At 64.5% G+C, this 57295-nt stretch carries 50 protein-coding genes and 2 tRNA genes (1 of these 52 cut by a window edge); 30 read left to right on the top strand and 22 right to left on the bottom strand.

Annotated elements, in window-relative coordinates; translation table 11 throughout:
• The 4 genes from IVB01_RS03635 to IVB01_RS03650 all read left to right on the top strand — a co-directional run.
• Positions 1-27 carry the 3' portion of an efflux RND transporter permease subunit gene (locus IVB01_RS03635; protein WP_247281067.1) on the top strand. 3123 nt of this gene lie to the left of the window's left edge, so 27 of the gene's 3150 nt are visible here — the last part of the coding sequence; the start codon falls outside the window, past its left edge; the stop codon is at positions 25-27.
• On the top strand, positions 27-3131 hold the full coding sequence (locus IVB01_RS03640) for an efflux RND transporter permease subunit (RefSeq protein ID WP_247281068.1): 3105 nt from the start codon (positions 27-29) through the stop codon (positions 3129-3131). The genes IVB01_RS03635 and IVB01_RS03640 overlap by 1 nt, the downstream gene beginning before the upstream one ends.
• A gap of 36 nt (positions 3132-3167) precedes the next feature.
• Entirely contained in the window at positions 3168-3905 is a 738-nt protein-coding gene (locus tag IVB01_RS03645) for a tRNA-uridine aminocarboxypropyltransferase (protein WP_247281069.1), read from the top strand.
• A gap of 124 nt (positions 3906-4029) precedes the next feature.
• Positions 4030-4103: transfer RNA gene (locus tag IVB01_RS03650), tRNA-Cys, on the top strand.
• A 271-nt stretch (positions 4104-4374) separates the two neighbouring features.
• Here the strand turns inward: IVB01_RS03650 and IVB01_RS03655 are convergent.
• Positions 4375-4527, bottom strand: a complete 153-nt coding sequence (locus tag IVB01_RS03655) for a hypothetical protein (protein WP_247281070.1) — start codon at positions 4525-4527, stop codon at positions 4375-4377.
• Between the two features lie 226 nt (positions 4528-4753).
• Positions 4754-4948 carry a hypothetical protein gene (locus IVB01_RS03660; protein ID WP_247281071.1) on the bottom strand — a complete coding sequence of 65 codons (195 nt, stop codon included), beginning with the start codon at positions 4946-4948 and terminating at the stop codon, positions 4754-4756.
• Positions 4949-5205: 257 nt separating this feature from the next.
• Here IVB01_RS03660 and IVB01_RS03665 point away from each other — a divergent pair, with 257 nt between their 5' ends.
• The 7 genes from IVB01_RS03665 to IVB01_RS03695 all read left to right on the top strand — a co-directional run bounded on the left by IVB01_RS03665 (position 5206) and on the right by IVB01_RS03695 (position 12758).
• Entirely contained in the window at positions 5206-5466 is a 261-nt protein-coding gene (locus IVB01_RS03665; protein WP_247281072.1) for a hypothetical protein, read from the top strand.
• A gap of 361 nt (positions 5467-5827) precedes the next feature.
• Positions 5828-5902, top strand: a tRNA-Asn gene (locus IVB01_RS03670).
• Positions 5903-6113: 211 nt separating this feature from the next.
• Positions 6114-6293 (top strand): hypothetical protein, encoded by a 180-nt coding sequence (locus tag IVB01_RS03675; RefSeq protein ID WP_247281073.1) that lies wholly within the window; start codon positions 6114-6116, stop codon positions 6291-6293.
• A gap of 149 nt (positions 6294-6442) precedes the next feature.
• Complete coding sequence (locus tag IVB01_RS03680; RefSeq protein WP_247281074.1) at positions 6443-7105, top strand: protein-L-isoaspartate O-methyltransferase; 663 nt, start codon at positions 6443-6445, stop codon at positions 7103-7105.
• 202 nt (positions 7106-7307) lie between these two features.
• The gene (locus IVB01_RS03685; RefSeq protein ID WP_247281128.1) at positions 7308-8693 is read left to right on the top strand and encodes a TolC family outer membrane protein; all 1386 of its coding nucleotides are present in this window, start codon (positions 7308-7310) and stop codon (positions 8691-8693) included.
• Between the two features lie 303 nt (positions 8694-8996).
• Positions 8997-9755 (top strand): DUF2497 domain-containing protein, encoded by a 759-nt coding sequence (locus IVB01_RS03690; RefSeq protein ID WP_247494249.1) that lies wholly within the window; start codon positions 8997-8999, stop codon positions 9753-9755.
• Positions 9756-9881: 126 nt separating this feature from the next.
• A complete protein-coding gene (locus tag IVB01_RS03695; RefSeq protein ID WP_247281076.1) occupies positions 9882-12758 on the top strand; it encodes a valine--tRNA ligase in 2877 nt (958 codons plus the stop codon).
• 89 nt (positions 12759-12847) lie between these two features.
• Here the strand turns inward: IVB01_RS03695 and IVB01_RS03700 are convergent, their stop codons facing one another.
• Positions 12848-13450 carry a DNA-3-methyladenine glycosylase gene (locus IVB01_RS03700; protein ID WP_247281077.1) on the bottom strand — a complete coding sequence of 201 codons (603 nt, stop codon included), beginning with the start codon at positions 13448-13450 and terminating at the stop codon, positions 12848-12850.
• A 130-nt stretch (positions 13451-13580) separates the two neighbouring features.
• Between IVB01_RS03700 and lipA the strand changes: the two genes are divergently transcribed.
• The 3 genes from lipA to IVB01_RS03715 all read left to right on the top strand — a co-directional run bounded on the left by lipA (position 13581) and on the right by IVB01_RS03715 (position 16694).
• Positions 13581-14537 carry a lipoyl synthase gene (lipA, locus tag IVB01_RS03705; RefSeq protein WP_247281078.1) on the top strand — a complete coding sequence of 319 codons (957 nt, stop codon included), beginning with the start codon at positions 13581-13583 and terminating at the stop codon, positions 14535-14537.
• A 6-nt stretch (positions 14538-14543) separates the two neighbouring features.
• The gene (locus tag IVB01_RS03710; protein ID WP_247281079.1) at positions 14544-15014 is read left to right on the top strand and encodes a type II toxin-antitoxin system RatA family toxin; all 471 of its coding nucleotides are present in this window, start codon (positions 14544-14546) and stop codon (positions 15012-15014) included.
• Between the two features lie 903 nt (positions 15015-15917).
• Positions 15918-16694: a mechanosensitive ion channel domain-containing protein gene (locus IVB01_RS03715; protein ID WP_247281080.1), complete on the top strand. Its 777-nt coding sequence runs from the start codon at positions 15918-15920 to the stop codon at positions 16692-16694.
• Positions 16695-16701: 7 nt separating this feature from the next.
• Here the strand turns inward: IVB01_RS03715 and IVB01_RS03720 are convergent, their stop codons facing one another.
• The 3 genes from IVB01_RS03720 to IVB01_RS03730 all read right to left on the bottom strand — a co-directional run bounded on the left by IVB01_RS03720 (position 16702) and on the right by IVB01_RS03730 (position 18807).
• The gene (locus IVB01_RS03720; RefSeq protein ID WP_247281081.1) at positions 16702-17310 is read right to left on the bottom strand and encodes a CinA family protein; all 609 of its coding nucleotides are present in this window, start codon (positions 17308-17310) and stop codon (positions 16702-16704) included.
• A 4-nt stretch (positions 17311-17314) separates the two neighbouring features.
• Positions 17315-18496 (bottom strand): bifunctional 2-C-methyl-D-erythritol 4-phosphate cytidylyltransferase/2-C-methyl-D-erythritol 2,4-cyclodiphosphate synthase, encoded by a 1182-nt coding sequence (locus tag IVB01_RS03725; protein ID WP_247281082.1) that lies wholly within the window; start codon positions 18494-18496, stop codon positions 17315-17317.
• A 62-nt stretch (positions 18497-18558) separates the two neighbouring features.
• Entirely contained in the window at positions 18559-18807 is a 249-nt protein-coding gene (locus tag IVB01_RS03730; RefSeq protein WP_247281135.1) for a hypothetical protein, read from the bottom strand.
• Between IVB01_RS03730 and dusB the strand changes: the two genes are divergently transcribed.
• The 3 genes from dusB to ntrC are packed head-to-tail and all read left to right on the top strand — an operon-like array spanning position 18779 to position 22398.
• Positions 18779-19780: a tRNA dihydrouridine synthase DusB gene (gene dusB / locus IVB01_RS03735; protein WP_247281129.1), complete on the top strand. Its 1002-nt coding sequence runs from the start codon at positions 18779-18781 to the stop codon at positions 19778-19780. The genes IVB01_RS03730 and dusB overlap by 29 nt on opposite strands.
• Positions 19777-20946, top strand: coding sequence for a nitrogen regulation protein NR(II) (locus IVB01_RS03740; RefSeq protein ID WP_247281083.1), 1170 nt, complete (start codon positions 19777-19779; stop codon positions 20944-20946). Before dusB ends, IVB01_RS03740 begins: the two co-directional genes overlap by 4 nt.
• 9 nt (positions 20947-20955) lie before the next feature.
• Positions 20956-22398 (top strand): nitrogen regulation protein NR(I), encoded by a 1443-nt coding sequence (gene ntrC / locus IVB01_RS03745; protein ID WP_247281084.1) that lies wholly within the window; start codon positions 20956-20958, stop codon positions 22396-22398.
• Between the two features lie 166 nt (positions 22399-22564).
• Here ntrC and IVB01_RS03750 read toward each other — a convergent pair whose 3' ends face one another.
• Positions 22565-22711: a hypothetical protein gene (locus IVB01_RS03750; RefSeq protein ID WP_247281085.1), complete on the bottom strand. Its 147-nt coding sequence runs from the start codon at positions 22709-22711 to the stop codon at positions 22565-22567.
• A gap of 174 nt (positions 22712-22885) precedes the next feature.
• Between IVB01_RS03750 and IVB01_RS03755 the strand changes: the two genes are divergently transcribed.
• The 4 genes from IVB01_RS03755 to hflX all read left to right on the top strand — a co-directional run bounded on the left by IVB01_RS03755 (position 22886) and on the right by hflX (position 28591).
• Positions 22886-25297 carry a PAS domain-containing sensor histidine kinase gene (locus IVB01_RS03755; protein WP_247281086.1) on the top strand — a complete coding sequence of 804 codons (2412 nt, stop codon included), beginning with the start codon at positions 22886-22888 and terminating at the stop codon, positions 25295-25297.
• Positions 25298-25314: 17 nt separating this feature from the next.
• Entirely contained in the window at positions 25315-26685 is a 1371-nt protein-coding gene (locus IVB01_RS03760; RefSeq protein ID WP_247281087.1) for a sigma-54 dependent transcriptional regulator, read from the top strand.
• 248 nt (positions 26686-26933) lie between these two features.
• Entirely contained in the window at positions 26934-27182 is a 249-nt protein-coding gene (gene hfq / locus IVB01_RS03765; RefSeq protein ID WP_007591126.1) for an RNA chaperone Hfq, read from the top strand.
• Between the two features lie 11 nt (positions 27183-27193).
• The gene (gene hflX, locus IVB01_RS03770; protein ID WP_247281088.1) at positions 27194-28591 is read left to right on the top strand and encodes a GTPase HflX; all 1398 of its coding nucleotides are present in this window, start codon (positions 27194-27196) and stop codon (positions 28589-28591) included.
• A gap of 59 nt (positions 28592-28650) precedes the next feature.
• On the opposite strand, the gene mazG is transcribed toward hflX, so the two are convergent.
• On the bottom strand, positions 28651-29505 hold the full coding sequence (mazG, locus tag IVB01_RS03775) for a nucleoside triphosphate pyrophosphohydrolase (RefSeq protein ID WP_247281089.1): 855 nt from the start codon (positions 29503-29505) through the stop codon (positions 28651-28653).
• Positions 29506-29630: 125 nt separating this feature from the next.
• On the opposite strand from mazG, the gene queC reads away from it, so the two are divergent.
• Positions 29631-30344, top strand: a complete 714-nt coding sequence (gene queC, locus IVB01_RS03780) for a 7-cyano-7-deazaguanine synthase QueC (protein WP_247281090.1) — start codon at positions 29631-29633, stop codon at positions 30342-30344.
• Positions 30345-30465: 121 nt separating this feature from the next.
• Here the strand turns inward: queC and IVB01_RS03785 are convergent, their stop codons facing one another.
• Genes IVB01_RS03785 through nthA form a run of 3 tightly spaced genes read right to left on the bottom strand, consistent with a single transcriptional unit; the run spans position 30466 to position 32137 of the window.
• Positions 30466-30849, bottom strand: a complete 384-nt coding sequence (locus IVB01_RS03785; RefSeq protein ID WP_247281091.1) for a nitrile hydratase accessory protein — start codon at positions 30847-30849, stop codon at positions 30466-30468.
• Positions 30849-31508: a nitrile hydratase subunit beta gene (nthB, locus tag IVB01_RS03790; RefSeq protein ID WP_247281092.1), complete on the bottom strand. Its 660-nt coding sequence runs from the start codon at positions 31506-31508 to the stop codon at positions 30849-30851. Before nthB ends, IVB01_RS03785 begins: the two co-directional genes overlap by 1 nt.
• Complete coding sequence (gene nthA / locus IVB01_RS03795; RefSeq protein ID WP_247281093.1) at positions 31505-32137, bottom strand: nitrile hydratase subunit alpha; 633 nt, start codon at positions 32135-32137, stop codon at positions 31505-31507. The genes nthB and nthA overlap by 4 nt, the downstream gene beginning before the upstream one ends.
• Before the next feature lie 334 nt (positions 32138-32471).
• Here nthA and IVB01_RS03800 point away from each other — a divergent pair, with 334 nt between their 5' ends.
• The 4 genes from IVB01_RS03800 to fsrB all read left to right on the top strand — a co-directional run bounded on the left by IVB01_RS03800 (position 32472) and on the right by fsrB (position 38139).
• Positions 32472-33623, top strand: a complete 1152-nt coding sequence (locus IVB01_RS03800) for a methionine ABC transporter ATP-binding protein (protein WP_247281094.1) — start codon at positions 32472-32474, stop codon at positions 33621-33623.
• A complete protein-coding gene (locus tag IVB01_RS03805; protein ID WP_247281095.1) occupies positions 33613-34278 on the top strand; it encodes a methionine ABC transporter permease in 666 nt (221 codons plus the stop codon). The genes IVB01_RS03800 and IVB01_RS03805 overlap by 11 nt, the downstream gene beginning before the upstream one ends.
• A 522-nt stretch (positions 34279-34800) precedes the next feature.
• A complete protein-coding gene (locus IVB01_RS03810; protein ID WP_247494253.1) occupies positions 34801-36789 on the top strand; it encodes a TonB-dependent siderophore receptor in 1989 nt (662 codons plus the stop codon).
• Positions 36790-36846: 57 nt separating this feature from the next.
• Positions 36847-38139: a siderophore utilization protein FsrB gene (gene fsrB, locus IVB01_RS03815; RefSeq protein WP_247281096.1), complete on the top strand. Its 1293-nt coding sequence runs from the start codon at positions 36847-36849 to the stop codon at positions 38137-38139.
• 142 nt (positions 38140-38281) lie between these two features.
• On the opposite strand, the gene IVB01_RS03820 is transcribed toward fsrB, so the two are convergent.
• Entirely contained in the window at positions 38282-39487 is a 1206-nt protein-coding gene (locus tag IVB01_RS03820; protein WP_247419516.1) for a Xaa-Pro peptidase family protein, read from the bottom strand.
• A gap of 479 nt (positions 39488-39966) precedes the next feature.
• On the opposite strand from IVB01_RS03820, the gene IVB01_RS03825 reads away from it, so the two are divergent.
• From IVB01_RS03825 to IVB01_RS03835, 3 genes are read left to right on the top strand one after another with little or no spacing between them, the layout of a single operon-like run.
• Positions 39967-40986, top strand: coding sequence for a TRAP transporter substrate-binding protein (locus tag IVB01_RS03825; RefSeq protein WP_247419514.1), 1020 nt, complete (start codon positions 39967-39969; stop codon positions 40984-40986).
• Between the two features lie 16 nt (positions 40987-41002).
• Complete coding sequence (locus tag IVB01_RS03830; RefSeq protein WP_247281098.1) at positions 41003-42892, top strand: TRAP transporter large permease subunit; 1890 nt, start codon at positions 41003-41005, stop codon at positions 42890-42892.
• Positions 42893-42912: 20 nt separating this feature from the next.
• Positions 42913-44562, top strand: a complete 1650-nt coding sequence (locus tag IVB01_RS03835; protein WP_247281099.1) for an acyl-CoA synthetase — start codon at positions 42913-42915, stop codon at positions 44560-44562.
• Between the two features lie 72 nt (positions 44563-44634).
• Here the strand turns inward: IVB01_RS03835 and IVB01_RS03840 are convergent, their stop codons facing one another.
• The 9 genes from IVB01_RS03840 to IVB01_RS03880 form a co-directional block, all read right to left on the bottom strand.
• On the bottom strand, positions 44635-45612 hold the full coding sequence (locus IVB01_RS03840) for a TRAP transporter substrate-binding protein (RefSeq protein WP_247281100.1): 978 nt from the start codon (positions 45610-45612) through the stop codon (positions 44635-44637).
• A gap of 39 nt (positions 45613-45651) precedes the next feature.
• Positions 45652-46965: a TRAP transporter large permease subunit gene (locus IVB01_RS03845; protein ID WP_247449074.1), complete on the bottom strand. Its 1314-nt coding sequence runs from the start codon at positions 46963-46965 to the stop codon at positions 45652-45654.
• A 2-nt stretch (positions 46966-46967) separates the two neighbouring features.
• On the bottom strand, positions 46968-47561 hold the full coding sequence (locus tag IVB01_RS03850) for a TRAP transporter small permease (protein ID WP_247281131.1): 594 nt from the start codon (positions 47559-47561) through the stop codon (positions 46968-46970).
• 164 nt (positions 47562-47725) lie between these two features.
• Positions 47726-48523 carry an MBL fold metallo-hydrolase gene (locus IVB01_RS03855; RefSeq protein WP_247281102.1) on the bottom strand — a complete coding sequence of 266 codons (798 nt, stop codon included), beginning with the start codon at positions 48521-48523 and terminating at the stop codon, positions 47726-47728.
• A 13-nt stretch (positions 48524-48536) separates the two neighbouring features.
• Positions 48537-49313 carry a TatD family hydrolase gene (locus tag IVB01_RS03860; protein ID WP_247281103.1) on the bottom strand — a complete coding sequence of 259 codons (777 nt, stop codon included), beginning with the start codon at positions 49311-49313 and terminating at the stop codon, positions 48537-48539.
• Positions 49314-49325: 12 nt separating this feature from the next.
• Complete coding sequence (gene metG / locus IVB01_RS03865; protein WP_247281104.1) at positions 49326-51290, bottom strand: methionine--tRNA ligase; 1965 nt, start codon at positions 51288-51290, stop codon at positions 49326-49328.
• A gap of 47 nt (positions 51291-51337) precedes the next feature.
• Positions 51338-52384: a DNA polymerase III subunit delta' gene (locus tag IVB01_RS03870; protein ID WP_247281105.1), complete on the bottom strand. Its 1047-nt coding sequence runs from the start codon at positions 52382-52384 to the stop codon at positions 51338-51340.
• Positions 52381-53064, bottom strand: coding sequence for a dTMP kinase (gene tmk, locus IVB01_RS03875; protein ID WP_247419508.1), 684 nt, complete (start codon positions 53062-53064; stop codon positions 52381-52383). The genes IVB01_RS03870 and tmk overlap by 4 nt, the downstream gene beginning before the upstream one ends.
• A gap of 2 nt (positions 53065-53066) precedes the next feature.
• The gene (locus IVB01_RS03880) at positions 53067-54329 is read right to left on the bottom strand and encodes a D-alanyl-D-alanine carboxypeptidase family protein (protein WP_247281107.1); all 1263 of its coding nucleotides are present in this window, start codon (positions 54327-54329) and stop codon (positions 53067-53069) included.
• Between the two features lie 154 nt (positions 54330-54483).
• On the opposite strand from IVB01_RS03880, the gene IVB01_RS03885 reads away from it, so the two are divergent.
• Positions 54484-55440 carry an alpha/beta hydrolase gene (locus IVB01_RS03885; RefSeq protein WP_247281108.1) on the top strand — a complete coding sequence of 319 codons (957 nt, stop codon included), beginning with the start codon at positions 54484-54486 and terminating at the stop codon, positions 55438-55440.
• On the opposite strand, the gene IVB01_RS03890 is transcribed toward IVB01_RS03885, so the two are convergent.
• Positions 55434-56369, bottom strand: coding sequence for a septal ring lytic transglycosylase RlpA family protein (locus tag IVB01_RS03890; RefSeq protein WP_247281109.1), 936 nt, complete (start codon positions 56367-56369; stop codon positions 55434-55436). The two genes, IVB01_RS03885 and IVB01_RS03890, sit on opposite strands and share 7 nt — an antisense overlap.
• Between the last annotated feature and the right edge of the window lie 926 nt (positions 56370-57295).

A 57295-nucleotide genomic window follows, 5' to 3' on the forward strand; every position in this document is an offset into this window, starting at 1 on the left:
GCCGGCGCGACCGAGGGGATGCAGTGATGGCATCGATCTCGGAGCCCTTCATCCGCCGCCCGGTCGCGACCACGCTGCTGTCGATCGGGTTGTTCCTGCTGGGTGTCGTCGCCTACCAGTTCCTTCCCGTTGCCTCGGTCCCGAATGTCGACTTTCCCGCCATCTTCGTCTCTGCCAGTCGCCCCGGCGCCGATCCGTCCGTGATGGCCGCGACCGTGGCCTCGCCGCTGGAACGGCGGCTCGGCGAGATCGCCGGCATCAACCAGATCACGTCCACAAGTTCGCTCGGCACGACCAACATCCAGCTCCAGTTCGACATCGGCCGCAACATCGACAAGGCCGCCCGCGACGTGCAGGCAGCCATCAACGCCTCGCTCGTCGATCTGCCCAGCGACCTGCCGACGCTGCCTCGCTTCCGCAAAGCCAACACGGCCGGCGCGCCCGTCTTCGTGCTCGCTTTGACCTCGAAGACGCTGTCGGCCAGCGCGATCTACGACGTCGCAGATACGGTCATCGCGCAGCGTATCTCACAGGTGCCTGGTGTCGGCGACGTCACGGTCTCCGGCGCCGACCAGCCGGCCGTGCGGGTGCAGCTCAATCCCGTCGCGCTGTCGAATGCAGGTATCGCCACCGACGACGTCAGGACCGCGATCATCAACGCCAACCCGCTCGGTCCCGTCGGCATCTTCAACGGCGAGCGCCAGAGCGAGACGCTGGCCCTCAATCGGCAGATGCGCACGGCGAAAGAGTTCCGCGACATCGTCATCAAAAGCTCCAACGGCAATTTCGTGCGGCTGTCCGACGTCGCCGATATCGAGGATTCCGTCCGCAACGCCCGCTCGATCGCCTGGTTCAACAAGCAGCCGGCGGTGCTGATCCAGATCACCAAGCAGGGCGACGCCAACGTCATCGGCACGGTCGATCGGGTGAAGGCGCTGATCCCCGCGCTGAAGCAGTGGATCCCGGCCGGCGTCGAGATCTCGACGCTGGTCGATCGCACCGGTACGATCCGCGCCAGCGTCCTGGATATGCAATGGACCTTGCTGGCAACCGCGCTCCTCGTCATGGTCGTGGTGTTCGTGTTCCTGCGGCGGCTGACGCCGACGATCGCAGCGGGCATCTCGGTGCCGCTGGCGCTGGCCGGCACCTGCGCCGGCATGTGGGTCGCGGGCTTCTCGATCGACAATCTCTCGCTGATGGCGCTGGCGATCTCCGTCGGCTTCGTGGTCGACGACGCTATCGTCATGATCGAGAACATGTTCCGCAATCTGGAGCACGGCATGCGGCCGTTTCGGGCGGCGCAGGAGGGTGCGAAGCAGATCGGATTTACCGTGGTCTCGATCAGCCTGTCACTGATCGCAGCGTTCACGCCGTTGATCTTCATGGACGGCATCGTCGGCCGTCTCCTGCGCGAATTCTCGCTGACGCTGACCTTCGCGATCCTGGTCTCGACGCTGGTGTCGCTCACGGTCACGCCAATGATCTGCGCCCATTACATCCGGCAGACCACGTCCGGCACCGCGACGTTGTTCGACCGCCTGATCGAGGGCTCGCTGTCGCGCATCGTCGCCTTCTACACCCGCACTCTGCGCACCGTACTGGAATTTCCGCTGCTGACGCTGCTCGTATTCTTCGCCACCATCGGCCTCACGGTGACGCTCTACATCAAGGTGCCCAAGGGCTATTTCCCGACCGATGATTCCGGTTTCATCATCGGCGCGACCCGCGCTTCGGCCGACATCTCGTTCCAGTCCATGCTCGGCCTCCAGCAGCGGCTCGCCGACATCGTGATGCAGGATCCGGCCGTCGCCGGCATCGGCTCGACCGTCGGTAGCGGCGGCGGCCCGGGGGCGGCGACCTCGAACCGCGGCACCATGTTCATCAGCCTGAAGCCGCCGGAGGAGCGCGAGCACGTCTCGACGCAGGTCGTCATCGACCGTCTCAGGCGCGCATTGTATCCCGTGCCCGGCATCCGCCTGTTCATGTTCGCCGCCCAGGACGTGCGCGCCGGCGGGCGGCAAAGCGATTCCGACTACCAGTACACGCTGACCAGCACCGATCTCGGCCTGCTGCAGAAATGGGCGCCGATCGTGGCCAAGCGGATGGAAAGCATCGAGGGCATCACCGATATCTCCAGCGACCGCGATCCCGGTGGGCTCCAGCTTACGCTCAGCATCGATCGCCAGAAGGCCTCGGCGCTGGGCGTCAGGGTCCAGGACATCGACAATGCGTTGAACAACGCTTTCGCGCAGCGGCAGATCGGAATCATCTACACCCAGCGCAACCAGTACATGACCGTGCTGGAGATCGACCCGAAATTCCAGGTCGATCCCTCCAATCTCGATCGCATCTATGTCGCCGGCGCCGGCGACGCTCAGGTCCCATTGTCGGCCGTGGTGCACGCAACGCGCGGACTTGCCGCGCTCGCGGTTTATCACTCGCAGTCGTTCCCCTCGACGACAGTCTCGTTCAACCTCTTGCCGGACGTGCCGCTCCAGGCCGCGACGCAAAATATCCAGCGTGCGGTCGAGGAATTGCACATGCCCGAGGGCATCCGTGGCAGCTTTGACGGCAATGCCGGCGATTTCGCCAAGACCAGCGGGCGTCAGCCGCTCCTGATCCTCGGTGCGCTAGTCGCGATGTATATCGTGCTCGGCGTGCTCTATGAGAGCCTTGCCCACCCGCTCACGATCATCTCCACGCTACCGTCAGCCGGCCTCGGCGCGCTGCTTGCGCTTCAACTGACCAATACGCCGCTGACCGTGATCGCCTTCGTCGGCATCATCCTGCTGATCGGCATCGTGAAGAAGAACGGCATCATGATGGTCGACTTCGCTCTCGATGCCGAGCGCCAGCGCGGATTGTCGTCGGCGGAGGCGATCTTCGAGGCCTGCCAGGCGCGCTTCCGCCCGATCCTGATGACGACAATGGCGGCGCTGTTCGCCGGCATTCCGCTGGTGGTCGCGACCGGCCCCGGCACGGAGCTGCGCCGACCGCTCGGCATCACCATCATCGGCGGTCTGTTCGTCTCGCAGATCCTGACGCTCTACACGACGCCAGTGATCTACCTCCTGATCGACCGTCTGAGACGGCGAACCGCGCCGCGCCCGCTGCCCGCGCCGGCGGAATAGGTTGTTGAAGCGTCGCTTGGAGCGTATAGCGGCGCCATGTCCAACCAGCCCGACACCGCTGCCGCGCCGACCGAGCCGATCCCCGAATGCCCGCACTGCCAGAAGCCGATGCCGCTGTGCATCTGCGACACCGTCACGCCCATTGAAAATCGGCTGTCGCTCCTGATCCTCCAGCATCCGCAGGAACAGGACAGGGCGCTCGGCACCGCGCGGCTGCTCGCTAAGCATTTCGTAGATGCCACGCTGCGCGTTGGCCTGTCCTGGCCGAGCCTGTCCAAGGCGCTGGGCCGGCCGGTCGAGAATGCCGCGCGGTGGGCCGTGCTCTATCTCGGCTCGGCTCGCGCCGCCGATCTCGAGGCCGAGGGCGAGATCGTCGCGCTCAACCGCAAGGGTGAGATCGCGGACAACCAGCGCGCGATCCTCGGCAAGCTCGAAGGCGTCGTGCTGCTCGACGGCACCTGGAGCCAGGCCAAGGCGCTGTGGTGGCGCAATCCCTGGATGCTGAAATGCCAGCGCGTGATCCTGAACCCGGCGCACCCCTCGCGCTACGGCCGCCTGCGCAAGGAGCCACGCCGCGACGGTCTTTCGACCATCGAGGCCGCGGCGACGATCCTCGCGGCCGTCGAGCGGCGTCCCGATATCGCCGACACCCTGCACGCCAGTTTTGAACGACTGTTGACACGCTACCGCGAGGTCCAGGCCGAGATGCCGGAACTGGCGCCCAAACCTGCCCCGAAGGGCCGCCGCGACTTCCGGCGTCGCAAACGAGCCTGACCCAAGCCTACATCGTGCTGCGCGTTCTCGCCTGCATCTACCAACCGACCGATGGGGTAAAGGGACAGCTGGCCCATCGGGGTTGCCTAAACCTTTCATCCCCTATATTGCTCCGGCCTTACGGGGCCACGTGGCGGAGTGGTTACGCAACGGTCTGCAAAACCGTGTACACCAGTTCAATTCTGGTCGTGGCCTCCATTACAAGCTACGGAAACTGCTTGTAGACTTCATTCGGTCTCAGTTCCGCTGATCCGGCCGGCCAGCGGATTGCAAATTCTAGGTAGCGGCGCACAGCAAGACCGGTCCCACCGAGTTCGCGACAGTACGGCGGCCCGCTGATGTCTCTGGGCCGAGATTGCTGTTCGAAACGGCTCTGCGACGAGAGGCGTGTCGGTCAGTCGCGGTGACCCCCGGGCTAGTCTAGGACGCGCCGAAGCGCCCCCGAAGAGAATGGATTCTCCACCTAATCCTAGTGCAGCACGCGGGCGGCTTCGGCGAGCCGGACTTTCTCTCTGAGATCTTCAAGTTCCTCGATTGCGTCTAACAACGCGAGCAGCTTGTCGCGGGCAGCATGTGTCAAATTGGACTTCGGACGCTTTGAAATACGAGCTCGCTGTCCCATCAGTGCACGCCTCCATGCTTGGGCAGGTCCAATAGGCAAGGAGCGTGCCTGTCCCGCAAAACCACGCCTATCAATCGAGCGCTGGAAAGATCGTGGGTGGCATCGTCCGATCTATCCCGAAATCCGAGCTGGAGGGAGCTCGACTCATTCGTGGGGCGCGCGATGCTTAACAGCATCGTTCAAAAATCCCGCAAGGGCGGGACGCTTCCGTTTACGATGAAGGTAGTCAGCAGGCTGCGTACCAGCCGTCCGGAAAGGGGAGGAGAGGCCAGGCGCCCTCATTATCATTGGCGGCCCTGGGCGTTGCGACGCACGACCACGAACGGGGCACGAATTCCTCCTTCGGCGCGGGCGTGCAATCTTCGTGAATCATGGCGCCCCCGACGGCATCCAGCAGCAAGTTGAATTCGGCTTCGCTCATCGCACCCTCCGGAAAGCAGACGGCCCAATATCGCAAAGCCGGCTTGTTTCCCGATTGACCCGGTCGTTCGCATTTTAACGATCCGGCGCTCGGGTCCCGATTGGTTAGCGAGTCCTGAAAATCCCCTTGGAACTTAGGTTCCTGAGCCTTGCCCGCAGTGTGAAAGAAGTCACATCGTCCCGGCTTTATTTCTCGCAAACGTTGTCGCGACCCCGGCCAACGCCGCCGGGCGGGCAGAGCAGAACGGGAGAGCGGTCATGAAGGTGAGGTTCTTGCGGTTTGCAATTGTGAAGAGCCGGGCGCGCCGCGCCTCGACGGTCGGGCTTTTCCTGACGATGTTTGCCTCCGCCGCCCATGCGCAGGGAACGCCGGAGCAGCGCCGGGCCTGCACGCCCGACGTCTACCGTCTCTGCGCCGGCGAAATCCCCAACGTCCGTGCCATCACCGCGTGCCTGCGACGTCACCGGGCCAGCCTGAGCGAAGCGTGCCGCGGCGTGTTCGACCAGGCCGGCGGGTAGTCGTCTCTGTGGATTTGTGCGCAGCAAGTGGCGTGCGCGCCACGCAAATCTGTTGAATCCGCGCTTGTGAATATGCTGCGGACAGGCTGTTGAGTGATCGAAAAGCCAACGTCGGTCCGCACGCGTCGATCCCAATGACGGAACGTCTCGGACTACGTTTTGCTCCATCGGAGCTTCGCCTCTACAGAAATTCTGACTTAGCGCATTGTCCGGCCACCTCATCCCAGTCAGAGGGGACGAGAAACCTAAGTTCGCCGCCTGCCATTATTGCGAACGCATTGCGAAGGACGACGAATTCGTCCTTTGCAAGCGCAACTGGCTTTGTTATACGCAGCCGCGCGCGAACGACTGGTTCGCCTTTTCCTCGGTAGCTCAGCGGTAGAGCATCCGACTGTTAATCGGATGGTCGCTGGTTCGAATCCAGCCCGGGGAGCCAAATTTTATCGCCAGTTCAACGAGTTGCGATAGCGCCTTCACGTGCCGCGCGATTTCGTTGCGGCAATATCTGAACTGCTTCCACGATCCCGACGCGCAATCAAACTCAACCAGACGTGTGCAATAGCGCCTTGGCGCCATGAGGACGGCGCCAAATCGACTCAATTCAAATCGAGCTTGCCCCGTGCCGGATCCTTACGGAGCTGATTCCCATGCCAGACATTCAGATCGACCGTTCTCATAGGGGACCCTCGATCCTGCCGGCCGACATTCCCGAACTCAGCGACGACGAATGCATCGCTTGTCTTGCGCGTGCGGTCGAGGCACCCGATTCGGCACGGCTGGACGAGGTCGCCGCTCTGATCGGCCGCCTCGCGGTGGCGATCGAATGATGCGTCCCGCACCCTGATCCTGATGCGGTGAGCTGCGCAAGCCCATGGGGCTCCTCGCGGCCAACGGCCATGTTGCGTTTTCGGCGGGCATGTTTCAAAGATGCCGCCAATTCATCTCCGCGGCATCGTCCGCATTCCAGGGTCCGCAAATGTCCGGTTTCTCGACTGCGCGCCAAAAAATGGTCGATGGCCAGGTGCGCACCAATGACGTTACCGACCGTCGTATTCTCGATGCCATGCTTACGGTTCCGCGCGAGGCCTTCGTGCCGGCCAGCAGGCAGGCGTTGGCTTATCTCGACCTCGACCTCGATGTGAGCGAGGGCGGCGCCAAGCGGTTCCTGATCAAGCCGCAACTGACCGGCAAGCTGCTCCAGGCCGCCGAAATCGGCCAAGGAGACAATGTGCTGATCGTCGGCTGCGCGACGGGCTATCTGGCCGCGCTTGCCGCCAAGCTCGCGCGCCAGGTCACGGCGACGGAATGTGATCCGGGTCTGGCGGCGAAGGCCAAGGACGCCTTCGCTGCCCTTGGGCTCGCCAACGTTACCTGCAAAGTCGGCTCCTGCAGCGAGGGTGATCCGTCCACCGCTCCTTATGACGTGATCGTCCTCAATGGCGCTGCCGAGATAACCCTGGAGGGGCTGCTCGGGCAGCTGAAGGAAGGCGGGCGCCTCGTGGGAGTGTCGGCCGAATCCAGGCCGCCGCGGGCCATGATCGTGACAAAGACTCATGGTGAATTCGGCCATCGGGCGTTGTTCGACGCCGCCGCCCCGGTCCTTCCCGGGATGGAACGGGCCGCCGCCTTCGTTTTCTGAGGCCCGGAGCCGAAAAATCCCGTTCTGAATCAGAAGTGTGGCCGGGATGCTGCACGTGAAGAGTTTCCACCGAGAACTACCCTGAGGTGGTTCCGCCGCGACAATCCCCGTCCTATGTTGCGGCGGGGCAACGACTCCACTCGATAGACGGTACCCAGCTCGCGGGCACGAGCCGGGCGTTAGAATGAACGGAATTTCAGGGATGCATGGGGTGAAGCTCTTCACCGGAGCTGCGGTTTCGGTCCTGCTGCTGTCGCTAGCCGGGCCGACGCCTGCCTTGGCGGACACGATCGAGTCCGCGCTGGTGCGCGCCTATCAGAACAATCCGCAGCTCAACGCACAGCGTGCCCAGGTGCGCTCGACCGACGAGAACGTGCCTCAGGCATTGTCGGGATATCGCCCCAGAGTCGCGCTGACGGCGAGCGCCGGTTATCAATATCAGGACACGCTGACCGCGCCGGGCAGCGCCCCAATCAATGGCACCACCGTTCCCCGCAGCGCGGGCCTGACGGTTTCGCAGACGCTCTACAACGGCAACCAGACCGCCAACAGGACGCGCGCGGCAGAGAGCCAGGTGTCCGGTGCTCGCGAAGCGCTGCGCAGCCTCGATCAAAGCGTGCTGCTTCAGGCTGCAACGACCTACATGGACTATCTGCGCGATGCCGCCACGCTGGAAGTCCAACGCAGCAACGTGCGCGTGCTCGAGCAGACGCTGAAGCAGACCCGTGACCGCTTCAATGTCGGCGAAGTGACGCGTACCGACGTCGCCCAATCGGAAGCGCAACTCGCTGCCGGCAGGACGCAGGCGCTTACCGCCGAAGCCAATCTCACCACGACGCGCGCGAATTTCCGTCGCATCATCGGCAACGAGCCGACAAACCTCGCGCCGGGCTCGCCGGTCGACCGGTTCCTGCCTGCGACGCTCGCTTCGGCCGTCGAGCTCAGCTTGGTCGAGCATCCCAACGTCACGGCCGCAATGTTCGGCATCGACGTCAACTATCTGCAGGTCAAGGTCGCCGAAGGCGCGCTGCTGCCCACGGTCACGTTGCAGGCCAGCGCAACGCAGGCCAATGAACAGTCGCTGATTCAATACAGGTCGTTTAGCGCAGCCGCGGTCGCACAGGCCTCGTGGCAGCTCTATGATGGCGGCAATCAATATGCGCTGATCCGTCAATCCAAGGAAAACCTGGCGCAGCAGCGTCTCAATCTCGAAACCACGCGCGATCAGATTCGTGCGACCGTGGTTCAGTGGTGGGGGTCGTTGCAGGCCGGTAAGGCGCAGGTGCAGTCCGCGCAGGCGCAAGTTGCGGCATCCGAGATCGCGCTGAATGGCGTGCGCGAAGAAGCCAAGGCGGGTCAGCGCACCACGCTCGACGTCCTCAACGCGCAGCAGGCCTTGGTCAACGCGCGCGTCGCGCTGGTCACCGCGCAGCATGACCGCGTGGTTGCATCCTATAACGTTCTCGCGGCTGTTGGCCGCCTGTCGCCGCAGGTGCTCGGCCTCGCGACCACGGTCTACGATCCCTCCGTGCATTACCAGCAGGTCCGCGACAGCTGGGCCGGTGTACGCACGCCTGACGGACGCTGATGTCCGTAGTGATCCGGTCGGTCTCGCGAAGTGCCGAGGCCGACTGGCGCTTTGCTTGCAATCATCAAAATCCCTGACATAGCCTTGCCAAGAAGATGCGGGTCGATTCGCCCGTATCGATGCCGTGTGCGTAAAGCTTGAGTGCCGGGGGCAGGGGCGCACCGCCGCACGTTGAGCCGTGATCTGGGGACAAGTCGGGCTGCTGCGACGAAAATCGTCGGGCCGCCGGTCCGGAACCGGCCAATCCTGCCGTGCTTGGTGTAAAACAACGCATGCGAGGGCGTTGATGATGTGGAGTCGGAGATGACGCAGCCTGCAAAGGTTACAGAACCCTCGATGGAGGAGATTCTGGCCTCGATCCGGCGCATCATCGCCGACGATGAGGCCAAGCCGCCGCCGACAGAAGCCGCAAAACCCGAGAAGGCTGCGGCGCCCGCCGCGCCAAAGCCGCAGGCGATGAACGACATTCCGCCATCCAAGGTCGCTCCGCCCAAACCCGCCGCCGAGAAGCCCGCACCGCCGCAGGCTGCAAAGCCGGCGCCGCCGCCGTCCGCAGCTGCGGCGGACGCATCCAATAGCCAAGACGATATCGACGCGCTGCTGGCCGGGCTCGACGCAGCAACGCCTGCGCCGGAGGTCCGCGCTCCCGAGCCGGAGCCGGAGCCCGACGTGCTCGAGTTGACCGACGAGATGGCGATGGACCCGACACCGCCTCCGCCGCCACCCACCTTCCACAAGGTCGAGCCGCGCGACGATCTCGAATTCACGGAATCGCCGCAGCCGCGCCCCCCGTCGCCGCCGTCCTACACGCCGGTGGACTACGATGCGCCGCCGGTGCCGCCGCAACAGCCGATCCTGGCGCAATCGACGGTCTCCGCGGTCGAATCTGCCTTCAACTCGCTGGCCCACACGGTTCTGAGCAGCAATGCGCGGACGCTGGAGGATCTGGTCAAGGAGATGTTGCGTCCGATGCTGAAGTCCTGGCTCGATGACAATCTGCCGGGCCTGGTTGAATGCATCGTGAAGGCCGAAATCGAGCGAGTCTCGCGCGGCGGCCGCTGAGAAGGGCCGTGCGGCCAAGATAAAGCCCTGCTCCGGCGTCATATTCGGCCTGCGGCCCGGGCCGAAAACGCCTGTCGTCGAGCTTCCCGTTGACTTGAACCGCGCGCGCGGCTTTCTAACAGCCCCATGATCGAGAAAAATTACCAGCCCGCCGATATCGAAACCCGCATGTCCGTGGTGTGGGAGGACAGCCTTGCCTTCAAGGCCGGCCGCCCCGACCGCCGCGACGCGGTGCCGTTCACCATTGTGATCCCGCCGCCGAACGTGACGGGCTCGCTGCACATGGGCCACGCCCTCAACAACACGCTTCAGGACATCCTGTGCCGGTTCGAGCGCATGCGCGGCCGCGACGTGCTGTGGCAGCCCGGCACCGACCATGCCGGCATCGCGACCCAGATGGTGGTCGAGCGCCAGCTGATGGAGCGTCAAGAGCCCGGCCGCCGCGAGATGGGCCGCGAGAAGTTTCTGGAGCGGGTCTGGCAGTGGAAGGCCGAGAGCGGCGACACCATCATCAATCAGCTCAAGCGGCTCGGCGCGTCCTGCGACTGGTCGCGCGAGCGCTTCACCATGGACGAGGGCCTGTCGAAGGCCGTCGTCAAGGTGTTTGTCGAGCTGCACCGCCAGGGGCTGATCTACAAGGACAAGCGGCTGGTGAACTGGGACACCAAGCTCTTGACCGCAATCTCCGATCTCGAAGTGCAGCAGGTCGAGGTCAAGGGCAGCCTCTGGTATCTGCGCTATCCGATCGAGGGGAAGACGTTCAGCCCTGAGGATCCCTCGAGCTTCATCGTCGTCGCCACCACGCGCCCCGAGACCATGCTCGGCGACACCGGCGTGGCGGTACATCCCGAGGACGAGCGTTATCAGAAGCTTATCGGCAAGAACGTCATCCTGCCGTTGGTCGGCCGCAAGATCCAGATCGTCGCCGACGACTATTCGGATCCGGACAAGGGCTCGGGCGCGGTGAAGGTGACGCCGGCGCACGACTTCAACGATTTCGAGCTCGGTAATCGCCACGGCCTGCGCCGGATCAGCGTCCTCGACAGGGAGGGTTCTCTCGATCTCCTCGACAACGAGGATTATCTGCGTGACCTGCCGGAAGGCGCCGGGCAGTTCGCCGAGGAATTCCACAAGGTCGACCGCTTTGTCGCACGCAAGCGCATCGTCGAGCGATTGGAATCGTTCGGCTTCGTCGAGCGGATCGAGCCGCACACCCACATGGTGCCGCATGGCGATCGTTCGAACAGCGTGATCGAGCCGTATCTGACCGATCAATGGTATGTCGATGCCAAGACGCTGGCGAAGCCCGCGATCGCGGCGGTGCGTTCGGGCGAAACGACGTTCGTGCCGAAAAACTGGGAAAAGACCTATTTCGAGTGGATGGAGAACATCCAGCCCTGGTGCATCTCGCGCCAGCTCTGGTGGGGCCACCAGATCCCGGCCTGGTACGGTCCGGATGGGAAGGTGTTCGTCGCCGAGACCGAGGAGGAGGCCGTCAGCCACGCGCTCGGCTACTACGTCGAGCAGGAGGTCATCACGGCCGAGCAGGGGCGTGAGATGGCGCTCGATCGCAACAAGCGCGAAGGCTTCATCACGCGCGACGAGGACGTGCTCGACACTTGGTTTTCGTCGGCGCTGTGGCCGTTCTCGACGCTCGGCTGGCCCGACGACACGCCCGAGGTGCAGCGCTATTATCCGACCAATGCGCTGGTGACCGGCTTCGACATCATCTTCTTCTGGGTCGCCCGCATGATGATGATGGGCCTGCACTTCATGAAGGAGGTGCCGTTCTCGACCGTCTACATCCACGCCCTCGTCCGCGACGAGAAGGGCGCCAAGATGTCGAAGTCGAAGGGCAACGTCATCGATCCCCTCCATCTGATCGACGAATATGGCGCGGACGCGCTCCGCTTCACGCTGGCCGCGATGGCGGCGCAGGGCCGCGACATCAAGCTCGCCACCAGCCGCGTCGAGGGCTACCGCAATTTCGCGACCAAGCTCTGGAATGCTTGTCGCTTCGCGGAGATGAATCACTGTGCCGTTCCCGACGGCTTCGAGCCGGCGAAGGCGAAGCAGACGCTGAACCGCTGGATCGCGCACGAGAGCGCGCACACCACGCGAGAAGTGACCGAGGCCATCGGAGCCTATCGCTTCAACGATGCCGCCGGCAGCATCTACCGCTTCGTCTGGAACGTCTATTGCGACTGGTATGTCGAGCTCGCCAAGCCCGTGCTGCTCGGTCCCGACAGTCCCGCCAAGGACGAAACCCGCGCTATGGTGGCCTGGGCGCGCGACGAGATCCTCAAGCTGCTGCACCCCTTCATGCCCTTCATCACCGAAGAGCTGTGGGAGGTGACGGCGAAGCGCGATAGCCTGCTCGCATTGGCGCCGTGGCCGCTCAAGCCGGTTGAGCCGACGCCGGAGCAGCTTGCGATGCTCGCCGCGACGACGGGACCGACCGATCCGCTCGTCTCGCCGGCCTGGGTGCTGCCGATCTTCGACCATGCCGACTTCAGCGATCCCGCGGCCGAGGCCGAGATCGGCTGGGTGATCGATCTCGTCACCCAGATCCGTTCGGTGCGTGCCGAGATGAATATCCCGCCGGCGACGCTGACGGCGCTGGTGCTCGTGGGCGTTTCGGCAGAGACGAAAGAGCGCGCGCCGCGCTGGACCGAAGTCATCAAGCGCATGGCGCGGCTCTCCGACATCTCTTTCGCCGACCGCGCACCTGACGGCGCCGTTCAACTGCTTGTGCGCGGCGAGGTGGCCGCGCTGCCGCTGAAGGGCGTAATCGACGTCGCCGCCGAGCGCACGCGTCTCGACAAGGAGATCGGCAAGGCCGACGCCGACATCAAGCGCGCCGAGTCCAAGCTGGCCAACGAGAAGTTCGTCGCCAACGCGGCCGAGGAGGTCGTCGAGGAGGAGCGCGAAAAGCGCGAGGCGGCGCTGGCCCGCAAGGCCAAGCTGCTGGAGGCGCTGGAGCGGCTCAAGCAGGCGTCTTAATCTGGTCCTCATTCCGGGGCGGCTCGAAGAGCCGAACCCGGAATCTCGAGATTCCGGGTCTGGTCCTTCGGACCATCCCGGAATGATCGTTACTTCGGAAACGGCTTGCTCAAAAATTTCGAGCCCTTGATGCCATAGCGCCAGGGCAGCTCGACCGCCTTGGTGATGCCGATCCGAATCCCGGCAGCGACCTCGACATCCTCCGTCCGCGCGTGCAGGGCGATCGGCGGCCGATCCAGCGGCAGCGCGTTGTGCGCGATCGTGATGCCGAGCGCTTCGGTCAGCTTGCCCGGGCCCGAGCACAGCGCGTGCAAATCCTGGAGATGGCGGCGGCGTCGCATCGCGGCTAAGCCATGGGTCGGCTCCAGCGCGCGGATCAGCACGGCGCTGGCCGAACCTTCCTCCTCGCAGACGAAGTTCACGCACCAATGGATGCCGTAGGAACGGTAGACATAGGCGTAGCCGGGCGGCCCAAACATCACCTGGTTCCGAGGCGTCGGCCCGCGATAGGAATGCGCGGCCGGGTCGGTATGATGATAGGCCTCGACCTCGACGATGATTCCACCGACGCCGTCGACCAGCATGGTGGCGCCGATCAGGTCGGGCGCGACCTCGTGGACGCTGCGGTCGAAAAAGGTCCGCTTCAGCGGCTTGCCAAGCCGCAACGGAGAGGCATTCGATCTTGGAGCCATTCGAGGTGAGAATCGCCTGAGAACAGAGCAGGATATTGCCCATATCTGCCATGTTCGCTGAAGCGGGGCGAGCCGGGTTGCGATGCTCAGCCAGACCGACTAGGTAGGACCTGAACAGACCGGACACCCCATGGTCGTTATTGTCGATACCATCACGAACCCGCTGCGCCCGCGCCACCCTGAAAAGGTGAACCGGCCCGATTCCGCTTCGCCGCCGAAGCCGGACTGGATTCGCGTGCGCGCGCCCAATACCCGCGGCTATGCCGACACCCGCAACATCGTGCGGGCCAACGGCCTGCACACGGTGTGCGAGGAAGCGGGCTGCCCGAATATCGGCGAGTGTTGGGACAAGAAGCACGCGACCTTCATGATCATGGGTGACACCTGCACCCGTGCCTGCGCCTTCTGCAACGTCAAGACCGGCCTGCCCAACGCGCTCGATGCGTCCGAACCGCAGCACGTCGCCGAGGCCGTGGCCAAGCTGGGGCTGGCGCACGTCGTCATCACTTCGGTCGACCGCGACGACCTCGCCGACGGCGGCGCCGAGCATTTTGCCCAGACCATTCGTGCGATCCGCGCCGCGTGTCCTTCGACCACGATCGAGATCCTGACGCCGGACTTCCTGCGCAAGGAGGGGGCACTCGAGGTCGTCGTTGCGGCGAAGCCCGACGTGTTCAACCACAATCTCGAGACCGTGCCGTCGCGCTATCTCACGGTGCGGCCCGGCGCGCGCTATTTCCACTCGATCCGGCTGCTGCAGCGGGTTAGGGAGCTCGATCCCACCATCTTCACCAAGTCCGGCATCATGGTCGGCCTTGGCGAGGAGCGCCACGAGGTGCTCCAGGTAATGGACGATCTGCGCTCTGCCGAGGTCGATTTCCTGACCATCGGCCAGTATCTCCAACCCACCCGTAAGCATCACGCCGTGATGCGCTTCGTGCCGCCCGACGAGTTCGCCTCCTACGAGAAGGTCGCCTACACCAAGGGCTTCCTGATGGTGTCGGCGAGCCCGCTGACCCGCTCGTCCCATCATGCCGGCGAGGATTTTGCGAGATTGAAGGCCGCGCGGGCAGCTAACGCCCGCTGAACCGCTATGCCCAAATTTTCGAGCAAGCGCCGTGTCAGTCACAGCGCATCCGAGATGTTTGATCTGGTCGCCGACGTCGAGCGATACCCGGAATTCGTGCCGCTGTGCAGCGCGCTGAGAGTGCGTCAGCGCATGGCGAAACCTGACGGCACCGAGGTGCTGGTCGCCGACATGACAGTGTCGTTCAAGCTGGTCAAGGAATCCTTCACCAGCCGGGTGACACTCGACCGCGCCAATCTGAAAATCCTGGTCGAATATCTGCAAGGTCCTTTCAGAAATCTTGAAAACCGCTGGACGTTCGAGCCCAAGGGTGAGGGCGTCTGCGATGTCGGTTTCTTTCTCGCCTATGAATTCAAGAGCCGCATGCTCGCGATGCTGATGGGCTCGATATTCGACGCCGCATTCGCGCGCTTCTCCACTGCGTTCGAAAAACGCGCGGACGCGATTTATGGCCGGCCGAAGCTGGCGCCGACGTAGGCCGCACTCTTTCCACCGGCATTGCGAGGAGCTCTTGCGACGAAGCAATCCAGAATCCCTCTGAGGAACATTCTGGATTGCTTCGCTTCCGCCTTCGCTCTCCGAGCTTCGGCGGACAAGCCGCTGGGAAATGACTGAGGATGAGCATCCAGGTAGCTTTTCCAATTGGCATCTCAATCGCAGACACACCTGCGCGTCCTCGCGGCTTTCTCTCGCCCGAGCTTTGCTTCGTCGAGACACCCTCTTGAAGTCAGAGGGCGCAGGGAAGACCGGATGCCGGCTGGGCACCCGCGGTCCACTGTGCGGGAGTTACGCTACGAAGAGCTGCACAGCGGCATACAGGTGAAGCCAAACAACCGGCCTTCCCTGCGCAGTGGTTTGACGGCTTATGCCGAGCTCTCCCCGGGGAGCGATGCACTATTGCCCCCGTCGCCTTGCGGATCGCTGATGCGCGCGCCCGGTTGGACGAAAACGCATCACCGCAAGACTTGACGCACAGGCCCCGGGCGTCAGGACGACACGGTTTTGCCGTACGCTGATCGCATCGGTCGTTTGCGCGCGGCGATCGCTCACGGTTGCCCGCCCTGCGATGCCCTTCGCGCCGGTGCTGCCAGCGTCCACCACGGCCCATCCCGCGTTCGTGACGATCGCGATCCGCCCCTCTGACAGGGATGAGGTGGCCGGACAATGTGCAAAATCAGAAATTCTGTAAAAGCGAATATTTTGACGCGAGCGGATTGACCGCGCAATTGTGTGTCTTGCCCGACGGGCAACACAAAGGGTTGTGGCCCAGATGGAGAGCAGCGCAATCCGGGCTACCAGGTTGGCGTTCCCATCGACATCCGCCGGGATCATTTCGCGCCGCCGCGAGTTCTCAACCGATTCGTCCGGGTTGGAGCTTCCATGACCATCAATTTCGATACGTTGAAAGCATCGCTCGTCCTGTATGGCTTGAACGCGATTTACGCGATCCTGCTGTTCGCGGTCGGCTGGTATCTGTCCGGCGCAATGCAGCGTTTCGTCACGCGCGTCTTGAGTGTCACGCACCGGGTCGATCCGCTGGTGACCTTGTTCGTCGCCAGTGTGGCTCGCTATGCCGTGCTCGCGGTGGTCGGCATCGCCGTGCTGCAGCTCTTCGGCATCCAGACCGCGAGCCTCGTTGCCGTGCTGGGCGCGACTTCACTCGCCATCGGCCTTGCGCTTCAAGGCACGCTCTCCAACCTCGCCGCCGGCGTGATGCTGCTGCTGTTTCGTCCCTTTCACATCGGCGACGACGTCGAGGTCGCCGGCAAGGCGGGGAAGGTGAAGTCGTTGTCGCTGTTCATGACCGAGCTGGTCGCGCTCGACAATACGCAGATCCTGTTGCCGAACGGGCAGGTGTGGGGCGCGGCCATCATCAACCACAGCGCCTATCCAGGTACGGGGGAAGTCAAGGTGGCGTTTCCGGTCAGGGCAGGTGCGGCCAATGCGTTGGCCGACCAGATCCTGAAGGAGCTGCGTGACGATCCCCGCATCGACGACAGGACCGCGCCGTCGGTCAATGTGTCAAAGGTGATCGCTGCCGATCCCGCAGCACCCGTCGTGGAATTGACGGTGAGCGCGAAGGTCAATCCATCAGATGCCGATGCGGTTAGGCAGCGCGTGCTCGATCGTGCAAGCGCGCTGCTGTCGACGGACTGAGAGCGCCTCAGCCCCGCGGCGAGCGCGGCGGCCTGCGCTTCACCGCGTGTCGGCGTGGCGAGCGGGTGACGCGGGGACGCAGACGGCTTGCGGCTGCGGGGCGCGGCTTGACCTGGACTTGCGGGCCGCGGGCGAGGTCCATCAGCATGCGCAGCGCCTCGACCACGGAGCGCGCGCGCACGGCGCTGCGGCCGATCGCGCCGAAGCGGTGCTCGCGATGGATGATGCGGCCGTCGCGCGCCGCCGCCGCGAAGTGCACGAGGCCGACCGGCTTGCCAGGCGTTGCGCCGCCGGGGCCGGCAATTCCGGTGATGGCGACCGCGAGATCGACATCGGCGCGCTCCAGGGCACCGATCGCCATGGCGGTTGCGGTCTCCTTGCTGACCGCGCCGAAATTGGCGAGCGTGCTCGCCTCGACCCCGAGCATCGCGCGCTTGGCGTCGTTGGAATAGGTGACGAAGCCCCGGTCGATCACGTCGGAAGAACCGGGGATGTCGGTCAGCGCGCCGGCGACGAGGCCGCCGGTGCAGGACTCGGCCGTCGCGATCGTCAGCTTGCGCATCCGGCACAAATCGAGCAGCGAGCGAGAGAGGGCGCGTGCGTCGCTGCCGCCCATGGTCCTACAGGCTCCAGGGCAGGCGGATGGTGGCGCTCGCGGTGGCCGCGATGCCTTCCTCGCGGCCGGTGAAGCCGAGCCGCTCGCTGGTCGTCGCCTTCACCGCGACGCGGGAGATGTCGACGCCGGAGATCTCGGCGATGCGCGCGCGCATGATGTCGCGCAAGGGACCGATCTTCGGCCGTTCGCAGATCAGCGTCACCTCGAGATTGGCGACGCGGCCGCCGCGCGCCGCGACGCGCTCGATGGCATATTTCAGGAACTGGTCGGAGGAAGCACCCTTCCACTTCGCGTCGCTCGGCGGGAAGTGCGAGCCGATGTCACCGTCGGCGAGCGCACCGAGAATGGCGTCGACCAGCGCATGCAGGCCGACATCTCCGTCGGAATGGGCGAGAAAACCCTTGGTGTGAGGGACGCGCACGCCGCAGATCATGACGTGGTCGCCGTCGCCGAAGGCGTGCACGTCATAGCCCGTGCCGGTCCTGATATCGCCGAGCTGGGCGGCGAGACGTGCTTCCTCGCGCACGAAATCCTCGGGAGTGGTGAGCTTCATATTGGCAACATCGCCTTCAAAGGTTGCAACCGTCAATCCTGCCCATTCGGCAATGGCGGCATCGTCGGTGAAATCCGAGCGTCCTTCCTTTGCCGCGCGACGATGCGCCTCGAGGATGACGTCGAAAAGAAAGGATTGCGGCGTCTGCGCGATTCGCAGCCGCGCGCGGTCCGGCGTGCCCTCGACATGGCCGTTCTCGCCGGTGAGCTTGATCGTGTCGGTGACGGCAATGGCGGGGATCGCTGCGCCGGTGCGGCTCGCCGCCTCGATCGCACGGGAGATCACGCCTTCCGAGACGAAGGGGCGGGCGGCGTCATGGATCAGGACGATATCGGGCTTGTGCCGTGCGAGCGCTTCGAGGCCGGCGAGCACCGAGGCTTGGCGGGTGGCGCCGCCGTTGGCCGGCGGCTCGTGCTTGAGGCCTGCGACCGCTGCCGTGAAGATGGCGGTATCGTCGGGATTCACCACCGGCTGCACCGCAAACACCTCGGGGTGGCGGCTGAAGGCTTCCATGGCGCGATGGATCACGGGCACACCGCCGATCTCGCGATATTGCTTCGGCCCGCCAGCGCCGGCGCGCAAGCCGCGTCCGGCTGCGACAAGGACGGCCGCGGTGCGTTGTGATTTCGCCATGGGACTCAAATACTCAGTTGATGATGACGAGTCGGGGAGTGGGGTGATTTGGTGGCATGCCTCTAGCACGGCAGGCCCGCAAAAAAAGGGGTTTCCGGCGCATTGTGGGCAACAGCATTTTGCTGCACTGCACTTGAAAGATTTGCAGAACTGTCTAAACTGTAGGCATGACGCTTGACTGCACAAGAACTGTGCGCAAGATAGATCATGGCAGGCGCGATGAGGCCCTGTCCAGTCAACGAGACCCCTGTGACCGGCTCGGCAATATCCGGCTCTAAGCCGTTGAAAATAGGCGATATTGATGTCGCCACCCCGGTCTTCCTGGCACCGATGTCGGGGGTGACTGACTCGCCCGTTCGGCGGTTGGCCGCGGAGCTTGGGGCGGGTCTCGTCGTGTCGGAAATGACAGCCAGCGATGAACTCGCCAACGGCCACCGGATGTCGCGGTTGCGTTGCGAAGCGACGGGAATCGGTCCGCATGTGGTCCAGCTCGCCGGCTGCGAGGCGCATTGGATGGCCGAAGGCGCCCGGATCGCTGAGGCCGAAGGCGCCGACATCATCGATATCAATATGGGCTGTCCGGCCCGCCACGTCACCGGCGGCCAGTCCGGCTCGGCCCTGATGCGCGACCTCGACCATGCCGTCAGCCTGATCGAGGCGACGATCGCCGCGGTCAAGGTGCCCGTGACACTGAAGATGCGGCTCGGCTGGGACGACCGCAGCCGCAACGCGCCGGAGCTGGCGCGGCGCGCGGAAGCATCAGGCATCAAGCTCGTCGCCGTGCATGGCCGCACCCGCTGCCAGTTCTACAAGGGCGAGGCCGATTGGGATGCGATCCGCGCCGTGCGCGAGGCCATCTCCATTCCGCTCGTCGTCAATGGCGACATCACGTCCTATGAGAAGGCGCTCGCGGCGTTGGAGGCCTCCGGCGCCGATGCCGTGATGATCGGCCGCGGCGCGCAGGGCCAGCCCTGGCTGCCCGGCCAGATCGGCCGCCGCCTGAAGGGCGGGGCAGAGGAAGCAACGCCGGCGCTCGAGACGCAGCTGCATTATGTCCGCACGCTCTATGAAGGTGTTTGCGCACTATACGGCTTGCGCATTGGCCTCAGGCATGCGCGCAAGCATCTGGGCTGGGCGCTCGACGTCGCGGCGGAGGTCAGCGGCGCGCCGGCCGAGACGCTGAAATCGTGGCGCCAGAAGATACTCACCTCGGAGGAACCGCGCCGCGTTCACCAATCGCTGCAAGACGCCTTCGACGACTTCGCATGGAGGGCCGCTGCATGAGCTCAGCCGCCGAACATCGCCGGCCGTCCGACAGCGATGCGATCTTGGATGCGCTGCCCAATCCCGTGCTGATGATCGGCCCGGACGGCAAGATCGTCGCCGCCAACATCGCGACCGAAGCCTTCTTCGAAATCTCGACGCAGTTCTTGAAGCGGCAATCGCTCAAGGAGCTGGTGCCGTTCGGCAGCCCGCTGCTGGCACTGATCGACCAGGTGCGCTCGTCGAACTCGCCGGTCAACGAATACAAGGTTGATCTGGGCACACCGCGCATGGGCGGCGACCGCCAGGTCGACCTGCATGTGGCTCCGCTCACCGAGCGGCCCGGCCATATCGTGGTGATGCTCCAGGAGCGCAGCATCGCCGACAAGATGGACCGTCAGCTCACCCATCGCAGCGCCGCGCGCTCGGTGATCGCGCTCGCCGCGATGCTGGCGCACGAGATCAAGAATCCGCTGTCGGGAATCCGCGGCGCGGCTCAATTGCTGGAGCAGCAGGCCTCGTCCGAGGACCGCATGCTGACGCGCCTGATCTGCGACGAGGCCGACCGCATTGTGACGCTGGTCGACCGCATGGAGGTGTTCGGCGACGAGCGCCCCGTGGTGCGCGGTCCCGTCAACATTCACTCTGTGCTCGATCACGTGAAGCGGCTGGCGCAGTCCGGCTTTGCCCGCAACATCCGCTTCATCGAGGATTACGATCCTTCGCTGCCGCCGGTGCTGGCGAACCAGGACCAGCTGGTCCAGGTGTTCCTCAATCTCGTCAAGAACGCCGCCGAAGCCCTGATCGACGCGCCCGACGCCGAGATCCAGCTCACCACCGCGTTCCGCCCCGGCGTGCGCCTGTCAGTCCCCGGTCAAAAATCCCGGGTATCCCTGCCGCTTGAATTCTGCGTGAGAGACAACGGACCAGGCGTGCCAGACGACCTTCTGCCCAACCTGTTCGATCCCTTCGTGACCACCAAGCAGACCGGCTCGGGGCTGGGCCTCGCGCTGGTCGCAAAGATCGTCGGCGATCACGGGGGCATCATCGAATGCGAATCTCAGCCGCGCAAGACCACCTTCCGCGTGCTGATGCCGATGTATTCCACATCGGCGAAACATGCCGATCAAAGCAGCCGCGCCGACTCTGCCGGGAAGCCGTCGCCTGCATCACAGGGGGCAAGATGAGGATTAACGATGCCCGCAGGTAGCATTCTCGTAGCTGATGACGATACCGCCATCCGCACCGTTCTCAATCAGGCACTGTCCCGCGCCGGCTACGAAGTGCGGCTCACCGGCAATGCCGCAACCTTATGGCGTTGGGTCAGCCAGGGAGAGGGCGATCTCGTCATCACCGACGTGGTGATGCCCGACGAGAACGCTTTCGACCTCTTGCCGCGGATCAAGAAGATGCGGCCCAATCTGCCCGTCATCGTCATGAGCGCACAGAACACGTTCATGACGGCGATCCGCGCCTCCGAGCGCGGCGCCTATGAATATCTGCCGAAGCCCTTCGACCTGAAGGAGCTGATCGCCATCGTCGGCCGCGCGCTCGCCGAACCGAAGGAGCGGGTCTCGACGCCGGACGACGACGCCGAAATGGAGGCGATCCCGCTGGTCGGCCGCTCGCCGGCGATGCAGGAGATCTATCGCGTGTTGGCGCGCCTGATGCAGACCGACCTCACCGTAATGATCACGGGCGAGTCCGGCACTGGCAAGGAATTGGTGGCACGCGCGCTGCACGATTACGGCAAGCGGCGCAACGGCCCCTTCGTCGCCGTCAACATGGCGGCGATCCCGCGCGACCTCATCGAATCCGAGCTGTTCGGCCATGAGCGCGGCGCCTTCACCGGCGCCAACACCCGCGCCTCGGGCCGGTTCGAGCAGGCCGAGGGCGGCACGCTGTTCCTCGACGAAATCGGCGACATGCCGATGGAGGCGCAGACCCGCCTGTTGCGCGTGCTCCAGCAGGGCGAATACACCACCGTCGGCGGCCGCACCCCGATCAAGACCGACGTGCGGATCGTCGCGGCTTCCAACAAGGATCTGCGCGTCCTGATCCAGCAGGGCCTGTTCCGCGAAGACCTGTTCTTCCGTCTCAACGTCGTGCCGCTGCGGTTGCCGCCGCTTCGCGAGCGTATCGAGGACCTGCCTGATCTGGTGCGGCACTTCTTCACGCTGGCCGAGAAGGACGGATTGCCGCCGAAGAAACTCGATGCGCTGGCGCTGGAGCGGATGAAGCAGCACCGCTGGCCGGGCAATGTGCGCGAGCTCGAAAACCTCGCCCGGCGCTTGGCCGCGCTTTATCCGCAGGACGTGATCACGGCCTCCGTCATCGACGGCGAGCTCGCGCCGCCTTCGGTCAGCCCGGGTGCGGCGGTCCAGCAGGGCGTCGACAATCTGGGCGGCGCGGTGGAGGCCTATCTATCCTCGCACTTCCAGGGCTTCCCGAACGGCGTGCCGCCGCCGGGTCTCTATCACCGCATCCTGAAGGAGATCGAGGTGCCGCTGCTCACGGCCGCGCTCGCTGCCACCCGCGGCAATCAGATCCGCGCCGCAGACCTGCTCGGCCTCAACCGCAATACGCTACGCAAGAAGATCCGGGATCTGGACATCCAGGTCTACCGCAGCGGGGCATAGTCGTGCCGGACGGACGGTGGCTCAGCTCCCCCTACCAAGGCAGAGCTGAGCCTGTCCGGATCGCGCTGGCCGTTGTGGCTGACGCGGTGGGCAGAAGTCCGCATCGGACTGAAATGTTCCGCTCGCACGTACAAATTGGTCATTCGGCCGCAAGGCGCTGCATCATCTACCTGACAAGTCGGCTGGATGCCGGCATCACGCTGGCGACATTCACCAGCGGCTGCTGAAGGCCGAGCCCGTTAACCAGGAGGTCGGCGGCCACGATCAGTAGAAGCACGGCCGAGACCATCGTCGCGAGAAAAAATCTATCCATCCCCGTCAAGCCGGGACGGCGGGAATCCGTTCCCGTCCAACCGGAATCTGCTTGTGGATGTGCCGTCCGTCGCGGCGGAGACGCCGCGGAATTGTCGCAATTCGGCAACAATGTGGTACGAATACATCAGTATCCGCGCGCCCGCGGACCCGTTTTCAGCAGCCCATTGCCGGAATGACCAGCGCAGATACCTCGGCCGCATCCTTTGACACGGCCCCAGCCGAAGAGCCCAAGCGCTGGTCGCTGCGGCGCTGGCTGGCACCCTTCGCCGTGGCCCTGGCGCTGCTGTCGGCCCTCCTGACCTTCCTGGTTCTGACCGGCCTCACCAAGATCGAGCCGACGCCGGAGGTGGTCCGCTCGTTCTATCTGATCAATGCGGCCACGATCCTGCTCCTGGTCGGGATCATCGTCCGGGAACTCTGGCAACTGATCCTGGCGCGACGGCGGGGCAGGGCGGCAGCGCGCCTCCATGTCCAGATCGTCAGCCTGTTCTCGATCGTGGCGGTGCTGCCGGCGGTGCTGGTCGCCGTGGTCGCCAACGTCACCATCGAGCGCGGCCTCGACCGGCTATTCTCGGGGCCGACCAAGGAGGTGATCCAGAATTCGCTGACGATCGCGCGGGCCTACATGCAGGACCATGCGCAGCTGATCCGCGGCGACATTCTCGGCATGGCAAACGACATCGCGCACGCCCGGCCGCTCTACGACCAGGACCGCCGCTCGTTCCGCGAGATGCTGACCGCCAGCGCCGGCTCCCGCAATTTGCCGGGCGCAATGATCATCGACAAGAACACCAACATTTTGGAATCCGCCGACACCGGCATGCGGCTCGCCTATTCGCCGCCGGCGCCCGACTTTCTCAGCAACGTCAACGAGTCCGAGCCCGAGATCGCGGTGCTGCCGGACGCGAGCTTCGTCGCCGCGGTGATCCGCCTGCGCGCCTTCAGCGACACGTTCCTCTACGTCGCCCGGCCACTCGATCCGAACGTCGTCAACCAGCTCAAGCAGACCGAGGTCAGCGTCGCCGAATACGCTCAGATCGAGTCGCGACGGCTCGGTATCCAGGTCGCGTTTGCGCTGATGTTTGCGGTGATCGCGCTGACCATCCTGATGGCCTCGGTGCTGATCGGCCTCAACTTCGCCAACTCGCTGGTCTCGCCAATCCGACGGCTGATGAATGCAGCCCACACGGTCTCGACCGGCGATCTGCATGTCCAGGTGCCCGTGCACCAGTCGGAAGGCGATCTTGCCCAGCTCGGTGAGACCTTCAACAAGATGACGCAGGAATTGCGCAGCCAGCGCGACGAGCTCGTCAACGCCAGCGACCTCATCGACAGCCGCCGCCGCTTCATCGAGGCCGTGCTGTCATCGGCAAGCGCCGGCATCATCGGCGTCGACACCTCCGGCAGCGTCGGCATCCTCAACCGTTCCGCCGAGAAGCTGATCGGGCACTCCGAAGCGGAGACGCTCGGCCACCCGCTCTCCGACGTGCTGCCCGAGCTCGACGAAATGATGAAGACGGCACGGGAAGGGACCCAGCGCCTGGTGCAGGGCCAGATCACGATCACCCGCGACGGCACCGAGCGCAATCTCTCGGTCCGCGTCAGCGCCGAGAAGACCAGCCAGCCGCGCGACAGCTACATCATCACGCTCGACGACATCACCGAGCTCGTGTCGGCGCAGCGCACCTCGGCCTGGGGCGACGTGGCGCGCCGCATCGCCCACGAGATCAAGAACCCGCTGACGCCGATCCAGCTCTCGGCCGAGCGCATCCGCCGCAAGTTCGGCAAGACCATCACAGAGGACAAGGACAAGCAGGTCTTCGACCAGTGCACCGACACCATCGTGCGCCAGGTCGACGACATCAGGCGCATGGTCGACGAGTTCTCCCGCTTCGCGCGGATGCCGAAGCCGGTGATGGAAGGCGAGGACGTCGCCGACACCGTGCGGCAGGCGGTATTCCTGATGAAGGTCGCCCATCCCGAGATCGACATCGAGGCTGAGTTCAAGGAGGATCCGCTGCGCGCCCAGTTCGACCGGCGACTGATCTCCCAGGCGGTCACCAACATCGTCAAGAACGCAACCGAGGCGATCGAGCAGGTCCCGCCGGAGGAGCTCGGCAAGGAAAACGGAAAGGGCCGCATCGACGTCGTGGTGTCGCGCGAGGGCGAGGACGTGCTGATCGACGTCATCGACAACGGCATCGGCCTGCCCAAGGTCGCGCGCTCGCGGTTGCTCGAGCCCTACGTCACGACGCGCGCCAAGGGCACCGGCCTGGGGCTGGCGATCGTCGGCCGCGTGCTGGAAGACCACGGCGGACGCATCGAGCTGAAGGACGCTTCCGACTTCCGCGAAGGCCAGCGCGGCGCCTGGATGCGGTTGCGCTTTGCGATCTCCGGGCAACCTGCGAAGTCCGAGACGGCCGAGCCGGCGGCCGCGGCCAAGGAAGCAACCAAGTCGGACAACAAGCAAGCCGTTACGGAATCCATCAAGGACCCGGAAACGAAAGAGCCGGCCGCCGGAACCAAAAAGCCGACTGAAAAGACCAATGATTCAACGAAAATCGAAGCCTCAACAGGTAGCTGACAAGGCAGGCGCGACCCATGGCAAGTGAAATTCTGATTGTCGATGATGAGGCCGATATTCGGGACCTCGTTGCCGGCATACTCGAAGACGAGGGGTTCGTCACAAGGACTGCGCGCGACAGCGATACGGCCCTGGCCGAGATCGCCAACCGCAGACCGCATCTGGTGTTCCTCGACATCTGGCTCCAGGGCTCCAAGCTCGACGGCTTGCAGCTCCTGGAGCAGGTCAAGAAGGACAACGCCGATCTGCCGGTCGTGATGATCTCCGGCCACGGCAACATCGAGACCGCGGTCGCAGCGATCAAGCGCGGCGCCTATGACTTCATCGAGAAGCCGTTCAAGGCCGACCGGCTGATCCTGGTCGCGACCCGAGCGCTGGAGAACTCGCGCCTCAAGCGCGAGGTCAAGGAGCTGAAGCAGCTCGCGCCGAGCGCCAGCCAGCTCGTCGGCCGCTCGCCGAGCATGAACCAGCTGCGCCAGACCATCGAGCGCGCGGCCAAGGCCAACAGCCGTATCCTGATCGTCGGCCCCGCCGGCGCCGGCAAGGAGCTGACGGCGCGCACGTTGCACATGGCCTCGGGCCGCGCCGACGGACCCTTCGTCGTCATCAATGCAGCCGCCATCACGCCCGAGCGGATGGAGCATGAGCTGTTCGGCGTCGAGCAGTCCAACGGCGAACAGCCGCGCAAGGCCGGTGCGCTCGAGGAAGCCCATGGCGGCACGCTGTTCATTGACGAAATTGCCGACATGCCGCGCGAGACCCAGAACAAGATTCTGCGCGTGCTGGTCGAGCAGTCGTTCCAGCGCGTCGGCGGCACCGCCAAGGTGCAGGTCGACGTCCGCATCATCTCCTCCACCGCGCGCAATCTCGAAGAGGAGATCGCGGCCGGTCATTTCCGCGAGGACCTCTATCATCGGCTCTCGGTGGTGCCGATCCGGGTGCCCGCGCTGTCGGAGCGGCGCGAGGACATTCCGGAATTGATCGATTACTTCATGGAGCAGATCTCGGCCGGCAGCGGCCTGCCGAAGCGTCAGATCGGGCAGGATGCGATGGCGGTGCTGCAATCGCACGTCTGGCCGGGCAATGTGCGCCAGCTCCGCAACAATGTTGAGAGAGTCATGATTCTGGCTGCGGGCGGGCCCGAAGTCATCATCACGGCCGACATGTTACCGCAGGACGTCGGCTCCATGGTGCCGGCGATGCCGACCAGCAACAATGGCGAGCACATCATGGGGCTGCCGCTGCGCGAGGCGCGCGAAGTATTCGAGCGCGACTATTTGATTGCACAGATCAGCCGTTTCTCGGGAAATATTTCTCGCACGGCCGAGTTTGTTGGCATGGAACGTTCAGCGCTGCACCGGAAGCTGAAGGCGCTTGGTGTCGGCTAGCGCGGCCAGGTGGCGGTCAGAGATCAAAGATAAGCGAGGAAAATCATCGATTTCCGTAGTTTTTCGGGGCAATACGGCTGGGGCTGCCGCGTGAAGCGGCTTGCCTAATAAGCCCACCTGTCCTCTAATTGCACAGCTGTTCCTTCCGAGGGGGATCTCATGAGGCACGGCAACCGGAAGAGGCTCCGAATTTCAAAAGAGGGCCGCAACCGGCGCAATAAAAAGAAACTCAAAGCGAGATAAAAACAATGGCGGCAGACCGCGCACAAAACCTGCAGGACACCTTCCTTAATCACGTTCGCAAAACCAAGACGCCACTGACGATCTTTCTGGTCAACGGAGTGAAGCTCCAGGGCATCGTGACCTGGTTCGACAATTTCTGTCTGCTGCTTCGGCGCGACGGTCACTCGCAGCTTGTCTACAAGCATGCGATATCGACCATCATGCCGGGTGCGCCGATCCAGTTGTTCGAAGGCGGCGAGGATCAGCCGGCTTGAGAGTGATCTGATTGGAACCCCGAAATTTCGACGGGGATGCCGACCGTCCGCGGCCGGCAGGGGCTAAGCAGACGGGGCGGGTGCTTGTCATCGGCCCCTACTTGCGTGTGCGCGCGGGCAGTGCCGACGTGCAATCGGAAAACCATGGCTTGTCTAATCAAGTCCTGCGTAACGCCGAGGCCCGGCTCGATGAAGCCGCGGGCCTCGCGCGCGCGATCGATCTCGTCATTGCCGACGCCATTATCGCGCCGATCAGCCAGATCAGGCCGGCGACCTATATCGGCAAGGGCAAGGTCGAGGAGATCGCGGGGCTGATCAAAAGCCTCGATGTCGAGCTCGTGGTGATGGATTGCGCGCTGGCGCCGATCCAGCAGCGCAATCTCGAGAAGGAGCTGCACGCCAAGGTGCTCGACCGCACCGGGCTTATTCTGGAAATCTTCGGCCGCCGCGCCAAGACCAGGGAAGGCTCGCTCCAGGTCGAGCTCGCGCATCTCAACTATCAGCGCTCGCGCCTAGTGCGCTCATGGACCCATCTCGAACGCCAGCGCGGCGGTTTCGGATTCATGGGCGGTCCCGGCGAGACGCAGATCGAAGCCGACCGCCGCCTGATCCAGGAGCGCATCTCCAAGCTGGAGGGCGAACTGAAGAAGGTGCAGGCGACGCGCCGCCTGCACCGGGCCGGGCGCCAGCGCGTCCCGTATCGCGTCGTCGCGCTGGTCGGCTACACCAATGCCGGCAAATCGACGCTGTTCAATCGCCTGACGCGCGCCGACGTGCAGGCCGCCGACATGCTGTTCGCGACGCTCGACCCGACCCTGCGGGCGCTGAACCTGCCGCACGGCGGCAAGGCGATGCTGTCCGACACGGTCGGCTTCATTTCCAATCTGCCGACACAGCTCGTCGCCGCCTTCCGCGCCACGCTGGAGGAGGTGTTGGAGGCGGACGTCATCCTGCATGTCCGCGACATCTCGCATGAGGATGCCGAAGCGCAGCAGAGCGACGTCGACGCGGTGCTGCGCCAGCTCGGCATCAACCCTGATGATTCCGGCCGCATCATCGAAGTCTGGAACAAGATCGATCGTTACGATGCCGAACAGCGCGAAGAGCTTTTGAACATCGCCGCACGCAGGCCGGAGGACCATCCGGCGATGCTGGTCTCCGCCGTGTCGGGCGAAGGGGTGGAAGCACTGCTCGCCGCGATCGAGCAACGGCTCGCGGCCAAACGCACCACGCTGGATCTCTCCATCGACGCCGCCGACGGCGCCGGCATCTCCTGGCTGCATCGCAATTCCGAGGTGCTGTCCAAGAAGCTGCACGACGGCCGCTTCGACATGACCGTGCGGGTCGACGAGACCAAGCGGGATATCGTGGTGTCTAGGTTCGATGCGGTGCCGCATCTCTCAGCGTAGACGCTGTCGTCCCGGATCTGCGCGCGCTTGAGGCGCGCTTGTCCAGGACGACATTTTGGTTAACGGCGAACTTCTTTGCGTCCCTCCGACGCCGGCTTTTCGTCGACCTTCGCCTCGTTCCATAGCGCATCCATTTCCGCGAGCGAGGCCTGCTCCAGCGTGCGCCCCTGCGCCTCCAGCGCGCGTTCGATATAGGCGAAGCGCCGCTCGAATTTTGCATTCGTCGCCCGCAAGGCGCTTTCCGGATCGGCATCGACATGGCGGGCGAGGTTGACGAGGGCGAACATCAGGTCGCCCGTCTCCTCCGCTAATTCCTGCTTGTCGTTGCGGTCGAGCGCGGCCTCGATCTCGTCGGCTTCCTCGCGGATCTTTTGCAAGACCGCGCGCGGATCGTTCCAGTCGAAGCCGACGGTGGAGGCCGTGCGCTGAAGCTCCATGGCGCGCGTCAGTGCGGGCTGGCCGGCCTTCACGCCCGACAGCAGTGATTTGCGCGCCGGCGCGTCCTCCGGCGGCCGGCGCGCGGCGCGCTCGGCTTTCTCCTCGGCCTTGATGCGGTCCCAGACTTCCTTGACGTGAGAGGAGGCGAGATTTCCGTCCTTGTCGGCGAAGACATGAGGATGGCGGCGGATCATCTTGCGGGTGATGGCTTCGACGACGTCGCCAAACGCGAACGCGTTCTGCTCCTCAGCCATCTGGGCGTGGAACACGACCTGCAATAGGAGGTCGCCGAGCTCCTCGCGCAGATCGTCGAGGTCGCCCCGTGTGATGGCGTCGACCACCTCATAGGCTTCCTCGATCGTGTAGGGCGCGATGGTCGCGAAATCCTGCTCGAGGTCCCAGGGGCAGCCGGTCACCGGCGTGCGCAGCGCCGCCATGATCTCGATCAGGCGGGAGATGTCGCGGGAAGGGGTCATTGCGGGGCAGTCTCCTGGCTCCAAACCTTATGCCAAAAGCGGGCGCCCGTTCCCAGCGGAGCGCGGCGGAACAGGCCGATTTCCACCGATTGGCGGGCGGTCTGCGCAGTGCTAAAGCGCGGACCATGAGCGACGCATTTTCATCGCAGACCGCCTTGGTGCTGTTTTCCGGCGGCCAGGATTCCACCACCTGCCTCGCCTGGGCACTCAGCCGTTTCGCCCGCGTGGAGACGCTGGGGTTCGACTATGGCCAGCGCCATGCCATCGAGCTCGCCTGCCGCGACCGCCTGCTCGAGGGCATCAAGGGCCTGCGCGCGGATTGGGCCGCAAGGCTCGGCGACAGCCACACGCTGTCGATCCCGACGCTGGCGGCCGTGTCCGAGTCGGCGCTGACGCGGGACGTCGCGATCGCGATGGGCGCCGACGGCCTGCCCAACACCTTCGTGCCCGGGCGCAATCTGGTGTTCTTGACCTTCGCCGCGGCGCTGGCCTACCGGCGCGGTATCAGCCACATCGTCGGCGGCATGTGCGAGACCGATTATTCCGGCTATCCCGATTGCCGCGACGAGACCATCCGCGCCATGCAGGCCGCGCTCTCGCTCGGCATGGCGAGAGCCTTCGAGCTGCATACGCCGCTGATGTGGATCGACAAGGCCGCGACGTGGAAGCTGGCCCACGATCTCGGCGGCGACGGCCTCGTCGATCTCATTCGCGAGCAGTCGCACACCTGCTATCTCGGCGAACGCGGCGCGCAGCATGAGTGGGGCTACGGCTGCGGCGAGTGCCCGGCCTGCAGCCTGCGTGCGAAGGGGTGGCGGGAGTTTGCGGCGGGGCGGTAGGCGTCTCGCTCCGTTGTCATTGCTGTCGACGAGGAGCCCTTGCGACGAAGCAATCCAGACTGTCGCCGCGGAGGGATTCTGGATTGCTTCGCTACGCTCGCAATGACGAAGGCAGCGACAGCTACGCCTTAAAAAAATCCTCCGGCCGCAGCTCGATCGGCTTGCCATGCGGCGTGCGATCGGCGGCGTGGTCCCAGGCGTTGCGGTAGCGGTGAAGCGTCTCCGTCGAGGCGACGCCCTTGCGTGCGACGAGGCCTTCCAGCGTGGCGAGCCAGTGCAGGTAATAGGTCTCGCCCGTATCGGGATCGCCAGCGGCCTGTGCGCGCTTGATCTCGTCGGCCAGTACGGCGGCCCATTCCGGCCAGGTGAACACGCCGCGTTCGTGCAGGGTGAGCGCCATCGCAAACGCATGCGCCTCCCAGGGCGCGCGGAACACCGGGCCGTCGTCGTCACGGGGAATGCTCGGAATGGCCGCCGTCGCGGCGGCCGCAAGCGTGCGGCTCATCACGCCGGATCCAGATAGGGCTCGAACGCGTCGATCGAGACCTTCGAGTTCGGATCCCCGTCCGCCCCCCAGAGATCGCGGCCCTCGAACACGACCGTGTAGAGCCATTGCGGATTTTCGCCGCGCTCCATCGCCGCCGTGTCAGGAAACACGTGGCAGCCATGGTTGAGCTCGACGACGCCGACATGGCCGCGCACATAGCGCGGCAGCCGTGTATGCGTCGCCGGATGAATGTTCTTGGCGCGCACGCGATCGCCGATCGCAAATTTCGCCGGGGCCGGGGCAGGGCGGGCGAACTTGCCGCGCACCATCACGCGCTCGACATTGGCGAGATCGAACTTGCCGTGCTTGAGCGGCTTTGCGGGCTGCATCGCGTGGCCGGCAGCGACCTCCTCCCTGGTGAGATAGCCCTTCTCGATTAGCATCTCCTCGAGCCCGAGAAACCACTTCTTGTAGTAGGAGCTCGACAGATAGACGTCCGGCGGCAGCGTCTCGCGATAGTACCGCGAGGTGTCGATGTTGAAGGCACCGGCCGCGCCCATCGCCCGCACCATCGCGAGGACACGCGATTCCCAATCGGCGTGGAACATCGGCTCGTTCGGCTCGGGCTCGACCTTACCGAACCCGTCCATGCCGCCCATGTCGTGCACGCCGTTCACGACGGCGCTCCCGGCGTCTTGGGAAAGCCGGTGCCGATCATGGAGTCGCGGGTGACGAGCTCGGCGAGCTGCTCTTCGCTCCAGCCTTCCGTGCCTTCGGGGCGCATCGGCAGCACCAGGAAGCGCGTCTCGGCAGTAGAATCCCAGACACGGATTTCGATCTTCTTCGGCAACGTGACGCCGAAATCGGCGAGCACGCCGCGCGGGTCCTTCACCGCACGGGAGCGGTAGGGCGCGGCCTTGTACCAGACCGGCGGCAATCCCAGCATTTCCCAAGGATAGCAGGAGCATAGCGTGCACACGACCATGTTGTGACGCTGCGGCGTGTTCTCGACCACGACGAGATGGTCACCGACGCGGCTGACATGCCCGAGCGTGCCGATGGCTTTTGAGCCGTCCTCCAGCAGCGCCTGTTTGAACGCCGGATCGGTCCAGGCCTTGGCGACGACGCGCGCGCCATTATGCGGGCCGATCTTGGTCTCGTAGGCCTCGATGATGGCATCGAGCGCGGCCGGCTCCACGTAACCTTTTTCGGTCAGGATCGTCTCGAGCGCGCGCACGCGCAGCTCGGTTTCCGATAGTTCGGAATGATCGTGATCGTGGTGATGGTGGTCGTGATCATGGCTCATGGGACGAAAGATAGGCGCAAAGGTCCCCGCCTGTCGAGGATGCGTGCTGGCGCCACGGTAGGATGCAAAGTGAGGTCGATGCCAGGGCCGCAGGTCCGGATTCGCCGTGCTCGGATCAGACGACAGCCCGGCAGATGATTTTTCTTCGCCAAGGAGCGATCGGGAAAACTTTGTCCAACTGCCCGCCGATATCTGAGATTGCAAGAAGGGTCTGAAAGGGCGATGGTGCGTGCTGCGATGCAGCGCGCTTTCTGAGCCCTCATCGCAGTTCCATCTCCGTCGCGCGATGCGACCCGGCTTCCCGCGCGCTTTTGCGGGCAAGCGACCATTGTGCATGAAGGCCGCCGCCATGAACGCCCACCAATCGCTTGCGATCGGACAGCCGATCCAGACGTCTGAAGCGATTTCACCCGCCATGACCGAGTCGGACGCGATGGTCCGGTTCGCAGGCATCTCAAAAACCTATCCGGCCTATCGCGGCAAGCCCGGGGTCAAGGCGCTGCAAGACATCGACTTCGCGATTCCGCGCGGCTCCATCACCGGCGTGATCGGCCGCTCCGGCGCCGGCAAATCGAGCCTGGTCCGGCTGATCAATGGGCTGGAGAAGCCGACCACGGGCCGCGTCATCGTCGATAACAGAGACATCTCGGCGCTTGCAGGGCGCGAGCTGCGGCTGGCGCAGCGCTCGATCGGCATGATCTTCCAGCACTTCAACCTGCTGTCGTCGCGCACCGCGGCCGATAATGTCGCGCTGCCGCTCGAAATCGCTGGCTGGGGCAAGGCCGACACCAAGGCCCGTGTCGCCGAGCTGCTGGCGCTGGTTGGCATCGCCGACAAGCACGATCGCTATCCCTCGGAGCTCTCCGGCGGCCAGAAGCAGCGCGTCGGCATCGCGCGGGCGCTGGCGACGCGGCCGAGTGTGCTGCTGTCGGACGAGGCGACCTCCGCGCTCGATCCGCAGACCACGCGCGCGATCCTCGACCTGCTCGCGAGCATCAATCGCGAGCTGGGCGTGACGATCGTGCTGATCACGCACGAGATGTCGGTGGTGCGTCAGCTCGCCAAGGAAGTGGTGGTGCTCGACGCCGGCCATGTGGTTGAGAGCGGCCACGTCGCCGACATCTTCACCCATCCCAGGCACCCGATCACGCAATCCTTCCTGGCGGAGGTGATCGGCGACAGTCTGCCGGTATCGCTGGCGAGCCGCATTGTTCCGGAGCCGGTCGCAGGCGGGCAGGCCGTGATCCGAGTCCAGGTCCGCGGCGCCGGCGCCGGCGATACGCTGGTGGCGCGGCTTGCCCGTGAGCTCGATCTCGACGTTGCACTGCTCTCGGCGCGCATCGACGAGATCAGCGGTCAGCACGTCGGCTCACTCGTTCTTGGCATTCCCGTTGGCATTTTTGGCGGAGAGGACGCGGTGACGCGGACGTTCGCCTGGCTTTCTCGATATCAATTCCCGGCGGAGCGTCTCGGCCATGTCGCCTGAACTCATCAACCTGATCATCCAGGCCACAGGCGAAACCCTGTTCATGGTCGGTACCGCGGCGCTGCTCGGCACCGTCTTCGGGCTGCCGCTCGGCGTCTTTCTCGCAACCAGCCGGAAGGGGGAGCTGTTTGCAGCGCCTGCCATCAACGGCGTGCTCGGCGTCATCGTCAACGCGACGCGTTCCACGCCCTTCATTATCCTGGTCGTGGCCATCATCCCGTTCACGCGCCTCGTCGCCGGCACCTCGATCGGCTCGACCGCGGCGATCGTGCCGCTGACGATTGCCTCGACACCGTTCATCGCACGCCTCGTCGAAGCCGCCATCCGCGAGGTCGATGGTGGACTGATCGAGACGGCGTCCTCGTTCGGCGCCTCGCCAATCCAGATCGTGCTCAAGGTGCTGATCCCCGAGGCGCTGCCGGGCCTGCTGCTGGCGCTGACACTCGCAGTGGTCAGCCTGCTCGGCTATTCCGCCATGGTCGGTGCCGTCGGGGGCGGAGGTTTAGGTGATCTCGGCATTCGCTACGGCTATCAGCGCTTCATGCCGGAGATGATGCTCGCCGTCGTCGTCGTGCTGATTGCGCTGGTACAACTCGTTCAGAGCGCGGGCGACTATCTGGCGCGCCGCGTCAACCGGCGGCTGCGGCATCGCTGACGCCGTTTCGAGATATTCCCGACAGGCAGATTCTTGTCTGCCTGGAAACATTCCAAATTCCGAATCGCGACTGAGCGCATTCGCCGCACTTGCTGCGCACACGTCTGGAGAGATTCTAACGCTGTTCCTATCGCACTCCGAAACAGCCTGAGTTAGGCCGGGGCATCAAAAACGATACCGGCAAAGCCGGCAGTGCGTGGGGCCTTGAGCGACGTGACCGACTTCCGACTTCCTTCGCGTTCCGATACGCGTCTTCGACAGATTCAGGTGCTTTTCCTCGGAGCGGTCAGCACATTCTCTTTCGCCGTGCCCTTCAGTTCCGTGCAGGCGCAGACTCAGATTCCCGCTGTCACCGTCGACGCGCCGGCGCAGCGCGGCCGTCCGGCCGCCGTTGCCTCGTCCCGGCGGTCGTCGGCAACACGCACCGCACGTGCCAATCGTCGCGCTCCGGCGCAACAGGCTGCGCCAACCCAGTCCGCATCGGCATCGAACAGCGGTACCGGCGAACGCGCCAATGGCCCGGTGCGCGGTTTCGTTGCCACGCGGAGCGGCACCGCCACCAAGACGGATACGCCGCTGATCGAAACCCCACAATCAGTATCCGTCGTCACCACCGATCAGGTCAGGAATCAGGGTGCGGTCTCGATCGGCGAGGCGCTGCGCTACAGCGCGGGCATCAGCGGCGACGTCAATGGCGGATCGGACACGCGCTTCGGCGCCCTCCAGATCCGCGGCTTCGACACGACCATGTCAGGCCTCTACGTCGACGGCTTGCGGATTCCATCCAGCAACTACGTGCACTTCAACGGCCTCGATCCCTACGGGGCCGAGCGCATCGAGGTCCTCAAGGGGCCGTCCTCGGCGATGTATGGCGGCAGCGGCACGGGCGGCATCCTCAACTATGTGATCAAGCTGCCGACCGCGCAGCAGTTCGGCGAGGCCTCGATCTCGGGCGGCAGCTTCAATCGCTATCAGGGCCAGTTCGACATGGGCGGCCCTGCCAACAAGGAAGGCACCGTGCTGTGGCGCCTCACCGGTGTGGTCCGCGACGGCGAGACCCAAGTCGACTTCACCAAGGACAACCGCGTCTTCATCGCGCCCGCCGTCACCTTCAAGCCGAACGAGGACACGACGATCACGCTCCTCGCCAACTATCAGAGGGATCGGGCAGGGTGGGGCCTTCAGTTCCTGCCGGCTTCGGGCACGGTGTGGCCGAACAACGGCCGCACCATCCCCGTCTCGTTCTTCGCGGGAGTGCCGAGCTTCAACGCGTTCAACACCGAGATTGCGACCGCCGGCTACCAGCTCTCGCACAATTTCACCGACAACATCACGTTCCGCCAGAACCTGCGCTACGCCTATCAGCACAACGAGGAAAAGACCTTCTACGGCACGGGATACACTGACGAGGCGGCGGGGCAGCTGGGGCGTTTCGGCAGCTACAGCAACTCCTACATCAATTCCTTCGCGGTGGACAACCAGCTCCAGGGCAAGTTCACCACCGGCATCCTCAGCCATACCACGCTGGTCGGGATCGACTATCGCAACACCGCATTTCGCGACACAGCCTTTGCCGTCACGACGTCGTCGCCGGAGGTCAACGTCTTCAACCCGGTCTACAGCTACGATTGGACCCTCGGCGGCATGTACGACAACACCGGCGTCAAGCAGTCGCAGGTCGGCCTCTACGCGCAGGATCAGATCAAGCTCGGTCGGCTGTCGTTTCAGCTCGGCGGCCGCCAGGATTTCGTGACGACGCAGCTCGACAGCGGTATCACCAACACGTCGGTCTCGAAGGATGCTTCGGCCTTCACCGGCCGCGCCGCCGTCATGTACAATTTCGACAACGGCATCGCCCCTTATTTCAGCTATTCCGAGTCGTTTCTGCCGGTGCTCGCGACAGGACCGGCCGGGCAGATGCTCAATCCCGAGACGGGCGTCCAGTACGAAGTCGGAGTCAAGTACCAGCCGATCGGATGGAATGCGCTGTTCACCTTCGCCGCTTTCGACCTGACGCGCGACAACGTCGTCACCTACGCGCCTGGGATCGTCTTTGCCGAACAGACAGGTCAGGTGAAATCGCGCGGCATCGAACTCGAAGGCACGATGTCGCTCGCGGACGGCTGGAACCTGCGCGCGGCCTATGCCTATGTCGACGCCATGGTCACGCAGGATCCGGTGAATGTCGGCAAGGCCCCCGTCACCGTGCCGCTCAACCGCGCCTCGCTGTGGAGCGATTACACGCTTCAAAACGGGCCGCTCGCAGGCCTGCAGTTCGGCGGCGGCATCCGCTATGTCGGCGCGACCTGGGGTGACGATGCCAACACGTTCAAGGTGGTATCCTCGACCGTGCTCGACGCGCTGCTCGCCTACACCCGTGACAATTGGCGGCTGTCGCTCAACGTGACCAACCTTGCCGACACGCGCTATGTCGCTGCGTGTTACAGCCTGTCGGGCTGCATGTATGCCGATGGGCGCAAAGCGATCGGCAAGTTGACCTACCGCTGGTGAGTTCGCACCGAGGTCCGGGAATGGGGAGCCGGACCTGATGGATGAGAGTGGGAGACGATGAGAGCGATATTCGGCAGGTTGCATCGCTGGGCGGGACTGCTCACCGCCGGCTTCCTGTTCTTCTCCGGCATCACCGGGGCGATCATCTCCTGGGATCACGAGATCGACGATGTCCTGAACAGTCACCTGTTCGACGTCAGCAGCAAGGGTCCGGCGATTCCCTCGATCGAGCTCGCCAAGATGATCGAGCAGCGCGATCCCCGCGCGCGCGTCGTCTATCTCTTCATGACGCCGGAGGAGGGCCACTCGCTGTGGTTCTTCGTCATGCCGCGGATCGATCCCGCAACCGGCAAGCGTTACCCGCTCGACTACAATCAGGTCTTCCTCGATCCCAACACCGGCGCCGAGCTCGGCCGGCGCTATTGGGGCGCGGTATGGCCGGTGACGCGGGAGAATTTCGTCTCCTTCCTTTACAAGCTGCACTACACCATGCACATCCCGGAATTCTGGGGCAGCGACCGCTGGGGCATGCGCGTGCTCGGCGTGATCGCCATCATCTGGACCATCGATTGCTTCGTCGGCTTCTATCTGACGCTGCCCTCGCGCAGGCGCGCCAAGGCGGCGCGGGCGCCGGAAGTCACGCGCCAGCTCGAGCGCGGTTTCTGGGCGCGCTGGGCGCCAGCCTGGACCATCAAGACTTCGGGCAGCGCCTACCGGATCAATTTCGACATCCACCGTGCCTTCAGCCTGTGGACCTGGGGCGTGCTGTTCGTCATCGCCTTCACGGCATTCTCGCTGAACCTCTATTTCGAGGTGTTCTCGCCGCTGATGAAGATGGTGTCGAACTACACCCCGACGCCCTATGAGCAGCGGCGTTATCGCGATCTCGACGATCCCATCGAGCCCAAGGTCACCTTTGCCGAGATTGCGGCGCGCGCGGCGGCCGACGGCAAGGGGCGAGGGTGGACCACCCCGGTCGGCGCGATCAGCTACGGCCCGGCCCATGGCGTCTATGCCGCCGCTTTTTTCCATCCTGGCGATGATCACGGCGCCGGCGGCGTCGGCCCGGCGCAGCTTTATTACGACAGCGAGGATGGCCGCCCCATTGGCGCACGGCTGCCCTGGGTCGGCACCGCCGCCGACATCTTCGTGCAGGCGCAATTCCCGCTGCATTCGGGCCGCATCGTCGGGCTGTTCGGCCGCATCCTGATCTCGATCATGGGCCTCGTCGTGGCGGCACTCTCGGTCACCGGCGTCGTGATCTGGTGGCGCAAGCGCCGTGCCCGCGTCCGCGCGCGCGAGACCGCGGCGATGCGCCTCGGCCAGCAGCAGCTCACGCCAGCAGAGTAGGGCGTGGCATCGCCCAGCTATGCGGCCGCGCCGAGCGGCATTATCTCGACCTGCGCGAAATGCTTCGCCAAGGAAGCGCCGAGCCAGAGCTGGTTCGCGGCGGGCGTCAAGAAGGGCGCAGAGCCAGCTCGATCAACCGCCGCTACGCTAAGGCGCTGCCGCCAAGATTCCACCCGCGGCCACCTTCGCCGAAAATTTCGTAGCCCGTCGACGTCACCGCAACTGTATCCTCGAGCTTGATGAAGCCGCGCCTCGGATGCTTCATTGTGGTCTCGATCGAGACCACCATGCCGGCTTCGAGCGGTTGACGGGCGTCGGTGTCGTCGTAGGGAATCGGACCTCTGGCGGTCAGGCGAGGGGCTTCGTGGCTGACGAGCCCCATGCCGTGGGCGAGGAAATCGGTGCAGTCGCGCTGGGTGATCTGGGCGAGCTGGCGTTCGGCCGCGACGTAGATGTCGCCGCCCAAGGCGCCCGGCCGGACGGCCGCGAAGGCGGCGCGCTGGACCGCCTCGATTTCGGCCAGACAATCCTTCAGCTCCGCATCCGGCGCGCCCAACACGGCCATGCGGGCGACGTCGCCGATATAGCCGTGATAATTGCCGCCGGAGTCCAGCGACAGCACCTCGCCTTGCTCCCAGTGCTGCGCCGATGGCGCCCGGTTGTGGCTGCTGCCGCAGGCCAGCAGGCAATACTCGAAGGTCAGGCCGCGGTTGGCTTCGGCGAGGCGCAACGCCTCCGACAATTGCCGCTTGGTCGTGCCCCGACCGTGCCCGGCGATCACCGCCAGCATGGATGCGACGACGAGCTCGGACGCCGTCTTCAGCTTCGCCAATTCCTCCGCCGACTTGACTGCCCGCAGCCGCTCCAGCACCAGCACCGCATCCTTGAGCTCGGCACCGGGCAGGGTGTCGGCCAGCGCCTTCCCGGCGTCCATCGGCATGAACGGCATCTCGATACCGATCCGGTTCAATGGCACGCCGGCCTGCCGAATCAGGCCCGCAGCCTGCGCAATGGCGTCCACCGAACCATTGGATTCGGTCCGGACCTGCGGCACCCAGGGCGGCGCGACCGCGCGCTGATGGGTCTCCAGCCGGTGGCCGACATAGACCGCTTTCTCAGGTGCGCCCTTGGGATAGACCAGGACCGGCAAATAGCGGCTGACGCCGAGCGCGTCCATGTAGCCGAAGAAGATCGCGCGCTCGGCGCCCAGCAGATACTGCACATTGTGCTTGGAGGTCGCGATCAGGACGTCGAGGCCGGCGGCCTCCATGAGACGGTCGAGCTTGGCGGCATCGAACGGAATGGCGCCCGAGGTGGCGGCGCCGGCAACGGCAACGGTCTCCTGCATGACGAACCTCCCATGGTCGCGGCGGTTTGATCTGCCTGCGAATTCCTGATCATGACCATCCGACTTAATAGCCGGGTGGTCAGTTGGCTCCTGATGTTAGGGCCGGAAGTAGGGTCCGAATAGCTCGGAGGTCAGGCGCCCCAACCCGCGCACGCCCATATCCACGTTCGCATAAGGTATATTATGGAATATCTTTATGTACAATTAGATCAGTCATTTAGATGAAATTCCTGCCACTACACCTTCGCTCCGGGGCCATTTTCGGGTTTGCGCCGGCCGCCGCACCGGCTCTTTGGCGGCTACTGTGCATGGGGTTGTTTTCGCATTTTTTGTGCGGCCATCTCTCCGAAAGCCGATATTGCCGCGACGTTGTCCGACTGCAATAAGCGAGCCTTCACGAGATCGCAGATGACCTTCTGACCCGGCGTCCGTATAGGTTTGCATCTCACAACAACAACAAACTCCGAGGAAGCAGACCCATGAGCTTTTCCCGACGCACGCTTCTCAAGGCCTCCGCCGCGACCGCGGTCCTGGGCGGCCTCAGTGCGCCCCATGTGGCCCGCGCCCAGAGCGCCGAGTTCACCTACAAATACGCCAACAACCTGCCGGACAGCCATCCGCTGAACGTGCGCGCCAAGGAGATGGCCGCGGCGATCAAGGCCGAGACCAACGGCAAGTTCGACCTCCAGATCTTTCCAAACAACCAGCTCGGGTCCGACACCGACATGCTGAGCCAGATCCGCTCCGGCGGCGTCGAGTTCTTCACGCTGTCAGGGCTGATCCTCTCGACCCTGGTGCCGGCGGCGTCCATCAACGGCATCGGCTTCGCGTTCCCGGACTACGACACGGTCTGGAAGGCCATGGACGGCGATCTCGGCGCCCTCGTCCGCGGCGAGATCAAGAAGGCCGGGCTCGAGGTCATGGACAAGATCTGGGACAACGGCTTCCGCCAGACCACATCGTCGACCAAGCCGATCACCGGTCCGGACGATCTCAAGGGATTCAAGATCCGCGTGCCGGTGTCGCCGCTATGGACTTCGATGTTCAAGGCATTCGATGCAGCGCCCGCCTCGATCAATTTCGCCGAGGTCTATTCGGCGCTCCAGACCAAGATCGTCGAGGGCCAGGAGAACCCGCTGGCGATCATCTCGACCGCAAAGCTGTACGAGGTGCAGAAGTACTGCTCGCTGACCAACCACATGTGGGACGGCTTCTGGTTCCTGGCCAACCGCCGTGCCTGGGAAAAGCTGCCGCAGGACGTACGCACCGTCGTCGCCAAGAACATCAACGCCGCTGCCGTCAAGGAGCGTGAGGATACCGCCAAGCTCAACGCCAATCTCCAGCAGGAGCTGGCGGGCAAGGGCCTGACCTTCAACCAGCCGGCCGTGGCCCCGTTCCGCGACAAGCTGCGGTCCGCCGGCTTCTATGCCGAATGGAAGGGCAAATACGGCGATCAAGCCTGGGACCTCCTGGAAAAGGCGGTGGGCAAGCTGTCGTAACGCGTTAGGCCTCGTCATGCCTCATGTCGAAGTCGAGGTGACCGAAGTGGCGGGCGAGGCGACTGTTCAGTCCCCTCGCCGACCTTCGTTGCTGGCTTCGCTGGAGCGCGCACTTGGCCTTCTTGTGGAGATCCCGGCGGCGATCCTGGTCGTCGCCGAGATCGCGATCCTGTTTGCCGGCGTGGTTGCGCGCTACGGACTGCATCGGCCGCTGATCTGGTCAGACGAGCTCGCCTCGATCCTGTTCCTGTGGCTCGCCATGCTGGGCGCGGCAGTCGCATTCCGCCGCTCCGAGCACATGCGCATGACCGCGGTCGTCGCCAGTGCCCGGCCCGCGTTGCGGGCCTATCTCGATCTGATCGCGACATCGGCCGCGCTGGCGTTCCTGGTGCTGATCGTCTGGCCGTCCTGCGACTATGCTTATGAAGAGAGCTACATCACCACACCGGCGCTCCAGATCTCGAATATGTGGCGTGCTGCGGCGCTGCCGGCCGGCATCGGCTTGATGGCGGCGTTCGCCTTGCTGCGGCTGCTGCGCGCCGCCGATTACCGGATGGTTGCAGCCGCCGTATTGTCGGTTGCGGTCCTGATCGGCGCATTCTGGCTGGCGGAGCCATCGCTGCGCCCCCTCGGCAATCTCAACCTGGTCATCTTCTTCGTCGGCGTTGCCGGCTTCTGCGTCTTTGCCGGCGTTCCCATTGCGTTCGGCTTCGGGCTCGCGATCTTCGGCTATCTGGCGCTGACCACGCGCACGCCGGTGATGGTGCTGGTCGGCCGGATGGATGAGGGCATGAGCCACCTCATCCTGCTCTCGGTGCCGCTGTTCGTGTTCCTGGGGCTGCTGATCGAGATGACCGGCATGGCGCGGGCCATGGTGGCGTTCCTGGCGAGCCTGCTCGGGCATGTCCGCGGCGGCCTGCATTATGTGCTGGTCGGCGCGATGTACCTGGTCTCCGGCATCTCCGGCGCCAAGGCCGCCGATATGGCGGCGGTCGCGCCGGTGCTGTTCCCGGAGATGAAGCAGCGCGGCGCCAGGCCCGGCGACCTCGTCGCGCTCCTTGCGGCGACGGGGGCCCAGACCGAGACCATTCCGCCCAGCCTCGTGCTGATCACCATCGGCTCGGTCACGGGCGTGTCGATCGCCGCCCTCTTCACCGGCGGTCTATTGCCCGGCGTGGTGCTGGCGATCACGCTCTGCATGCTGGTGTGGTGGCGCTACCGCCACGAGGACATGAGCCACGTCCGCCGCGCCAAGGCATCCGAGGTCGGCAGGACTTTCATCATCGCCCTGCCCGCACTCGCGCTGCCCTTCGTGATCCGCTACGCCGTGGTCGAGGGCATCGCGACCGCCACCGAGGTCTCCACCATCGGCATCGTCTACGGCGCCCTTGTCGGCGTTCTGGTGTACCGCCGCTTCGACTGGCGGCGGTTGTTTCCCATGCTGGTCGAGACCGCAGCGCTGTCGGGCGCAATCCTGCTGATCATCGGCACCGCAACCGGCATGGCGTGGGGCCTGACCCAATCCGGCTTCTCGCGCTCGCTGGCGGCGGCCATGACGGGATTGCCCGGCGGGGCGGCGACCTTCATCGCCGTCTCGATTCTGGCCTTCACCATTCTCGGCAGCGTGCTGGAGGGCATTCCGGCAATCGTGCTGTTCGGGCCGCTGCTGTTCCCGATCGCCCGCGCCGTCGGCGTGCACGAGGTGCACTATGCGATGGTGATCATTCTCGCCATGGGTATCGGGCTATTCGCCCCACCCTTCGGCGTCGGCTATTATGCCGCCTGCGCCATTGGACGCGTCGACCCGGCCGAAGGCATCAGGCCGATCTGGGGCTATCTGCTGGCGCTGCTCGTGGGATTGATCATCGTCGCGATCTTCCCCTGGATCTCGATCGGATTCCTTTAAGGCGCTTTCAGGAGGTGTCGATGAGTGAGCGGCAGAACCAGTACAATATCGGCCTCGACAAGACCCCCGCCAATTATGTGCCCCTCAGCCCGTTGAGCTTCCTCGCGCGAAGCGCCGCCGTCTATCCCGATCACGTCAGCAGCGTCTATGAGGGCCGCAGCTTCACCTGGGCGCAGACGCACGAGCGCTGCCGACGCTTTGCCTCTTACCTGACAGGCAAGGGCATCGGCGTCGGTGACACCGTTGCTGCGATGCTGCCGAACGTTCCGGCGATGAACGAGGCGCACTTTGCCGTCCCCATGACGGGCGCCGTGCTCAACGCGCTCAACATCCGCCTCGATGCGCCTTCCATCGCGTTTCAGCTTGACCATGGCGGGGCCAAGATCATCCTGGTTGACCCGGAATTCTCCGGTGTCATCAGTGACGCACTCGCACACATGACCGGGCCAAGGCCATTCGTGATCGACGTCGACGATGCCGCCTTCAAGGGCGGCAAGCGCATCGGCGAGATCGAGTACGAGGACGCCGTCGCGCAAGGCGACCCGAACTTCGAGGCCGTCCTGCCGACCGACGAATGGGATGCGATCGCGCTGAGCTACACCTCGGGCACCACGGGAAATCCCAAGGGCGTGGTCACCCATCATCGCGGCGCGTATCTGAATGCCGTCAGCAACATCCTCGCCGGCAATCTCGGTCAGCACCCGGTGTATCTCTGGACGCTGCCGATGTTCCATTGCAACGGTTGGTGCTTCCCCTGGACCATCGCAGCCTCAGCCGGCATCAATGTCTGCCTGCGCAAGGTCGAGCCGACCAAAATCTTCGAGCTGATCAGGCAGCACGGCGTCACCCACATGTGCGGCGCGCCGATCGTCTACAACACGCTGATCAATGCGCCCGACGCGCCAAAGGGCGAGGTCGCGCGCCGCGTCGTCGGCCTGATCGCAGGTGCGGCGCCGCCCGTCGCCGTGCTCGAAGGCGCCGAAAGCATCGGCATCAAGCTGACGCATGTCTACGGGCTGACCGAGGTCTACGGCCCCGCCTCCGTCTGCGCCGAGCAGCCCGGCTGGGACGAGCTTCCGCCCGCCGAACGCGCGCGCATGAAGCGCCGGCAAGGCGTGCCCTACCCGCTTCAGGAAGCCGTCACCGTCATCAATCCGCAGACGATGCAAGAGGTGCCGCGCGACGGCGAGACCATCGGCGAGGTCATGTTCCGCGGCAACATCGTGATGAAGGGCTACCTCAAGAACGAGAAGGCGACCAAGGAAGCCTTCGAGGGCGGCTGGTTTCACACCGGCGACCTCGGCGTGCTCGACGAGCACGGCTACGTCATCATCAAGGACCGGTCCAAGGATATTATCATCTCCGGCGGCGAGAACATCTCATCCGTCGAGGTCGAGGACATCCTCTACAAGCACCCGGCCGTGCTGTTCGCCGCCGTGGTCGCCAAGCCCGATCCGAAATGGGGCGAGGTGCCCTGCGCCTTCGTCGAGCTGAAGGACGGCGCCAGCGCGAGCGAGGCTGACATCATCGCCTTCTGCCGCAGCCACATGTCTGGGTTCAAGACGCCGAAAGCTGTCGTATTCGGGCCGATTCCAAAGACTTCGACCGGCAAGATCCAGAAATTCCTGCTGCGCAACGAGGTCGGCTCGGCCAAGGCGATCTCGGCCTGAGGTCACCTCGCGCAGCCTGCGAGTAAATCCTGCTCCCACGCCTGTTTGGTGGGGCAGGATTTTGCTTTGTCCTCACATCTTCTTGTAGGCGTCGATCAGCGCCTGGCCATCGGGTCCGGCCTTCTTGAGCCAGTCGGCGGTGAGCTGCTCGCCGATCTTCTGGAAGCCGGCCTTGAGGGCGGGGCTCGGCGGCTCCACCGTCATGCCTTTGGCCTTGAGCTGTTCGATGTACCAGGTGCTCTTGTCTTGCCAGGCCTTCCAGCCGCGGGTTTCCGCCGTCGCAGCCGCCTTGAGGATCGCCTCCTGCGTCGGCTTGTCGAGCGCCTCGAACGCGGCCTTGTTCACGAAGGTGTAGTCCTTCGGAATCCAGGCCTGCACGTCGTAGAAGTATTTGAGCGACTCCCAGGCCTTCGCATCGTAACCCGTGCCGCCCGACGACATGAAGGAGTTCACCACGCCGGTCGCAAGTGCCTGCGGCAGTTCGGCAGCCTGGATCGTGACCGATTGTGCGCCGACCAACTCGCCGATGCGCGCGGTGCCGACATTATAGGCGCGCCACTTCAGGCCCTTCATGTCTTCGATCGTCGCGAGCGGCTTGTTGACGTAGACGCCCTGCGGCGCCCACGGCACGGCGAACAGCAGCTTGAGGCCCTGCGCATCGAGCTTCTTGGCGATCGCGGACTTGGAGGCCTGATACAGCTTCATCGCGTCGGGGAAGCTGGTCGCGAGGAACGGCACGACGTCGACACCGAAGAGCGGGTCCTCGTTCTCGTGGATCGACAGCAGCACCTCACCCATCTGCGCCTGCCCGGTCACCACCGCGCGCTTGATGTCGGGCGCCTTGAACAGCGAGGCCCCCGGATGAACGGTGATCTGGAGCTTGCCGGACGTGGCGGCCTCGACGTCCTTGGCGAAGGCGATCAGATTTTCGGAGTGCGGATTGTCGGCAGGATAGGCGGCCGGCAAATTCCATTTGGTCTGGGCCAAAGCAGGTGCCGCGGCCATCACGACGCCGGCGATCAGGCACGCGCGGACTAAACGAGACATCATCGGGCTTCTCCTTAAGGTCAATCTGAAAGACGGGTATGCTCAGTCTGGGAAAGCAAGCTTCGGCAAGAACATCACGATCTGCGGATACTCCGTGATGATGAACACGGCGGCCAGCAGCAGGACGAAGAATGGGAAGGCCGCCCGTGCAACGGTGAACGTATCGCGGCCACTCATGTTCTGGAGCACGAACAGATTGAAGCCCACCGGTGGCGTGATTTGCGCCATCTCGACGTGGATGATGAGATAGACGCCGAACCAGACCAGATCGAGGCCCGCCTGCCTGACCATGGGCAGTACGATGACGGCGGTCAGGACGATCATCGAAATGCCGTCGATCAGGCATCCCAGGATGATGTACATGATGCTGAGATAGAGGGCGAGCATGCCGGGTGTGAGCTGCTGCCCCTGGACCCAGGTGGCGAGCGCCGCCGGAATACCCGTATAGGCCATCGCAGCCGTCGTATAGGCCGCGCCTGCCAGGATTAGCATGATCATGCAGGTCAGGCGCGTCGCGCTCATGATGCTCTCGAGGAAGTTCTTGCGCGTGAGCGTGCCGCTCCACCACGCCAGCAGCAGCGCGCCTGAGACACCCCACGCAGCGCATTCCGTCGCCGTCGCGAAGCCGAGCACGAGCGACAGGAAGACCGTCAGGATCAGCAGCAGGCAGGGCGCCAGCTTGGCCGACTCGCGGAGCTTCTGCCGGAACGGCATCGGCGGATCGCGCGGCGGAATTTTCTTTGGGTTGAGCAGCGACCAGATGATGATGTAGCCGGAATAGAGCACAATCACGAGCACGCCCGGCAGGAAGCCGCCGAGGAACACCTGGAGCACGGAGACATTCGCCGTGACGGCATAGACCACCATCGGGATTGAGGGCGGAATCAAGAGCCCGAGCGTGCCGGAGCCCGCGAGCGATCCGAGGCTCAGGCCCTTGTCGTAGCCACGCTTGTCGAGTTCCGGCAGTGCGATCTTGCCGATGGTCGCACAGGTCGCGGCCGACGAGCCCGACACCGCCGCGAAGATGCCGCAGCCGATCACATTCACATGCGTCAGCCGTCCCGGCAGCCACTGCACCCAGGGTGACAGGCCGCGGAACATCTCTTCCGATAATTTTGTCCGGAAAAGTATCTCTCCCATCCAGACGAACAGCGGCAGTGCAGCCAGCGTCCAGGACGCGCTCGCGCTCCAGGTCGTGGTGGCGAGCACCGTACCGAGCGGCAAACTCGTCGTTAGCGCCATCGCCACGAAGCCGACGAGCCCGAGCGAGACCGCGATCCAGACGCCGCTGCCGAGCAGCAGGATCATGACGCCGAGCAGGATGAACGACAGCTCGATCATGCCGAGATTGGCCATGCTCAACCTCCGCCGCCCTGCGAGATGCGCTCGATGAATTCGTCGGGCGTCTCGTCCGGCGAGCCCTTCTCGTAGCTCGGCCGGTTGCCGCCGACGACATTGACCATTTCATCGATCAGCGCGATCGACAGGATCGCAAGGCCGCCAGCAAAGCCGAGCTGCGGAATCCAGAGCGGAAGCGCGACGACGCCCTGCGCCACGTCGTTAAAGCGCCAGGAATCGTAGGTCATCCGCACGGCATGCCAGGTGAAATAGAGGATGAACGCCGCGGCAATGCCGAGCGCAACGATCTCAGCCACCTGCTTGGTCCGCCCGTGCAGACGCTCCAGCAGCAGGCCGACACGGATCATCTCTCCGCGCTTGAAGGTGTGCGCGAGTCCTAGGAAAGCCATCGCGGCCATGCACCAGGACGCGAAATCGTCGCCGGCGGGAATGTTGATCGCAAACTGACGCCCGACCGACATGACCATCATGATTGCAAAGATCGCAACCAGGAAGACGCCCGCGGCGTAGCCCGCGCCGAGATAAAGGAGGTCCAGAGCGCGTCGCACCAGTCCTCGAGCCGCTACATCGTCCGCTGCCAACGCAATCCCCATCTTCACATGAGGCGATTCAACCGACCCCGGCGATTGCACGTCAAGTGCTGGTCCTGCTTGAATATCGCCCTGTCCGACGCCTGTCTTTCAGACGTTAGATCAACATGATGAGGCGGCCACAAGCAAGGTGTATGCCGGCTGCCAGGAGAATTTCCACCGCGGGTTTAGTGCGTCTCCAGTCGCAGCCCGTCATAGGCCGGCACCACGCCCGCGGGCAGCGACTGCCTGATGACCTCGTAATCGACGTCGGCGGTCATGTTGGTGATGACCGCGCGCTTCGGCTTGAAACGTTCGATCCACGACAGCGCATCGTTGATGCTGAAATGGCTGACATGACTGGTGTAGCGCAGGCCGTCGACGATCCAGAGGTCCAGATTTTCCAATGCGCCCCAGCTCTCGCGCGGGATGTCGTTGAGGTCGGGTGTGTAGGCGGCATCCCCGATGCGGTAGCCGAGCGCGGGAATATTGCCGTGCTGCACCAGGAAGGCGGTCATCGTCACCGCGCCGCCCTTCCCCAAAATCGTCTGACTTTCGCCCGCCTCGATCGAATGCCGCGTCAGGATCGGCGGATAGTCGCTGCCCTCCGGCGAGATGAAGCAGTAGGAGAACCGCGACAGGATGTCCTTCGCGGTCGACTGGTTGAAGTAGGTCGGGATGCGCCGTCGCATGTGCATGACGACCGAACGCAGATCGTCCATGCCATGGGTCTGGTCGGCATGCTCGTGGGTCAAGAACACGGCATCGATGTGGTCGACGTTGGTGGAAAGCAATTGCTCGCGCAGGTCCGGCGAGGTGTCGATCAAGATGCGTGTGGTGCCGTGCTCGGACTTTCGTTCGACCAGCAGCGAGCAGCGGCGACGGCGGTTCTTGGGATTGTTGGGATCGCAGGCGCCCCAGCCGAGCGCCGGGCGCGGCACGCCGGCGGAGGAGCCGCAGCCCAGGATCGTCAGCGTCAGTGTCATGCGGCTCCCAGTCTCAAGCTTTCACCTTCGAGAACAGACGGAAGAAGTTTTCGGTGGTCTGGCGCGAGATTTCCTCGGTCGACACGCCGCGTGTCTCGGCGAGCACCTTTGCGACTTCGACCACATAGGCCGGTTCGTTGCGTTTGCCCCGGAATTTTCCGGGCGCAAGATAAGGCGAGTCCGTCTCGACCAGAATACGATCGCGCGGCAGTTCGGCCGCAAGCGCGCGCAGGGATTCCGACTTCTTGAAGGTCAGGATACCCGTGAAGCCGATATACAGCCCGAGCGAGACCGCCTTCAGCGCCAGCTCGCGCCCGCCGGTGTAACAATGCAGCACCGCGCGAAACGATCCGCGTGCGGCCTCATCCTCCAGGATGCTGGCACAGTCCTCGTCCGCCTCGCGGGTGTGGATCACCAGCGGCAGGCCGGTGGCGCGGGCGGCGGCAATGTGGGCGCGAAAGCCCCTCGCCTGCGCCTCCGGTGAGCCGTTGTCATAGAAATAATCGAGCCCGGCTTCACCGAGCGCGACGACCTTGGGATGCTGCGTCAGCGCGATCAGCTCGTCCGGCGCGATGCCGTCCTCCTCATCCGCATTGTGCGGGTGAGTGCCGACCGAGCAATAGACATCGTCGTAGCGCTCGGCAATGGCGACGAGATCGTTCAGCTTCCGCACCCGCGTCGAGATCGTGACCATGCGTTTGACGCCGGCTGCACGCGCACGCGACACGATCCCGTCGAGATCTTCCGCAAAGTCCGGAAAATCCAGGTGGCAATGACTGTCGACCAGCATCGCGCGACCGCCTCAGGCCGCCGGCTCGACGTAGCGCGGGAACGCCGGTTTCGGCGCCGGCAGCGTCGAGCCCGGCGCGATGCGCGAGGTGCCACCCAGGGTGGCGAAGCTGCGCTCGGCTTCCGGGATGCCGAGGCTGTCGAGCAGCAATCCCGAGGCGGTCGGCATCGCCGGCTGCGTCAGAATCGCGATCTGGCGCACGACTTCCGCGGTGACGTAAAGCACGGTCTTCTGCCTGGCGGGATCGGTCTTGGCGAGCGCCCACGGCGCCTCGCCCGCGAAATAGCGGTTGGCCTCCGCCACCACGGCCCACACGGCGTTGAGCCATTGGTGGATCTGCTGCGTGGCCATGGCTTCACGCGACGTGGCGATCATGCCGTCGGCCATCGCCAAGATTGCGTTGTCGTTGTCGCTGAACTCGCCGGGCTCCGGCAGCACGCCGCCGAGCTGCCTGGCGATCATCGACAGCGAGCGCTGCGCAAGGTTGCCGAGATCGTTGGCGAGATCGGCGTTAATGCGCGCGACGATGGCCTCGTGATTGTAGTTGCCGTCCTGGCCGAACGGCACCTCGCGCAGGAAGAAATAGCGCATCTGGTCGACGCCATACTGGTCGGCGAGGTTGAAGGGATCGACGACGTTGCCAACCGACTTCGACATCTTCTCGCCCCTGTTGAACAGGAAGCCGTGGGCATAGATCCGCTTCGGCAGCGGAATGCCCGCCGACATCAGGAACGCCGGCCAATACACCGCATGGAAACGGATGATGTCCTTGCCGATGATGTGCACGTCGGCGGGCCAGTAGCGCCAGTTCTCGTCGCTCTCGTCGGGGAAGCCGACGCCGGTGATGTAATTGGTCAGCGCATCGACCCAGACATACATCACGTGCTCTTCATCGCCGGGCACCTTGACGCCCCAGTCGAAGGTCGTGCGCGAGATCGAGAGATCGCGCAGGCCACCTCTGACGAAGCTTACCACCTCGTTCTTGCGGGAGTCGGGCCCGATGAAATCGGGATGATCCGCATAAAGCTTGAGCAGCTTGTCCTGGTACGCCGATAGGCGAAAGAAATAGCTCTTCTCCTCGACCCATTCGACCGGCGTGCCCTGCGGTCCGAGCCGCAACCCGTCATCGTTCAGGCGCGTCTCGTCCTCGGCGTAATACGCCTCGTCACGGACCGAGTACCACCCCGAATAGGTATCGGCATAGATGTCGCCGTTCGCTTCCATGCGCCGCCAAATCTCCTGGCTGGAGCGATGATGCTGCTCCTCGGTGGTGCGGATGAAGCGGTCGAACGACACGTTCAGGCGCTCATCCATCTCCTTGAAGCGGCCGGCATTGCGGGTCGCGAGCGCGGACACGGACATGTTTTCACCGGCCGCCGTCTGCACCATTTTTTGACCGTGCTCGTCGGTGCCGGTCAGGAAGAACACGTCCTTGCCATCGAGCCGCGCAAAGCGCGCCAGCACGTCGGTCGCGATCGCCTCATAGGCGTGGCCTATATGCGGGCTTCCGTTGGGATAGGCAATGGCGGTCGTGATGTAGAAGACGTTATCGCGCGCGGGGGTGGCAACGGGCGCGGCCGTTTGCGGCGCTGCGACGGGCTTTGGCGCACGCGGCGCCTTCAGCTTGGCGGCTCTTTGAGGAGCGGCGACAGGAGCTGGCGCGGCGATCACGGCAGGCGCAGTCACCCTCGCCTTCTTGACCACGTTCTTCGCCGGAGCCTTGGCCGGCGTTTGGGCGGCGGTTTTCTTCGAGGCCTTTTTGGCGACGACCTGCTTCTTCGCCGCCCGGCCGGCCTTCTTTGCCGTCTTCCCTGCGCTCTTCTTCACGCCTTTTTTGGCGACAACCTTCTTGGTCTTCTTGACCGTCTTGGCACCTTTGCGCGCACGCGCCTTCACAGCCTTCTTCGTGGCTTTCTTGACCGCTTTCTTCGCAGCCTTCTTCTTGCCCTTGGCGGTTTTTTTAGCTCGCGTTGCCACCACGAATTCCTTTACCGGCTTCTCGAAAATTGGAAACGAACCTGCGCCTAGCGCGTTGCGTCCGCCAGCCAGCCGAACACCGAGAAAACCAAGGGCTTGCGCTCCAGATTGTAGGTTTCGGTGTCGCGCGCGGCGCGGACGATCTTTTCCCATACCTCAGCTAGACGCGCAAGGCGCGGCAGATTCTGGTTCGTATTGGCTTCGTCCGCATGCAGGCGTTCGGCGATCCAGCGATCGATGCCGTCGATGAAGGCGGCAAGCGCGACGCGGTCGCTGGTCCCGAGCGAATCGCCGAGCGTGTGCAGTTCGCGCGGATCGACCTGCGGCAGACGCGCGAGCAGTGCCGCGGTGCGCTGCTGGAGCTTGAGCGCGTCACCGCCGAGCAGCGTCAGTGCCCGCGCCACGCTGCCCTCGGAAGCCTCCGCCGCCTCGTGCAGCGCCGGATCATTCGGATCGAGGTCGCCGGCCGAAGCCGCCGCACTGATCACGTCATCGGTGGCGAGCGGGCGCAGGCGCAGCTTGCGGCAACGCGACTGGATGGTGGCGAGCACGCGTGCCGGCGCGTGGCTCACCAACAGGAATAGCGATTGCTGCGGCGGTTCTTCGAGGATCTTCAAAAGCGCGTTGGCCGCGTTTGGATTGAGCTCGTCGACCGTGTCGACGATGCAGACGCGCCAGCCGTCGGCGGCAGCCGTCGAGCCGAAGAAGCCGATCGTCTCGCGCGTCTCGTCGACGGTGATCACGGTGCGCATCACGCCGCGATCATTCGCGGTGCGCTCCAGCGTCAACAGCCCGCCATGCGAACTCGCCGCAACCTGCCGCGCCACGGCATCGTCGGGATCGATCGCAAGGTCTTCGGCGCGCTGCACGGACGGCGCCAGCGGCTGGCCGTGGGCGAGCACGAAGCGCGCCATGCGGTAGGCCAGCGTTGCCTTGCCGATGCCTTGCGGTCCGCCGATCAGCCAGGCATGCGGGATGCGCCCGCTGCGATAGGCTGCGAGCAGCGCGGTCTCGGCCTCGCGATGCCCAAACAGCTTCGATGTCTCGCGCGGATGCGGAATGGCGGTTTCGCGCTCGGTCCGACGCGGGCTCATGCGGAAATCACCGCGGGCGTGGCAAGGAGACGTTCGCGCAGCGCCGTCCAGACGCGCCCGGCAACCGTGTCAGCATCGGAATTGGCGTCGATCAGCGCACAACGCGCGGGATCTTCCGCGGCGATCTTGCGATAGGCGTCGCGCAGGCCTTGGTGGAACTTGAGATCCTCGCCCTCGAACCTGTCGGGTGCGGCGCTGCCGCGGCGCGTGGCTGCCCGCTGCAAGCCGATCTCGACCGGCAGGTCGAGAATGATGGTGAGATCCGGCTTGAGATCGCCGATCGTGACCCGCTGCATCGCGTTGATCAGGCCATCCGGCACGCGGCCGAGGCTGCCCTGATAGGCCCGCGTCGAGTCGGCGAAGCGGTCGCACAGCACCCAGACGCCCTGGCTGAGCGCGGGCTGGATTACGGTGCGGACGTGGTCGTCGCGGGCAGCGGCGAACAGCAACGTCTCGGCTTCGGGGCCGAGCAGCTTGCCCATGCCTGACAGCACCAGATGTCGCATGATCTCGGCGCCAGGCGAGCCGCCCGGCTCGCGCGTGACGAGGATGCGCATCCTTGCCGCCGTGAGGCGGTCGGCGAGCTTCTTGATCTGGGTCGACTTGCCCGTCCCTTCGCCGCCCTCAAAGGTGATGAAGCGCCCGCGTCCCGACGGCCAGCGTACCGCGCTTTCACTCATGATCAGAGCTTCTCGGCGCCTGCGCGGAACATACCGATCACGAGCTCGCTGGCGCCGTCGATTGCGCGGCGCATGGTCGAGCCGGTGCCGATCGCTTCGGCGGCATAGACCGGCGTCTCAACCGCGATGGTGCCGCTGCGCCAGACCTTGACCACCCCGACCTGCTGGCCGGCCTCGACCGGCGCGCGCACCGGGCCGCGATAGACGATGCGGGCGATCAGCTTGTCGCTGCCGTTCTTGTGGACCATCACTTTCACGGGCGTCTTGGCCACGAGCTTGACCGAGCGGCTCTCGCCGCCGAACACCTTGGCGTAGCCGACGGGCTGTTCGGCTGCGATCAGGGTGCGGGTCTCGAAATTGCGAAAGCCCCATTCCAGCATCTTCTTGGCTTCCGTGGCACGGTCCTCGGGATCATCGAGCCCGTTGACGACAACGATCAGTCGCGTGCCGTTTTGCACGGCCGAGCCCACCATGCCGTAGCCGCCTTCCTTGGTGTAGCCGGTCTTGAGCCCGTCAGCGCCTTCCATCGAATTGAGTAGCGGATTGCGGTTGGGCTGGCGGATCTTGTTCCAGGTAAACTCCTTCTCGCCGAACAATTTGTAGAACTCGGGGAAATCAAGGATGATGTGGCGGGCAAGGATGCCGAGCTCGCGCACCGTCATCTTGTTGCCGGGATCGGGCAAGCCGTTGGAATTGGCGAAGGTCGATCTGGTGAGGCCGAGCTCGCGTGCGCGCTTGGTCATGAAGTCGGTCGCGAAAATCCGCTCGTTGCCCGCGATGGCTTCGGCGAGCGCGATGCAGGCATCGTTGCCGCTCTGGATGATCGCGCCATGCAGGAGATCACTGACCGAGACCTTACTGTTGATCGCGGCGAACATGGTCGAGCCCCCGGAGGGCGCGCCGCCCCGGCGCCAGGCGTTCTCGCTGATCCGATATTCGTCGGTCAGCTTGATGTCGCCCTTCTTGATGGCGTTGAAGACGACCTCTGCGGTCATCAGCTTCATCATGCTGGAGGGCGCGCGCAGCTCGTCGGCGTTCTTCTCGAACAGCACGCTGCCCGAGGAGGCCTCGATCAGGATCGCAGTCGGGGCGTCGCCGTCGAAGCCGGTGTCTTCCGCCTTCTTGGCGCCCTGCACGCTCTGGTTGGCGGCGTAGAGCGCCCCGCCCCATCCGATGCCCGCGACCAGAATCGCCGCGATCAGCCCGCGCGCCAGCGCACCGGCGGTGAACCGGGGGCGACGAAGCAAAGAAGGACGAAATGTCATGGCCAAGCCCTGAGAGCGGCGTTCTACCAGTTGGAACAGATGCGAACAACACGGAGGTGGACGCCTGTCCCTGAGATTGCACGATTCTCCTCGCGCCCCTATCGTGGCATCTTATATTTGCCGACCAAACCCCTGAAGCAAGGCGGAAACTTGAATGTCCTCAACCCGTATGATCAAGGCCAACGGGATCGAGCTCTTCATCCGCGAGCAGGGCCAGGGTCCGCTGGTGGTGCTGTGCCATGGCTGGCCGGAACTGTCCTATTCCTGGCGCCACCAGATCCCGGCACTCGCGGCCGCCGGGTTTCATGTGGTCGCTCCTGACATGCGTGGCTACGGCCAGAGCGCGGCGCCCCCTGATGCGGCCGCCTACTCCATCTTCGACACGGTCGGCGATGTCGTCGGCCTGGTGCAGGCGCTGGGCGAGAGCAAGGCAATGGTGGTCGGCCACGATTGGGGCGCTCCGGTCGCCTGGCACGCCGCGCTGTTCCGCCCCGACATCTTCACGGCGGTCGCGGGCCTGAGCGTGCCGCCGCCGTTCCGCGGCCGCGGCAAGCCGCTCGATCTGCTGCGCCAGGGCGGCATCACCAATTTCTATTGGCAATATTTCCAGACGCCGGGCGTCGCCGAGGCCGAGCTCGAGCGCGACGTCGCCCGCACCATGCGCATCGTGCTCGGCGGCCGCGGCCTCGCCGATCCCTCGGCGGCCATGTTCGTGCAGGAGGGCAAGGGCTTTCTCGGCCATGCGGGCGCCGAGGAGCCACTGCCCCGCTGGCTGAGCGAGGCTGACCTAGCCTATTTCACCGAAAGCTTTCGCAAATGCGGCTTCCGCGGCGGGCTGAACTGGTACCGCAACATCGACCGCAATTGGGAGCTGACGGCGCCCTGGCAGGATGCACAGATCCAGCAGCCGTCACTGTTCATCGCCGGCTCGAAGGACGCCGTCATCACCGGCCTGATCGGGGCGAAGCGCGTCAACGAGCTCGAGCGCGTGCTGCCCAATCTGAAACACAAGCTGATCCTCGAGGGCGCCGGCCATTGGGTGCAGCAGGAGCGGCCCGAGGAGGTGAACGCAGCGCTGGTGAAATTCCTGACGGCGAGCACAACTCAGTAGAGGCCGCGGCCACTCAGGATGCTGCGGGCCTCGGCCGCGCCATCCGAGGCGTAGGCGCCGGACAGCGCGCTCTCGGTCGCATAGCGGCCGTCGTCGTCATAGGACACGGCACGGGCGTTCTGGTGGCCCCGGCCCCGGCTGCGGCTCGAGGCCGACATTTCCGAGGTCGCGTTGAGCGAGGCCATATCGGCCGAGCTGTTGCCGAGATTGTAGGGCCGCCCCTCCGGCATCGGAACCTCGCCGCGAATGGCACCGCGGCTCGACGAGGGCAATTCCGGCACGAAAGGCTTGGCCGAAGCGACCCGGACCATTGAGGGGGTCGGCGCCGGAACGCCGGTACGCAAGGTGGCTATCAGCTGGCGATCGTCGGAGCCTTCCAGCGGCGCCCGGCCGACATATTCGACCCGGACCTTGGCGACGCCATTGCCTTTGAATTCAAGGAGTTCGGCGGCCTTGTTCGAGACGTCGATGAGCCGGTTGCCGTGATAGGGCCCGCGGTCGTTGACGCGGACGATCAGCGACTTGCCGTTGGAAATATTGGTCACCCGCGCATAGGACGGCATCGGCAGGGTCGGATGCGCCGCCGTGAGCGAGGTCATGTCGAACACTTCGCCGTTGGCGGTCAGGCGGCCGTGAAAATCATCGCCATACCAGGACGCCATGCCCTCGGCACGATAGTTGACGTCCTCCTCCGGCACGTAGGTCCGGCCGGCCACGATATAGGGCTTACCGACGCGGTAGGTGCCGCCGCCCTTCGGGACCGGGTCACCCCAGGCCACCACCCTTGGGCTTGAGGACACGCCATATTTCGGATCGACGCGGCTGGCGAACTTGGTCGAAGAGGCGCAATTGGCGAGCGCAAGGCAGGTCGCGACCGCCGCAACACCGCGCGCGGCCCGCAAAACCGAATCTGACCGTCGGATCCCCATTTGCCCCAAATACCATTCCGCCGGCGGCATGCCCAACCCGCACTGGCTACGGGAGCGCCGTCCGGTCCTTTGATCCGAGGCAGCCCACCACCGCATCGGAAGCAGTAACGATAACGCAACCCGAACACGGCGGAAATGGGGAGCCCACAGCGATCACGCCGGCATGGTAAACGGGACGTTCGCTTCCCCCGTGATCTACGGAACGCAGGGCCCTGCTCTGTGCCAAGGCTGGACATTCTGTTGCGCCAAATCCTCACTCCATCCCCATTGTCACGCCGCTCAGGGAAATTCTTTTGACTGTGCAAGGCCGCACGCGTTCTCTCGGATGCAGGGCGGGATTTGGAATTTAGCGATGATCGAGACGGTTTCGGCACTGATGGGTCTGGTAAGCGCGGCGATCTTCCTTGCCCATGCGTTTGAAGGTTACCGCACGAGGGCCTGAAGGCACTCGCGCGGGACGGCAAGCATTCACTTCTTTCAAGGCGGCACGTTCGGACAATTTTAATCGATCCGATCGAGCATCGAGGACGAGAGCGGCAGGTGTCCCATGCGCAACCATGACCTCGTATCCGATGGCTTCCTGGCATTGACCGCAGGCGGCCTGGTCCTGCTCTGCTCGAGCCTCGTGGCACTGGCCTTCGGTTAATCTCGGGCGCGATCTTCGCGCTTTCCCGACGACGACCACACTTCGCTGCAAACAGTGTTTGCCCGGGATTGTCCCGCTCCCGTTTAGTTGATTGAATTTCCGCATTCGGCGCCTCGACTTAATTTCAAGAGGCCATCACCAACCAGGGTGAGTCACATGCTTGCCGAGAAGTTTTTTCTTGTTCTTGAATCCCTGATCCGCGGCGATCGCACCTATCCGGACGGAAGCCCCAGGGTCATTAGCACCTCCCCGCACGTACCGGTGAAGCTGCCGAGCCGGA

The organism is Bradyrhizobium sp. 164 (assembly GCF_023073715.1).
GTDB lineage: Bacteria > Pseudomonadota > Alphaproteobacteria > Rhizobiales > Xanthobacteraceae > Bradyrhizobium.

Bases quoted from the DNA above. Each gene is read 5' to 3' on its own strand.
- IVB01_RS03640 (WP_247281068.1), top strand. From the start codon at position 27: ATGGCATCGATCTCGGAGCCCTTCATCCGCCGCCCGGTCGCGACCACG.
- IVB01_RS03645 (WP_247281069.1), top strand. From the start codon at position 3,168: ATGTCCAACCAGCCCGACACCGCTGCCGCGCCGACCGAGCCGATCCCC.
- IVB01_RS03655 (WP_247281070.1), bottom strand. From the start codon at position 4,527: ATGGGACAGCGAGCTCGTATTTCAAAGCGTCCGAAGTCCAATTTGACA.
- IVB01_RS03660 (WP_247281071.1), bottom strand. From the start codon at position 4,948: ATGAGCGAAGCCGAATTCAACTTGCTGCTGGATGCCGTCGGGGGCGCC.
- IVB01_RS03665 (WP_247281072.1), top strand. From the start codon at position 5,206: ATGAAGGTGAGGTTCTTGCGGTTTGCAATTGTGAAGAGCCGGGCGCGC.
- IVB01_RS03675 (WP_247281073.1), top strand. From the start codon at position 6,114: ATGCCAGACATTCAGATCGACCGTTCTCATAGGGGACCCTCGATCCTG.
- IVB01_RS03680 (WP_247281074.1), top strand. From the start codon at position 6,443: ATGTCCGGTTTCTCGACTGCGCGCCAAAAAATGGTCGATGGCCAGGTG.
- IVB01_RS03685 (WP_247281128.1), top strand. From the start codon at position 7,308: ATGCATGGGGTGAAGCTCTTCACCGGAGCTGCGGTTTCGGTCCTGCTG.
- IVB01_RS03690 (WP_247494249.1), top strand. From the start codon at position 8,997: ATGACGCAGCCTGCAAAGGTTACAGAACCCTCGATGGAGGAGATTCTG.
- IVB01_RS03695 (WP_247281076.1), top strand. From the start codon at position 9,882: ATGATCGAGAAAAATTACCAGCCCGCCGATATCGAAACCCGCATGTCC.
- IVB01_RS03700 (WP_247281077.1), bottom strand. From the start codon at position 13,450: ATGGCTCCAAGATCGAATGCCTCTCCGTTGCGGCTTGGCAAGCCGCTG.
- lipA (WP_247281078.1), top strand. From the start codon at position 13,581: ATGGTCGTTATTGTCGATACCATCACGAACCCGCTGCGCCCGCGCCAC.
- IVB01_RS03710 (WP_247281079.1), top strand. From the start codon at position 14,544: ATGCCCAAATTTTCGAGCAAGCGCCGTGTCAGTCACAGCGCATCCGAG.
- IVB01_RS03715 (WP_247281080.1), top strand. From the start codon at position 15,918: ATGACCATCAATTTCGATACGTTGAAAGCATCGCTCGTCCTGTATGGC.
- IVB01_RS03720 (WP_247281081.1), bottom strand. From the start codon at position 17,310: ATGGGCGGCAGCGACGCACGCGCCCTCTCTCGCTCGCTGCTCGATTTG.
- IVB01_RS03725 (WP_247281082.1), bottom strand. From the start codon at position 18,496: ATGGCGAAATCACAACGCACCGCGGCCGTCCTTGTCGCAGCCGGACGC.
- IVB01_RS03740 (WP_247281083.1), top strand. From the start codon at position 19,777: ATGAGCTCAGCCGCCGAACATCGCCGGCCGTCCGACAGCGATGCGATC.
- ntrC (WP_247281084.1), top strand. From the start codon at position 20,956: ATGCCCGCAGGTAGCATTCTCGTAGCTGATGACGATACCGCCATCCGC.
- IVB01_RS03750 (WP_247281085.1), bottom strand. From the start codon at position 22,711: ATGGATAGATTTTTTCTCGCGACGATGGTCTCGGCCGTGCTTCTACTG.
- IVB01_RS03755 (WP_247281086.1), top strand. From the start codon at position 22,886: ATGACCAGCGCAGATACCTCGGCCGCATCCTTTGACACGGCCCCAGCC.
- IVB01_RS03760 (WP_247281087.1), top strand. From the start codon at position 25,315: ATGGCAAGTGAAATTCTGATTGTCGATGATGAGGCCGATATTCGGGAC.
- hfq (WP_007591126.1), top strand. From the start codon at position 26,934: ATGGCGGCAGACCGCGCACAAAACCTGCAGGACACCTTCCTTAATCAC.
- mazG (WP_247281089.1), bottom strand. From the start codon at position 29,505: ATGACCCCTTCCCGCGACATCTCCCGCCTGATCGAGATCATGGCGGCG.
- queC (WP_247281090.1), top strand. From the start codon at position 29,631: ATGAGCGACGCATTTTCATCGCAGACCGCCTTGGTGCTGTTTTCCGGC.
- IVB01_RS03785 (WP_247281091.1), bottom strand. From the start codon at position 30,849: ATGAGCCGCACGCTTGCGGCCGCCGCGACGGCGGCCATTCCGAGCATT.
- nthA (WP_247281093.1), bottom strand. From the start codon at position 32,137: ATGAGCCATGATCACGACCACCATCACCACGATCACGATCATTCCGAA.
- IVB01_RS03800 (WP_247281094.1), top strand. From the start codon at position 32,472: ATGAAGGCCGCCGCCATGAACGCCCACCAATCGCTTGCGATCGGACAG.
- IVB01_RS03805 (WP_247281095.1), top strand. From the start codon at position 33,613: ATGTCGCCTGAACTCATCAACCTGATCATCCAGGCCACAGGCGAAACC.
- fsrB (WP_247281096.1), top strand. From the start codon at position 36,847: ATGAGAGCGATATTCGGCAGGTTGCATCGCTGGGCGGGACTGCTCACC.
- IVB01_RS03820 (WP_247419516.1), bottom strand. From the start codon at position 39,487: ATGCAGGAGACCGTTGCCGTTGCCGGCGCCGCCACCTCGGGCGCCATT.
- IVB01_RS03825 (WP_247419514.1), top strand. From the start codon at position 39,967: ATGAGCTTTTCCCGACGCACGCTTCTCAAGGCCTCCGCCGCGACCGCG.
- IVB01_RS03830 (WP_247281098.1), top strand. From the start codon at position 41,003: ATGCCTCATGTCGAAGTCGAGGTGACCGAAGTGGCGGGCGAGGCGACT.
- IVB01_RS03835 (WP_247281099.1), top strand. From the start codon at position 42,913: ATGAGTGAGCGGCAGAACCAGTACAATATCGGCCTCGACAAGACCCCC.
- IVB01_RS03840 (WP_247281100.1), bottom strand. From the start codon at position 45,612: ATGATGTCTCGTTTAGTCCGCGCGTGCCTGATCGCCGGCGTCGTGATG.
- IVB01_RS03845 (WP_247449074.1), bottom strand. From the start codon at position 46,965: ATGGCCAATCTCGGCATGATCGAGCTGTCGTTCATCCTGCTCGGCGTC.
- IVB01_RS03850 (WP_247281131.1), bottom strand. From the start codon at position 47,561: ATGGGGATTGCGTTGGCAGCGGACGATGTAGCGGCTCGAGGACTGGTG.
- IVB01_RS03855 (WP_247281102.1), bottom strand. From the start codon at position 48,523: ATGACACTGACGCTGACGATCCTGGGCTGCGGCTCCTCCGCCGGCGTG.
- IVB01_RS03860 (WP_247281103.1), bottom strand. From the start codon at position 49,313: ATGCTGGTCGACAGTCATTGCCACCTGGATTTTCCGGACTTTGCGGAA.
- IVB01_RS03870 (WP_247281105.1), bottom strand. From the start codon at position 52,384: ATGAGCCCGCGTCGGACCGAGCGCGAAACCGCCATTCCGCATCCGCGC.
- tmk (WP_247419508.1), bottom strand. From the start codon at position 53,064: ATGAGTGAAAGCGCGGTACGCTGGCCGTCGGGACGCGGGCGCTTCATC.
- IVB01_RS03880 (WP_247281107.1), bottom strand. From the start codon at position 54,329: ATGACATTTCGTCCTTCTTTGCTTCGTCGCCCCCGGTTCACCGCCGGT.
- IVB01_RS03885 (WP_247281108.1), top strand. From the start codon at position 54,484: ATGTCCTCAACCCGTATGATCAAGGCCAACGGGATCGAGCTCTTCATC.
- IVB01_RS03890 (WP_247281109.1), bottom strand. From the start codon at position 56,369: ATGGGGATCCGACGGTCAGATTCGGTTTTGCGGGCCGCGCGCGGTGTT.